General features: G+C 39.9%; 50 protein-coding genes and 2 tRNA genes (1 of these 52 running past the window's edge). 15 read left to right on the top strand and 37 right to left on the bottom strand.

The annotated features are described in order from the left end of the window. Positions 1-412, bottom strand: partial view of a deoxyuridine 5'-triphosphate nucleotidohydrolase gene (locus BP549_RS00435; protein WP_292377336.1) — the 5' portion only. The gene continues 104 nt to the left of window position 1, outside the view; the window shows 412 of its 516 coding nt (coding positions 1-412); its start codon is at positions 410-412; the stop codon falls past the left edge of the window. 226 nt (positions 413-638) lie between these two features. Here BP549_RS00435 and BP549_RS00430 point away from each other — a divergent pair, with 226 nt between their 5' ends. Both BP549_RS00430 and BP549_RS00425 read left to right on the top strand, forming a co-directional pair. Continuing rightward, complete coding sequence (locus BP549_RS00430) at positions 639-2,801, top strand: DUF2341 domain-containing protein (protein ID WP_292377335.1); 2,163 nt, start codon at positions 639-641, stop codon at positions 2,799-2,801. 238 nt (positions 2,802-3,039) lie between these two features. Further along, positions 3,040-3,723: a flavodoxin family protein gene (locus BP549_RS00425; RefSeq protein ID WP_292377332.1), complete on the top strand. Its 684-nt coding sequence runs from the start codon at positions 3,040-3,042 to the stop codon at positions 3,721-3,723. 166 nt (positions 3,724-3,889) lie between these two features. Here BP549_RS00425 and BP549_RS00420 read toward each other — a convergent pair whose 3' ends face one another. Next, positions 3,890-4,099, bottom strand: a complete 210-nt coding sequence (locus BP549_RS00420; RefSeq protein WP_292377331.1) for a hypothetical protein — start codon at positions 4,097-4,099, stop codon at positions 3,890-3,892. Between the two features lie 53 nt (positions 4,100-4,152). Beyond that, entirely contained in the window at positions 4,153-4,623 is a 471-nt protein-coding gene (locus tag BP549_RS00415; protein WP_292377329.1) for a hypothetical protein, read from the bottom strand. 289 nt (positions 4,624-4,912) lie between these two features. Here BP549_RS00415 and msrB point away from each other — a divergent pair, with 289 nt between their 5' ends. Beyond that, positions 4,913-5,344 (top strand): peptide-methionine (R)-S-oxide reductase MsrB, encoded by a 432-nt coding sequence (gene msrB, locus BP549_RS00410; protein WP_292377360.1) that lies wholly within the window; start codon positions 4,913-4,915, stop codon positions 5,342-5,344. Between the two features lie 65 nt (positions 5,345-5,409). Here the strand turns inward: msrB and BP549_RS00405 are convergent, their stop codons facing one another. Next, complete coding sequence (locus BP549_RS00405) at positions 5,410-5,562, bottom strand: hypothetical protein (protein ID WP_292377327.1); 153 nt, start codon at positions 5,560-5,562, stop codon at positions 5,410-5,412. 360 nt (positions 5,563-5,922) lie between these two features. Here BP549_RS00405 and BP549_RS00400 point away from each other — a divergent pair, with 360 nt between their 5' ends. After that, entirely contained in the window at positions 5,923-6,564 is a 642-nt protein-coding gene (locus BP549_RS00400; RefSeq protein WP_292377325.1) for an HAD family hydrolase, read from the top strand. 1,087 nt (positions 6,565-7,651) lie between these two features. On the opposite strand, the gene mtaB is transcribed toward BP549_RS00400, so the two are convergent. Together mtaB and mtaC are read right to left on the bottom strand one after the other, a co-directional pair. Further along, the gene (mtaB, locus tag BP549_RS00395) at positions 7,652-9,037 is read right to left on the bottom strand and encodes a methanol--corrinoid protein co-methyltransferase MtaB (protein ID WP_292377324.1); all 1,386 of its coding nucleotides are present in this window, start codon (positions 9,035-9,037) and stop codon (positions 7,652-7,654) included. A 10-nt stretch (positions 9,038-9,047) separates the two neighbouring features. Continuing rightward, a complete protein-coding gene (gene mtaC, locus BP549_RS00390) occupies positions 9,048-9,824 on the bottom strand; it encodes a methanol--corrinoid protein MtaC (RefSeq protein WP_292377322.1) in 777 nt (258 codons plus the stop codon). A gap of 898 nt (positions 9,825-10,722) precedes the next feature. Here mtaC and BP549_RS00385 point away from each other — a divergent pair. After that, positions 10,723-11,577: a helix-turn-helix transcriptional regulator gene (locus BP549_RS00385; protein ID WP_292377320.1), complete on the top strand. Its 855-nt coding sequence runs from the start codon at positions 10,723-10,725 to the stop codon at positions 11,575-11,577. A gap of 141 nt (positions 11,578-11,718) precedes the next feature. Continuing rightward, positions 11,719-12,510 carry a helix-turn-helix transcriptional regulator gene (locus BP549_RS00380; protein WP_292377318.1) on the top strand — a complete coding sequence of 264 codons (792 nt, stop codon included), beginning with the start codon at positions 11,719-11,721 and terminating at the stop codon, positions 12,508-12,510. Between the two features lie 353 nt (positions 12,511-12,863). Here the strand turns inward: BP549_RS00380 and BP549_RS00375 are convergent, their stop codons facing one another. Next, positions 12,864-14,717, bottom strand: a complete 1,854-nt coding sequence (locus tag BP549_RS00375; RefSeq protein WP_292377316.1) for a PGF-pre-PGF domain-containing protein — start codon at positions 14,715-14,717, stop codon at positions 12,864-12,866. A 650-nt stretch (positions 14,718-15,367) separates the two neighbouring features. Here BP549_RS00375 and BP549_RS00370 point away from each other — a divergent pair. Further along, the gene (locus tag BP549_RS00370; RefSeq protein ID WP_292377314.1) at positions 15,368-15,844 is read left to right on the top strand and encodes a DNA-deoxyinosine glycosylase; all 477 of its coding nucleotides are present in this window, start codon (positions 15,368-15,370) and stop codon (positions 15,842-15,844) included. Between the two features lie 97 nt (positions 15,845-15,941). Here the strand turns inward: BP549_RS00370 and BP549_RS00365 are convergent, their stop codons facing one another. The 6 genes from BP549_RS00365 to BP549_RS00340 all read right to left on the bottom strand — a co-directional run bounded on the left by BP549_RS00365 (position 15,942) and on the right by BP549_RS00340 (position 24,393). Beyond that, a complete protein-coding gene (locus BP549_RS00365; protein ID WP_292373744.1) occupies positions 15,942-16,121 on the bottom strand; it encodes an indolepyruvate ferredoxin oxidoreductase subunit alpha in 180 nt (59 codons plus the stop codon). 383 nt (positions 16,122-16,504) lie between these two features. Continuing rightward, positions 16,505-18,430 carry an SWIM zinc finger family protein gene (locus BP549_RS00360; protein WP_292377312.1) on the bottom strand — a complete coding sequence of 642 codons (1,926 nt, stop codon included), beginning with the start codon at positions 18,428-18,430 and terminating at the stop codon, positions 16,505-16,507. Positions 18,431-18,831: 401 nt separating this feature from the next. Further along, entirely contained in the window at positions 18,832-19,860 is a 1,029-nt protein-coding gene (locus BP549_RS00355; protein ID WP_292377358.1) for a PGF-pre-PGF domain-containing protein, read from the bottom strand. Positions 19,861-20,681: 821 nt separating this feature from the next. Next, positions 20,682-22,334 carry a hypothetical protein gene (locus BP549_RS00350; RefSeq protein ID WP_292377311.1) on the bottom strand — a complete coding sequence of 551 codons (1,653 nt, stop codon included), beginning with the start codon at positions 22,332-22,334 and terminating at the stop codon, positions 20,682-20,684. A gap of 847 nt (positions 22,335-23,181) precedes the next feature. Beyond that, positions 23,182-23,253 (bottom strand) — tRNA-Thr (locus BP549_RS00345). Between the two features lie 129 nt (positions 23,254-23,382). Beyond that, on the bottom strand, positions 23,383-24,393 hold the full coding sequence (locus BP549_RS00340) for a class I SAM-dependent methyltransferase (protein ID WP_292377309.1): 1,011 nt from the start codon (positions 24,391-24,393) through the stop codon (positions 23,383-23,385). Between the two features lie 255 nt (positions 24,394-24,648). On the opposite strand from BP549_RS00340, the gene BP549_RS00335 reads away from it, so the two are divergent. From BP549_RS00335 to BP549_RS00325, 3 genes are all read left to right on the top strand, one after another. Next, a complete protein-coding gene (locus tag BP549_RS00335; RefSeq protein WP_292377308.1) occupies positions 24,649-25,095 on the top strand; it encodes a hypothetical protein in 447 nt (148 codons plus the stop codon). 350 nt (positions 25,096-25,445) lie between these two features. Continuing rightward, positions 25,446-26,150 (top strand): class I SAM-dependent methyltransferase, encoded by a 705-nt coding sequence (locus BP549_RS00330; RefSeq protein WP_292377306.1) that lies wholly within the window; start codon positions 25,446-25,448, stop codon positions 26,148-26,150. A gap of 77 nt (positions 26,151-26,227) precedes the next feature. Beyond that, complete coding sequence (locus BP549_RS00325) at positions 26,228-28,012, top strand: hypothetical protein (RefSeq protein ID WP_292377304.1); 1,785 nt, start codon at positions 26,228-26,230, stop codon at positions 28,010-28,012. 238 nt (positions 28,013-28,250) lie between these two features. On the opposite strand, the gene BP549_RS00320 is transcribed toward BP549_RS00325, so the two are convergent. The 3 genes from BP549_RS00320 to BP549_RS00310 all read right to left on the bottom strand — a co-directional run bounded on the left by BP549_RS00320 (position 28,251) and on the right by BP549_RS00310 (position 30,523). After that, a complete protein-coding gene (locus BP549_RS00320) occupies positions 28,251-28,907 on the bottom strand; it encodes a LysE family transporter (protein ID WP_292377303.1) in 657 nt (218 codons plus the stop codon). 151 nt (positions 28,908-29,058) lie between these two features. Continuing rightward, a complete protein-coding gene (locus tag BP549_RS00315) occupies positions 29,059-30,072 on the bottom strand; it encodes a transcription initiation factor IIB (RefSeq protein ID WP_128503615.1) in 1,014 nt (337 codons plus the stop codon). 190 nt (positions 30,073-30,262) lie between these two features. Beyond that, positions 30,263-30,523, bottom strand: coding sequence for an H/ACA ribonucleoprotein complex subunit GAR1 (locus BP549_RS00310; protein ID WP_292373717.1), 261 nt, complete (start codon positions 30,521-30,523; stop codon positions 30,263-30,265). Positions 30,524-30,851: 328 nt separating this feature from the next. Here BP549_RS00310 and ppdK point away from each other — a divergent pair, with 328 nt between their 5' ends. Continuing rightward, positions 30,852-33,497, top strand: a complete 2,646-nt coding sequence (gene ppdK, locus BP549_RS00305) for a pyruvate, phosphate dikinase (RefSeq protein ID WP_292377302.1) — start codon at positions 30,852-30,854, stop codon at positions 33,495-33,497. Between the two features lie 239 nt (positions 33,498-33,736). On the opposite strand, the gene BP549_RS00300 is transcribed toward ppdK, so the two are convergent. The 14 genes from BP549_RS00300 to BP549_RS00235 all read right to left on the bottom strand — a co-directional run bounded on the left by BP549_RS00300 (position 33,737) and on the right by BP549_RS00235 (position 44,897). Then, on the bottom strand, positions 33,737-33,877 hold the full coding sequence (locus tag BP549_RS00300; RefSeq protein WP_292377300.1) for a hypothetical protein: 141 nt from the start codon (positions 33,875-33,877) through the stop codon (positions 33,737-33,739). Between the two features lie 626 nt (positions 33,878-34,503). Next, on the bottom strand, positions 34,504-35,469 hold the full coding sequence (locus BP549_RS00295) for a polyprenyl synthetase family protein (RefSeq protein ID WP_292377299.1): 966 nt from the start codon (positions 35,467-35,469) through the stop codon (positions 34,504-34,506). A gap of 35 nt (positions 35,470-35,504) precedes the next feature. Continuing rightward, positions 35,505-36,848 (bottom strand): RNase J family beta-CASP ribonuclease, encoded by a 1,344-nt coding sequence (locus BP549_RS00290; RefSeq protein WP_292373712.1) that lies wholly within the window; start codon positions 36,846-36,848, stop codon positions 35,505-35,507. A 1,286-nt stretch (positions 36,849-38,134) separates the two neighbouring features. Continuing rightward, a complete protein-coding gene (gene fni / locus BP549_RS00285) occupies positions 38,135-39,232 on the bottom strand; it encodes a type 2 isopentenyl-diphosphate Delta-isomerase (RefSeq protein WP_292377297.1) in 1,098 nt (365 codons plus the stop codon). Beyond that, positions 39,229-40,017, bottom strand: coding sequence for an isopentenyl phosphate kinase (locus tag BP549_RS00280; RefSeq protein ID WP_292377296.1), 789 nt, complete (start codon positions 40,015-40,017; stop codon positions 39,229-39,231). The genes fni and BP549_RS00280 overlap by 4 nt, the downstream gene beginning before the upstream one ends. A gap of 171 nt (positions 40,018-40,188) precedes the next feature. After that, positions 40,189-41,118 carry a mevalonate kinase gene (locus BP549_RS00275; protein ID WP_292377295.1) on the bottom strand — a complete coding sequence of 310 codons (930 nt, stop codon included), beginning with the start codon at positions 41,116-41,118 and terminating at the stop codon, positions 40,189-40,191. 304 nt (positions 41,119-41,422) lie between these two features. Further along, positions 41,423-42,220 carry an MEMO1 family protein gene (locus BP549_RS00270; protein ID WP_292377293.1) on the bottom strand — a complete coding sequence of 266 codons (798 nt, stop codon included), beginning with the start codon at positions 42,218-42,220 and terminating at the stop codon, positions 41,423-41,425. Between the two features lie 71 nt (positions 42,221-42,291). Next, positions 42,292-43,032: a 30S ribosomal protein S2 gene (gene rpsB / locus BP549_RS00265; RefSeq protein WP_292373703.1), complete on the bottom strand. Its 741-nt coding sequence runs from the start codon at positions 43,030-43,032 to the stop codon at positions 42,292-42,294. Positions 43,033-43,102: 70 nt separating this feature from the next. Then, positions 43,103-43,285 carry a DNA-directed RNA polymerase subunit K gene (locus tag BP549_RS00260; protein ID WP_292375528.1) on the bottom strand — a complete coding sequence of 61 codons (183 nt, stop codon included), beginning with the start codon at positions 43,283-43,285 and terminating at the stop codon, positions 43,103-43,105. A 113-nt stretch (positions 43,286-43,398) separates the two neighbouring features. Further along, positions 43,399-43,473: transfer RNA gene (locus BP549_RS00255), tRNA-Pro, on the bottom strand. After that, complete coding sequence (locus BP549_RS00250; protein WP_292375527.1) at positions 43,474-43,662, bottom strand: DNA-directed RNA polymerase subunit N; 189 nt, start codon at positions 43,660-43,662, stop codon at positions 43,474-43,476. A 4-nt stretch (positions 43,663-43,666) separates the two neighbouring features. After that, on the bottom strand, positions 43,667-44,071 hold the full coding sequence (locus BP549_RS00245) for a 30S ribosomal protein S9 (protein ID WP_292375525.1): 405 nt from the start codon (positions 44,069-44,071) through the stop codon (positions 43,667-43,669). Between the two features lie 12 nt (positions 44,072-44,083). Next, positions 44,084-44,506, bottom strand: coding sequence for a 50S ribosomal protein L13 (locus tag BP549_RS00240; protein ID WP_292375523.1), 423 nt, complete (start codon positions 44,504-44,506; stop codon positions 44,084-44,086). 10 nt (positions 44,507-44,516) lie between these two features. Continuing rightward, entirely contained in the window at positions 44,517-44,897 is a 381-nt protein-coding gene (locus BP549_RS00235) for a 50S ribosomal protein L18e (protein WP_292375521.1), read from the bottom strand. A gap of 540 nt (positions 44,898-45,437) precedes the next feature. On the opposite strand from BP549_RS00235, the gene BP549_RS00230 reads away from it, so the two are divergent. The 3 genes from BP549_RS00230 to BP549_RS00220 all read left to right on the top strand — a co-directional run bounded on the left by BP549_RS00230 (position 45,438) and on the right by BP549_RS00220 (position 48,339). Further along, on the top strand, positions 45,438-47,066 hold the full coding sequence (locus BP549_RS00230; protein ID WP_292377291.1) for an alpha-keto acid decarboxylase family protein: 1,629 nt from the start codon (positions 45,438-45,440) through the stop codon (positions 47,064-47,066). Positions 47,067-47,324: 258 nt separating this feature from the next. Further along, positions 47,325-47,477, top strand: coding sequence for a thioesterase, FlK family (locus tag BP549_RS00225; protein WP_292377289.1), 153 nt, complete (start codon positions 47,325-47,327; stop codon positions 47,475-47,477). A gap of 10 nt (positions 47,478-47,487) precedes the next feature. Continuing rightward, on the top strand, positions 47,488-48,339 hold the full coding sequence (locus tag BP549_RS00220) for a methanogenesis marker 8 protein (protein ID WP_292377288.1): 852 nt from the start codon (positions 47,488-47,490) through the stop codon (positions 48,337-48,339). Between the two features lie 284 nt (positions 48,340-48,623). Here the strand turns inward: BP549_RS00220 and BP549_RS00215 are convergent, their stop codons facing one another. From BP549_RS00215 to BP549_RS00200, 4 genes are all read right to left on the bottom strand, one after another. After that, on the bottom strand, positions 48,624-49,127 hold the full coding sequence (locus tag BP549_RS00215; RefSeq protein WP_292377287.1) for a DUF2240 family protein: 504 nt from the start codon (positions 49,125-49,127) through the stop codon (positions 48,624-48,626). A 259-nt stretch (positions 49,128-49,386) separates the two neighbouring features. After that, on the bottom strand, positions 49,387-50,958 hold the full coding sequence (gene serA / locus BP549_RS00210) for a phosphoglycerate dehydrogenase (RefSeq protein ID WP_292377286.1): 1,572 nt from the start codon (positions 50,956-50,958) through the stop codon (positions 49,387-49,389). 149 nt (positions 50,959-51,107) lie between these two features. Continuing rightward, on the bottom strand, positions 51,108-51,977 hold the full coding sequence (locus BP549_RS00205; protein WP_292377285.1) for an RPA family protein: 870 nt from the start codon (positions 51,975-51,977) through the stop codon (positions 51,108-51,110). Beyond that, positions 51,970-53,340: a Single-stranded DNA binding protein gene (locus BP549_RS00200; protein ID WP_292377283.1), complete on the bottom strand. Its 1,371-nt coding sequence runs from the start codon at positions 53,338-53,340 to the stop codon at positions 51,970-51,972. Before BP549_RS00200 ends, BP549_RS00205 begins: the two co-directional genes overlap by 8 nt. 335 nt (positions 53,341-53,675) lie before the next feature. On the opposite strand from BP549_RS00200, the gene BP549_RS00195 reads away from it, so the two are divergent. Continuing rightward, positions 53,676-54,788 carry a right-handed parallel beta-helix repeat-containing protein gene (locus BP549_RS00195; RefSeq protein ID WP_292377281.1) on the top strand — a complete coding sequence of 371 codons (1,113 nt, stop codon included), beginning with the start codon at positions 53,676-53,678 and terminating at the stop codon, positions 54,786-54,788. 197 nt (positions 54,789-54,985) lie between these two features. On the opposite strand, the gene BP549_RS00190 is transcribed toward BP549_RS00195, so the two are convergent. The 3 genes from BP549_RS00190 to BP549_RS15840 all read right to left on the bottom strand — a co-directional run. Further along, positions 54,986-55,126 carry a PKD domain-containing protein gene (locus BP549_RS00190; protein ID WP_292377357.1) on the bottom strand — a complete coding sequence of 47 codons (141 nt, stop codon included), beginning with the start codon at positions 55,124-55,126 and terminating at the stop codon, positions 54,986-54,988. Between the two features lie 36 nt (positions 55,127-55,162). After that, complete coding sequence (locus BP549_RS00185) at positions 55,163-57,130, bottom strand: hypothetical protein (RefSeq protein ID WP_292377280.1); 1,968 nt, start codon at positions 57,128-57,130, stop codon at positions 55,163-55,165. Between the two features lie 434 nt (positions 57,131-57,564). After that, a partial coding sequence (locus BP549_RS15840) for a PKD domain-containing protein (protein WP_394339054.1) occupies positions 57,565-57,671 on the bottom strand: 107 nt, incomplete at its 5' end.

Raw genomic sequence — 57,671 nt, 5'->3', positions numbered from 1 at the left:
TGAAGCCTGCAGTGTTGTAAACTACCAGCATCGACTCGCTACGGCCCCTGTATCCTGCATCCCATACCGCGGTTTCAAGGGTAGCTCCGCAGCGAATAAGGGTTGACCGCGGCTTTGCAATTGCAGCCAGGTTCATGGGAATATTTACAATCTCATTGAAAAGCACCTTGTAAATCCCAGCAGGCAAGTGAATCCAACCGTCGCTCTCAAATTCGAGTTTTTCCCCATCTGGAAGCTTTCTCTCTGAATTATCAAAATCCACAGCTCCAGAACCTTCTATTGTTTTCACTTCTTTCAGGGTAAGCTCAAGTCCGTTAGGCTGGATCTGAGTTTCTATATCAATGGCATTTTCAAGCAAAGGAGGTTTTGCCTGTATAAGTTTTTTCAGTTCGGTACTGGATAGAAGTGTCATTGGAACCGTAATTGCAAAGGTTCTTTATTACTGTTTCGGATTTATCTCTGTGGATTTTATTGTTTTTTGATTTTCTTTTATTACAATTACTAATATCATTGTCTTTATTATTTTAGACAGGAATTTATGAAAAGGTTTATTCTTTTTAGGAAAATAATCACTATCTATCAAGATTTTCATATTAATGCTCAATCGGGTTTAATAAAGAGTTTACGAGAGGCTTTGAATGATAGCAAAAAGATCTATTGTATACGTAATTTTCTCTGTATTTTTCATCTTTTCATTAACAGGCTGTGCCTTGGCTGCTACGGGCACGTCGGATCTTTCCACAAAAGAAAATTCATGGGATTGCTCCAAGGAAATCCTAATTACTGAAAACGCCGGTAAACCCCTACAAGGATACCCTGTCGCTGTTAGTTTGAACTCTTCTAATTTTAACTTCTCCGAGGCAAAAAGTGACGGTTCAGACATTCGATTCTCATCAGGAAATAGAACGCTCAATTACTGGATCGAAACCTGGGACCCTGAAAATGAAGAAGCCCTTATCTGGGTCAGGCTTCCGTCTCTCTCTGCAAATCAAACCGGTAAGATCCTCATGAGGTATGGAGACCCAGAGGCTGAAGCTATGAGCAATGGAGAAAAAACTTTTGACTTTTTTGATAATTTCGAGGGCAATAACCTCAACGAGCTTGACTGGAACGCTGAAAGTGCGGGAGGAGGCCTGGTTGAGGTTAAAAATGGGATCTGCAATGTCTCAGCTCCAAAGGTTCATGCATATGATTCCTCTATGATCTACAGCAAAGAAAATTTTGAAATTAATTCTATTTTTGTGGTCAAAAGAATGAAAGTCACCACAGGTGATGACAATAGAGGGCCTGTGCTGCAACAGGGTTTCATAGACCAGGTCGACAGTAGAAAAAATCAGATCAAGCATGAGACCGAGCTTGCCAATGAAAGCCGCGTAGACCTGGAAACAGTTTACAGGAAGGAAAAAAATAATCTATATGATCTCACTGACGTCAACGTTCCTGAAGGAGAATGGTATGTCTCAGGAATTGCCTGGTATGAGGAGAACGATACCCGCAAAGTATCCTGGTTTAAAAACGGTGTCCGTGACCCAAGAATGGACGTCGCCTCAAACGATTCGATAACCAATTTCCCAATGCATATTTACCTGTATGCTGCTTCCTACAAAGACGCCTCGAAGAACACAGGCTATATGGCAGTCGATTACGTCTTAGTTCGGAAATTTGTCGAAACCGAGCCCACGGTAAAAATTATTTCGGCTCAGGGAGAAGGTAACGTTTCTTCAGAAAGCGTTTCTGAGACTAACTCTAAAAACTCTTTGAGAGATAATTCTGAGAATATCTCTAAAAACAACTCTGAAAACTCTTTGAGAGATTATTCTAAAAACAGCTCTGAAAATATTTCCGAGCCTCAAGCCGAGCTTGAATCCGAGATAAATTCCGAAACTTTTGTTTCTGAGGAAGCTGCTCAAACACAGAAAAACCTGAGCCAAAACGAGACAGGCACTCCAGAACTCTCATTTCCTGAATACACGATCGGGATCTCTGGAATCAGACTTTCTTCCCCGTACGGGTTTGATTTCTATTCCCTGGTAAATGAACTTAACTCCTCGGGAATAGATACGATTTTCCTTAGTGTAGACAGCGAAGATGTATGGCAATACGAGCGCTTTGTGAAAATGGCCCATGAAAAAGGAATTTCCGTACATGCCGTGATTCTGGAAAATGTAAATTGCACAAAAAAGGGAGCTGGTAACCTCTGCCAAAATTCTCTTAATACAGTACTTGGTTATAATCAAAAGTCCCTTGCTCCTTTTGATGGAATAGAGATCTACATAAACTCGTCTGCCTGGAAAGATTCTGACGAAAGCGAAATCGATTACAAGACACTGTTTGAAACAGCAAATAAAGAGGCCGAAGAGAACTTATCTATCTCAGCAAGCCTTCCACTTAATTATACTGCATCTCAAATGAAGGAAATTGCTCCTTTTGTCGATTCATTTGTTATAAGGGCTTATCCCGGTGAAGCTGGAGAGCTTAATTCCGTTTCAGGTATTGTTGATGCCATTGCCCTTGAAATGGGAGAGATAAGAGGGGCGGGTTCAAGAGGAATTATAGAGATCTCTGTTGAAGAAGGCTTTAAGGATAAATATTCAATACAGAAACTTTTTGCCGGCCTCGTAGATTATTATTCCAATGATTCAGCTTTCATGGGCGTCTCTATCTTTAATTACAATACCTATAAAGAACTGCCTCGAACAGAGCCAGAAGAGAAGGAGTTTCCAATTCCCGGATTTAACGCCCTCCCTGTAATTCTTGCAGGGCTTGGAGCTTTCGCCCTTTTAAAAGTAAAGAGGAGTTAAATTCAAAAATTGAGAGAAACTGAATTAAAAAAGAAATTAGAGCAAGGAAGAACAGGAGAAAAGCTAAAAGAAGCATAATTCTTTCTTTTCTGTCTCCTTTTAATTTTTTATCCCTTCATCCTCTTTTTCTTATCTTTTTTCATCCTTTTTACTTATCTTTTTTCATCCTTTTTCTTCTCCTTTCTTTTCCTGATGGCTTAACGGGACAGCTTACTTTTTAGATAAGAGAAATCTTTTTATGTTAATCAATCATTTATACTTTATCCAATTTTGTGTAAAGTCTAGATTTTTTATACATTTAAACGGGGGTTCTAGCATTAAAATTCTTGGATTGGTGGGTAGTCCTAATATCAATGGAAACACTACAAAGCTTGTAAATGCAATTCTCAACGGAGCTGCTGAAAACGGTGCAGAAAAAGTAATTTACAATCTAGCTTCTCTAAATATTAAGGGTTGTGATGCCTGCTGCAGATGCCAGGAATCTGGTTGCTGTGCGATAGATGATGACATGCAGGAACTTTACCAGGAAATCCAGGCTGCAGACACTGTTGTACTTGGCTCTCCTGTTTACATGTGGCAGATGACTGCTCAGACTAAACTCTTTATCGATCGCCTGACAGCCTTCTTAAAACCTGATTTTTCGAGCCGGCTTGATAATAAAAAACTTATTCTTGTTTTTTCCCAGGGAAGTTCGGACAGAGATGCCTTCAAACCGTATTTTGAATATACAGCCGGAATTCTCTACTACCTAGGTTTTGATGTTTTAGAAACCATTATTGCTGCTGGCACGGATAATCTTGAAGTCTCCTTCAGGCCCAGACTGCTTGAAAAATCAAGAGAGCTCGGAAAATTGGTCTCGACTACTCATCTGTCTGGCCCTGAATTTAGAAGAGGCGAGTCAAGCTTGATCCCACTTATATGATTTCTCCCCTGTTATTTTTCTTTTTACTTCCAATTTTTACCCTTTTAAGCCTGCTTTTACCATTTAAATCGCTTTTCCTTTTTTGAATCTTATTTCTCTCTTTCACGCCTCAAGAAACTTTTCTGGATCTTATACTACCCGATGTGTCCTTTAAGCAAGTTTCCTTTTAATTCCAGCACCATAAATGCTTCAACAGGTGCGCCGAAAGGATCTGTGATTCCCCATGTAGTTGCCAGTTTAAACTCGAATCTCGGATAATATTCAGGATTCCTATAATTTTTCTATCAACTTCAGCTACGAATGAATGTTTAGGAATAAACTTCGAGTTTTTCCTTAGATTTTCAACCATTTTTCCTTCATTATGTTTTGGTATCACTTATCTTTACCCATGCTTGTTTTTCATTACTTTTCCTTGCAATCTTCTACGTATTATTTATCCATTCGTGCTATTACTGGAAAAAATAGCTTGAAAACTACGAAGATAAAGATAAATAGCCCAAATCCTATCTGGATAAGGACTTTTCCACGCTCAATAGGCTCTTTTTTGGCTTTAACAGCTCCGTAACAGACCTGACCCAGTCCAATTCCGGTGGGAAAGATTAGAGCCCACATATAGATCCAGCTTTTCAAATTTCCTGTTGTGTATTGATAAAAGAGAACCAAACCAAGCATATTAAATGTCCAGCTCAAAGAAGCAAGCCATTCTCCTAGTTTATTTTCGGATTCCATAGCTGTAGCAAAGAAAAACATTCCAATTACTATGAGATAGAACGGCAGGATAAACTTTCCAAGGTTAATTTGTTTAAAAATGATAACTACAAAGACTACTGCAAGAAGTATAAAGATAAATGCAGCGGTTATTATACTGTAGTCTTTCTCCCTTGTCAGATTGTTTCCCATGCTAACTCAAACCAACAAGTTCTATTCCAGAGATATTATTTTATACCAAATATTATATAATTCTTTTTTTATTTATTATCTCTATCTGACTACCGCACTTTATAATAAGCTACTTTTGTCATTTTATTTCTATGCGTATAATTTTTATTGGATCTCTATAAATGTAATTTATCATTTTATTCCATACACATACATTGACTCTACTTCTGAATTCGCAATTGGTTTTTCCTGTATCGAAGAAACAGTAATATTTCTAAAACAACTACTTACATTGATAGGGGGTTTACAACTGGCACAGAAAGCAATCGAAAGATCCGAAGAAGAATGGAAAAAGGTACTCACATCTGAGCAATATCACGTCCTGAGGCAAAAAGGTACGGAAAGGCCTTTTTCCGGCAACCTGTACTATAACAAGGAAAAAGGAGTTTACACCTGTGCTGCCTGTGGGCAAGAACTCTTTTCCTCGGACACAAAATTCGAGTCCGGAACCGGCTGGCCAAGTTTCTATGATGTGATTTCGAGTGACAGGGTAAAGCTCAAAGAGGATACCAGTTATTTCATGAACAGGATTGAGGTAGTCTGTTCCCGCTGCGGAAGTCATCTGGGTCATGTATTTGAAGACGGCCCTGTACCAACCGGAAAACGCTACTGCATTAATTCAGTTTCTCTTAATTTCAAGAAAGAAGGTGAAGAAGGCAAGAAAGGCGAAGAAAGAAAGTAAGAAATTTTTTGATCAATTATAACCGTTGAGCTACAACCGTCGGCCGCAACCGTTGCGCTGTTTGATTACGCCTCCACGTTGTTTTCGCTCAAGCCTTTTTTGAAAAGGCTTGTGATAATCTGCCGACCACCTCGTTGCTTGAATTTTCGCTCAAGCCTTTTTTGAAAAGGCTTGCGGGCAATCAATTTTTTAAAAGCCGTAAATAAGTCTAATTCCATAAGTTACAGATTTTAAGGTTGGGGAGAGGAGGTTCAGATAAAACTTGAGACTGGAAAAGAAACATGTCAAGATAATTGTATCTTTAATCTTTTTAATTTCTTATCTTTTATTTTTCAATCTTTTATTTCTCATTGAGGGATTAGGCCCTTCTATCTACGCCCCAGGCACACTAATTTTTGCTCTCCTTGGGTACTGGCTAGGTGGTTACCTGTATGATAGGTATTATAGGTATTTCAAGTGAAAAAGTCCAATCAAGGAAAAAATATTCTGATTACTACTTGATATCTATCTATATAGAGATTTTTCTGAACTTGGATTTTCATAATATTTATTATAGATTATAACAATCTATTGAATAGATGTTAAAAGCAATAATTTTTGATGTGGATGGGGTTCTTGTAGATTCCATGCGTTTCCAGGCCGACGCCTGGGTTAAAACCTTCAAAGAAATTGGTATTACCATAACTAGGGAGGATATTTACGAGCTCGAAGGCTCAAACAACAGGAGGTTAATTAAATCAATTTTTGAAAAGGTCGGAAGAGAGCCTGAGCCTTGGCATTTAGATCAACTGCCTGAGAGGAAACGTGAGGTTCTTGAGTTTGATCAGATAAAGCCTTTTGAGGGTATTCTGGATTGCCTTAAGGAGTTGAAACGACACTTCAAGCTCGCTATGGTTTCCGGATCTCATGTCGATACAATAAATAAAATTATTGATAAGTATTTTTCGAACTGTTTTGAGGTCATAATTACCGGGAGCGACCTTGAATATGGGAAACCTGATCCTGACCCTTACCTTAAAGCCCTTGAAATGCTTGACCTGACAAAAAACGAGTGTGTAGTAATTGAAAATGCGCCTTTGGGGATAACTGCCGCCAAGAGAGCAGGGCTTTACTGTGTTGCAGTTGCAAGTATGCTTGAGCCTAAAAAAATAGAGCATGCAGATCTTGTGCTAGAAGACCATGCTTCTCTTCTCGATTATCTGAAGAGCCTCATTACATGATCATAGGTTTTTTCCAGATTGTTTTCTTCACTCAGCCATGTTGATAGAAGTATTGCGGAAACTGAAAAGGGTTTTCATAAAGTTTTTTCTCTAAACTCTTTTTCAAGCATTTTTCTTACAGCACGAGGCCCATCTAGTTCTCTGGCAAGTCTTCAAATTAACTATTTACGGAACAAATCACAGCTAAAGATCTTAACAATCGAAAATAGGTAATACCTCAGGATCAGTATGTAAATTGAATATTCCCAAAGCTGAAAATTACAATGCTTGTTTCATAAATAACATATAATTGAAATTTTCCTAGTAAAACTAGTCTAAAAACTTGAGCTTTATCATTTATTGGGAAAGTACTGGAGCAGAGTCCATCTGTAAAATTTAACTTATTAGTTCTTAAAACGGGATCATTTTGAAAATTCAATAATTATAGAAAGAAAGTAACATGGGAGAGTTGTCTGAACTCCTTACTGATGGCACGGTTTTTTAGTCTGTTCGTATATTTTTTGTCCCACGCTACTAATTATCGATACTCCTCTCTTATATATATGTTTTTCCTTTTTCTATGTAATTATTAAATTAAATATGCTCTTCTTCTCTGGGAATATATTTTAGTCCTAATATTTAATTTCACTATATTTAGTCAAAATTATCTTATTTTTGTAGCATTATTCTTTATATTAATTTAATTTTTGATTAATCTGCTAACTGGGTGAATCCCACTCTGAACCTACTGCCTGAATCCCACAAATCTTCTTAAAAGATTTTGCCCGCAAGCTCAAAAAGGCTTGAGCGAAAAACCCCCGCAAAGAAATGGCCGGCGTGATCAACCGGCTCAACGGTTGCGGCTCAACGCTTGCGTTTAAGAGTACTGGTGTATAATAAAAAGGAACTTTGTGTGAGTTTTCATGTCCTTGTGATTATAAGTTCTGGTTGAACTAAAACGCAAGTATATCAAAATTATAAGGGGTGCAGAGAATACAGAGGAGACACAAGTCATGCAAAAACAAAGGCCAAGACGGCGAGAAATATAAACGAATCTGTGTATTCTAAGCTAGTTCTCAAAAAGAAAAAGAGAACCGGAGGATTCGGCTTAGAAGCCGTAGTTCTCCGGCAGGAAGACTTTAACTTCACTCTTGTATTTTGTAAGACAGTCGTCCATGAACTTGTCCATGTCGTCTGGAAGAGATTCGAGAGCTGCCTTTGCGTCTGCGAGGGCTTTGGCTTCGAATCTGGAGAGCTCGAGCTTGTCAGCTGCACCTTCTTCGACAATCTTGCAACATTCGACTGCAGCGTTCTTTGCTCTGAGGTAGATATTGTCTCCGTCCTTTACAATTGCCTGACCGACTCTGTAGGCGTTGTCGTATGCAAGGACGTATGCCTGTGGGTCTCTGTATCTGTCGGAGAGCATAAGGAGGTCCCTGAGAACCTTGTCGTTCTTGGTTTCAAGAGCGGTGTTCATGAGAGCGCAGTCGTATGCAAGGGACTCGGACCAGCACTGAACAGTTGTACCGCCGAATTCACCGTGGTACTCAACAGACTCATTGGACCAGCAGTCACAGCACTGCATGACCAGGTTACCCATTACGTCAGAGTGGGCACAGGTTGAGGTTTTGCCTTCCATGGTCATTGGCATACCTGTAATGGCTTTAACAATGATGTTTTCATATCCGCAGTCCTTACCAGGGCCTACTGCACCGCATTCGTATGCGACGAGGGACCTTGGAGCAGAGATTGCTCTTGCAAGGATTGCAAGGGTGTGGGCGAGGTTCTTGTCCAGCAGTCCACCGCCGATGAACATTGCGGTGTTTGCCTGGGCACAGTCTGTGTCACCTGCAGAGACAGTTCCGGTCTTCTTTGCAATTGCGGAGATGTCTGACCAGATGAGTTCCATGTCAATGGAACCGAGACAGCCGATTGAGTAGAGCATACCAGCAATGTCGTTCCTGAGAACTGCGTAGTCGAATACTTCCTTACCACCCATTGATTCAACGGACAGAAGGTCAGCACCTGCCTTGGCGCATTCTTCGAAGGCTTCGAGGAAGACGGAGTACTTGTCGCCTCTGAGCTGAAGGAAATCTCTGTTCTCACGAATGTCACCAATGGTGTGGCGGAGTGCGCACTTTATTCCATATTCATCGTGGAACTCTTCCATGATAGTTTTCTGGGCGTGTGCAACTTCTGCTCCCCAGGAGGGGTTGTTGGACATCTGCTGAACGTGTTCGGTTTCGAGAATAACTGCTGGGAAACCAACCTGAACCATCCTTGACATAATGTCAGTGGTGATCCTCTCGTATTCCTTTACGAGTTTTTCCTTGGATGCACCGGCTTCAGGTCTTGGAGCATAATTAATTTCAGGAATTGTGTAGCCTGCACCGATTTCGAGGTCGAGGCCTGCCTTTACCGGGTATTTGGATACGCCGAAGGTCATTTCGTCTGCGCTTGCGTATGCCATTGAAGTATATCTTTTTGCTGCCATTTAACTCACCTCAGTGCTTGTGGAATTTGTCTCTTAATGCTGCGATATCTGTAGTACCTGCAACTATTGCGTCAGCAACCTTGGGTGCATCAGCTGCTTCTTCACCATATATGCCGAGTGCATACTGAGATACGAAGTCCTGGTTAACTGCACCGCCACCGCACACGAATGGAATCTTATATCCTTTCTCGAGGAGTTTGTCGTTAACTTCCTTGAATGCATACATGGTGGTGGTCATTAGAGCAGTACCTGTGACCATAATTGGGTTGTTTGCGGCAACTGCTGTAAGGACTTCGTCCACAGGGACGTCCCTTCCGAGGTCAACTACACTGTATCCGTTTGCTCTGAGGAGAGCGGTAACGATGTTCTTACCAATGTCGTGAACGTCACCTTCTGCGACGTGACAGACAACAGTTCCCTTGGTTACAGGGGCAGCTTCAGAGTTTTCCTTACAGAATTCGATACCTTCGAGCATGGCGTCAGCGGACATCATGACATTTGGAAGGAAAATTATACCTTCATCATAGAGTCTTGTGACAACGCCCATACCGACCATGAGAGCGTCATCGATAAGAGCAATTGGGTCCTTGCCTGCATCGATTGCAGCTTGGAGACCCTCGATAACGTCATCTTCTTCTCCCTCGAAGATGGCCTTTGCGATCGGGTAGATCAGTTCGTCTTTAGGATAGATCTCTTCTGCGGCTTCTTCAGGCGTCATTGCCTTTTCCAGAGCCACATTGTATCTGGTTAAAACCTTTTTCAGACTTGCCTCTGTAAAGTCCAACATATTTTTAAACCTCCGTTTTGGTTTTTGGCAAAAAGATCTCTACCGTTACCGGGTCTACAGTCCCGGATATATTCGGTATCGTGAGGTTCCGGCTTTCCCTCCATGAAGTCATTTCTTTTGGGTATTAAGATCTGAAAAATCTGCAACGAGTCCGTTCTATTGGATTCTATCTCCAGATTTCCTCAGTATCTACTAGCGAAAGAATTTTCTTCTTCTTACCGGAACTTTTCCTTTTTGATTGATTTGCGTGTCCGTTAATTCTGACACATTTATACAACATAATTAGGGGAAATTATCACATATACCATAACCGACGAAAATTTTTTTCTGGTTTTTACAGAGCAATAAGGGGTCTGAAATTTTAAAGTAATTACACAGCTTTTTTCCCTGGAATTATTTGCAATCTCTTTTCCTGATAAACAAGTCTTAAATTTTTGAAGTCACTCTTCTAAACATCTAGACTTCTTCTAAATGCGTGGATAAATTACATAATGATTTTTTTTGAACAATGCGATTATTCAGATAAATCCGGTCAAAAATTTCAATGTTCATGTTGTACTCTTTCAATTTTACATCCTCTAATTCTTTTAGTTAGTAAAAAAACTAACGATTTCAAAATACATCTTAAGCTATCGTTTTTATGGATGCCTGTAATTTTTCAGGAACTCACATAATTATGTTGCCTAGACTTTCTTGCGTTTAAAATTATTCATCCAAATACTTTTATATAAATGGGTGTATCGATTATCCCTGTAATATGGCACAAACGCTTCTTCCTGTTCAGGTTGTACAGAATCAGACTGGAACTCGAATTTTCATCCGTCTTCGTGCGGAGATTTTAGTGTCAAATGATACAGAAATCCTATATCTACATAAAAATGCGATAGAAGTGGTTTGAATGCAGCATGAGTTAATAGATGTCGTATTTCGTTCCCAGAAACGAAGAGATCTCCTTTTACTTTTGGGAGAGGAACCAAGAACAATGGAAGAAATTAAAACCCTCCTTGATGTTTCTCCCACGGCTATCTTACCCCAAATCAAAAGGCTTACGGACAGTGACCTTGTTATTCAAAAAAATGGCAGCTATGAATTGACAGATATGGGAGATCAGGTCTTTAAAAGAGTTAAATCTCTTGTCAATGTCCTTATTTTACTCGAGAGAGACAATTACTGGATCGAACACGACCTAAGTGGAATTCCCCCGTATCTCCTCAACAAAATAGGAGACTTGAAGGACTGCAAGCTGGTTGAACCCGATCCGAGCCAGATTTTTGAACCGAGTACAGAACTTTTGGAATTCTTCTCCTCATCACGTTATTTGATGGTGTTCTCATCCTTTTACAGGCCTGAATTCCTTCCCCTTTACACAAGGCTTGCAAGGCTCGAGTCAAATGTCACTCTTATTTTCACAGAGTCGGTACTCGAAAAAATTATGCAGAATTATGAAAAGAAAATAAGAAAATTTACTACGCTGCAAAACACTGAACTTTTTGTCTGTAATGATGGGGTCAAGCTGGCTGAACTTATGGTTTCAGACCGTGGGATGATGGTCTCTCTCTTTGACAGCAATGGGAGATTCTATTATGATTACATGTCCTGTTCTGAACCTGAGGCTATAAACTGGGCAAAAGAGCTTTTTGAGTTTTATAAATCAACAGCCTGGCAGATCGAGAGCGAACAATATATTGATAACTTTATGTGTACAGCAGAAAGCGAAACTTTTCTGGAATCCATGTTGCTCAGCCTGCACTGATAAATAAGGCAATTCGTAAGGCAGTTTGTAAGGTAATTTGTGAGCCAATCGGCAAGTAATTAGTAAATATGTAAATTCAAAGTTAAATTTCCAACCAAATCCAGATTCTATTCCAGAATCCTTTTCAGGGAGTTAAATTGAATGAGTACAGAACTTCAGTTAATAGACACAATTTTTTTTTCGGATAAAAGAAAAAATTTGCTTTTACTTCTGAAGGACGGGCCAAAGACAATCGAAGAAATCAAGAAAGGACTTAATGTCAGTTCCAGTCCTATAATGGCTCAAATTCGCATCATGCTTAAGGAAGGGCTTCTGGTGCAAGAAGAAGATTGTTACAGTCTCTCTGTAAAAGGAAAGCTCATTGTCCCAAAAATGGAGCCTCTTCTCTCCACTTTCCAGGTTTTCGACGAGAACCATGATTATTGGGCAAGACAGAATTTACGGACTCTTCCTCCTCACCTACTGGATAGGATTGGAGAACTCGGGAGTTGTAAAGAGCTTTTACCTCAGAAAACCCATATTTTTGATTATCCTCCTGAAATTATGGATCCTCTTTACAGCTCCAGGACAGTTATGGAGATTTCTTCAATTTTCCGCCCTGGGTATCCAAGTCTCTATCTGGATCTCGCAATCAGAGGTATTGAAGTCTCGCTTGTTTTGGAAAGGCCAATTTATGAAAAATTAGTTTCCGATTACAGGGCAGATGTGGAAAAATTCTTAAATCTTAAAAACACAGGCCTTTTTGTTTGCGACCAGAAAATTGAGCTTGCTTCCAGCATTGTTACCGATCGCTTCCTCTCCCTTTCCATGGTCTCTAAAGAAGGAAGGTACTATAACCACGAAATGGTAAGTTTTGAGAAAAGCGCCCTTGTCTGGGGGCAAGAACTTTTTAATTATTACAAAGATTTGTCTGAAAAGATAGCCCGAATTTAATTTTTTTTGTTAAATTAATTTTTAGCTAACTTGATTTTTTAAACAATTTGATTTTTTTCGTTCCTTATTTAACTTGGGTTAACTTTAGTGAGCCTGAACTGAATTCTATTATAACAAGCTTTTTTACTCACTTCGGTTGATGTTGATTTAAACTATTTAAAATAAGTAAAAATTAAAGGGAGTTTCTCCCTTTAATTCAGAATATATTTTTCATATACGTTTTAACCAAAGCTGCATATTTTGTTAAATAATTAGCTCTGGATTCAATTCAGTTTGAGAGAACTCCATTGAATCCATGAGCTTTTCAACATTATTTTCCTGTAACTTTTTATTAAATTTTATACCTGCACCTTTTATGTTCTTTTATATCTGATTGCACAAATTAGACCGACAACTACGCCGATTATGCCAAATCCAGGTGACTTCGGATTTTCTGCACCTGTTTCACTTGAAGTATTGCTCTCATTATTACTTCCCTTACTATCTGCTTCTGTTTGAGTAAGTTCTGTTGTTAATGTGCTTTGCTCTCCTGTTATCACGAAAGAAGAATAGCCAGGCACATTTGCTGTGAAATGCAGGGACTGATCGTCCTCATTTGTAAGGTTTACTGGCAACTTCATCCATTCTTTATTTTTGTTATCGTACTTATAAAGCACAATAGAAGACGAATTGATGTTATTTTCCTGAATCCAGGCCTTTTCAACCTTGAAGCTTATGGCTGCATTTCGAATATCGTCAGAATCTCCATAACCACCGTTTCCTACCCACACATTAAAGGACTTATATACATTTCCTTCTGGAAGTTCTGTAACAAGATCAGATTTGTTTTTGAGGTTTTCAACAATTGCTGTCGTTTTACCCATTGTCTTTTCTGACTCAAAGCTAATATAATCAACAACGGTTACATTATTTGTAAAGTTGAAATATACAAGCTTCTCACCAGGAATGAAAACTCTAGCTGTATCTTTAGCTTCAACATTCTTCTGAGGCTCAGGAGATCCACCTGCAGATCCACCGGATGATCCAGAGCTGTGATGACTGCCGCCAGAGCTACTGCTTCCAGTGTCTTCAATCCCCTCTACAGGCAACTCTGTTAAATTCTGAGCGGGCATTTCTGTTTGATTTCCAATTTGACTCTCATTAGGTGCTTCAGTTTGATTCTCATTAGGTGCTTCAGTTTGATTTCCAGTTTGATTCTCATTAGGTGTTTCTACAGGCTGCTCCGGTGTTACTATATTTGATGATACGATGGCTGCATGGTCAATTTCTTTCTCGTTTAACACGACTTCATCTTCTGCTATACCGTCTCCATCTGCATCGTAGTGTGTTTGAGAAAAGCCTGTTCCGTCAGGTTTAGCCCAATAGTTTCCTGCAATATGAGGGCCACTTATTATATTTGCAGCGGCTGTTTTTGTAGTATTCCAGGTGTTAGGGTAATTGTGATTACTGCCAAAAATCACATTTACTGTGTTATTGAAGTAATTGTTATAAATTGTGCTACCGCCATATGAATTATCGTAAAGGCCACACTTTTTGTTAAAGTTTACATTATTACCAACAATAGTAGCACGAGCTTCGTACATTAAGGCTATTCCATTATCATTTTCTTTGATCATATTGTTTTCAATATTTGCATTCCCTAAATCTCCCACAACGACTCCTGTTCTACAATTTGAAATTGTATTGTCTTTGACAGTAGCGCTATAGGATTCACCGATATCAATTCCAGAATCACAACTTGAAATTTCATTATTATTTATCGTAAAGGTAGAGTATATACTGGTGCTAACGGCAGTATTATAATTCTCTATTTTATTTTTTTCAATTGTACAGTCAGCATAATCATTGAGATTTATTCCGTAAGAATTATCTGTGCCTTTTAAAGTAAAGCCTTTGATAACTGTCCCCTGTGCATCACTTTTAAGATCAAAACCATCTCCTTGAATTATTGTGTCTTCAGGATTACCTGATTGAGACATAATTACTAGATTTTCTGTATTGAGGACAATGTTTCCATTGTAGGTTCCAGGCTCTACAATTATTGTATCACCTGGCGTTGCGTTATCCACTGCAACCTGTATGGATTCACCGTTGCGTACTATTATCTCGGTTGCAGCACCTAGTCCAGAACCCATTATTAATATTAGAAAGACAGATAACAGCGCCATTATGCGATTATATTTTGTTATTTTCCACACAATTAACACCTGACTAAAATACATTTTTTATTTTTGATCTCAATCAACATCAAAAAACTCTCACATTTTACTGATGCAGATTTGTGATTAGGCTGTGAATATTATCCAGTATGAAAACATAATACTCCTTTTCAAAATACGAAATCAGTATTTAGTTCCCAAGCTTATCACTAATATATAAAATTGCCTATATTTCCAATATTATTTCTTTTATTACTAAAAATAATCTCCTGTTAGAAAGCTATTTTCTTAAGGCACCAGTTTTAATCCTATTGTTAATGTCTTAAGCTTATTTATCCAATGTTTTATGTAGCCTCATTTTTCTATAATAATTAAAACCAATAAAAAGAAACATTGTTGTTTCCTGCAATGACTTAGCAGATTCAAATCTATATAATATTTCAATACAGATACAATAGCAGACAATCAAAAACAAAAAATATTGAGAAAATTAAACTCCATGTAATAAAGTATAATCCTATAAAACGAGACAGACTAGAAATTGAAATAAAAATAGCTAATTACCTACATACGCGCTATAATTACAATATAAGAAAATAATTGCATATAAAATATTGAAAAAAGAAAATTATTTTCTGAATAAAATGTTTCTTGTTCCCAAAGCTTGAAATAACCTTAAGTTCCACCTTACTTAATCAATGAAAAAGCAAGGTTTTCCTGCAGTAGCTGACGAAAATACTGAAATCCTTATTCTCGGGTCTCTTCCGGGTGACGTTTCTATCAGGAAGCATCAATACTACGGGCATCCAGGCAATGATTTCTGGAGGCTCCTTGGCAATATTATCGGAGAAGACCTTCAGGATATGGGTTACCAAAAACGGCTTGATACTCTGAAACGTAATAAAATAGGGCTCTGGGATGTCTTTAAAGCCGGAAAAAGGGAAGGAAGCGAGGATTCCAAGATAAAGAACCAAGAGATAAATCAATTTTCAATCCTGAAAGAAATAGCCCCGAACCTAAAGCTAATTCTTTTTAACGGCAAGAAATCCGGAGAATACGAACCGATTCTAAGGGCAATGGGGTATGAAACAAAAGTCCTTCCTTCTTCAAGCGGAGCAAACCGGCGATTTCTGAAAAATAGGAAGTCAGAATGGGAAGCAGCTTTCAAGCGTTGATTAAATTTTCTTTACCTGACCAGCTTTGTGCCCTCCTTCCGAATACCCGGTTTTGTTTGCAGACTTTATTTAAAGCGTTGAGCTCCGGTTTTCAAGGTTATTCTACCGTTATGGCTTCATTGGGGCAGGCTTCTTCACAGGCTCCACAATCTACACATTCGTCTTCATCGACGACTGCACAACCTTCGTCCTCATCAATAGTGATTGCTTCTACAGGGCATTCCTCCACGCAAGTTCCACAGCCTGTACATTCTTCTTTCTTGACTTTTGCTGGCATTTTATGGCTCCTTTATTTTTTCTAAATTTTTTCTTTACTTTTTTATGCTATTCTTTCAGATCAGTATCTTAAATCTGTATTTTCAAAGCACATCTGGGATTTAGAGGCCAAATTAGTCTGAAATCCAGATGAATCTTAAGTTTAGGTTAGTCTCTTAAGTTCAGGTTAGTCTTAAGTTCAGGTTAGTCTTAAGTTCAGGTTAGTCTTAAATTCAGATTAGTCTGAAGTTCACGTAAGTCTAAAATTCAGGTTAGCCTGAAATCTATATGAGTCTGAAGTCAAGGTTAGCCTGAACCTATTTTTAATTATGTCATTCTAAATATATAAAATTGAGCGTATATATTTCCCAATCCATTTTACCGGCAAAATTTCCTTTATATTCTTTATTCACTCGCGATAATTTGGGCTTTTTCCAGCCTATTCAGGATTTCAAGCAGCTTCTTTTTGAGCCTGTTTGCTTCCCGAATCTGCTTGAGATAGGCTTCCCACTCTTCTTTCTTTCCAATAGATTCCAGAGTCTTCTTTACTTTTCGAAGGTATATTGATGCTGCCTCATATGAGCTTACTTTTGTTTTGGAGATCAAATCTTCTGCAATGTTTTTCCAGATCTCAATTGCAATCGCAGGATATTTTTCCTTTACTGTATTTGCAATTTCATCTTCTAAGATGGACTCGCGGGATTTTTCGGCTTCGCCTTTGCTACTTTTAAGCTCTTCATACCAATGGACTACTTCGTCAGCATCATTTTCTTGAATAGCTATACGTATCAACAGGTCAAGGACAGGAGGTTTAATTTTTTCTAATGAGCTCTCCAGTAACCCTGTTTTCGGGAGAACGTCAGGAAGGATTGAAAGTTCTTCAGCAATTTTGGGCTGGTTAACTGGCAACTCTCCGCATCTCAAGTACTTGAGGGCAGCCTCTCGAATCTCCAGCCATTTACCAATTTTTTTAGCGGCTTTCTGCATCTTAATATAACTGGGCAGTTGGGGAAATCTAAAAAACTCTTCCGTTTCAAGGGCAGCTATGAAAAGCCAGTTTTCCTTTTTCTCCTTAAGCTCAATAAGGATTTGCAAGAGCTCGTAGGCAGTGCCAGGTTCATATTTTCTTAGTTTTTTGATTCCTCTATAAATCCATTCTTCGGCTTTCTTTTTTTGCCCGGAATCAAGCAGCTCTCTGACAAGCCTTGTATAATTGCCTGTTCTTTCAGCTTCGAGCTCGGAGATCGGGATAATCTCTTCAGAAATCCCGGCTTTTCTCAGGGCTTCTATAAGCCTGTCAACAACATAGTCTCGTTCCCAGTATGAGCCATACAGGATATCTTTTTCTTTTTCAGCTTCTTGTAATCGGACTTTTAGGACTTCTGCAAATAGCCTCCATTCTTCCTGAGTATGGGCTTCTTTCCAGAGAGCAGGTTCATTAAGAATGCTGTAGTCGTCTTTTAGCTCAAGCTCAAGGGCATAAAGCATTTTCTCATGTGCAGGAAGAGAGGATTGAGATAAAGCTCTGAACACCACGTCTATGCAGTCGGAGATTTGTGTTCCTATATCCCCTTCTTCGTCATATTCTTCAATTTCTTTATACCGGTCCATGAGTTCTTTTCCAATATCAAGCAGCTCGTCAGGATGGCCTGAATCAAGGAGGCTTTCCATCCGAACCTGCACCTCTGAAAAATCAGGTAGATCTTCGCCTTCGTAACTCCAGAAATCAGAGCTCTTCACTTTTCTCCAGAGCTCGTCCAATTCGGAATAGATACCCCCAATAACTCCTTCCAGATTTTCGGATGAAAAGCTCTGGCGCTCTCTCAGATACTTGCCAAGTGTGCTGTCTTTTTTTGCAAACGTTGTTAGTATCTCGATTAATTCCGGTTTTTCCAGCTGTTCCAGATATTTGCGGAGAACCAGTGAAGATTCTTCATTTTTGGAGGCTTCGGAAGTTCCTGCTCCTGCAAATCCTCTCTTGGATCTTTTAATAAGGAGGTCTTCATCAGTAACAACCGGCACATCTTCTCCCTGCTCTATAAGGTCGAGATATTCAAGTACGGCTGCGACTCCGTGTTTGCAGTCATGTCCAACAGGACAAGTACAGACCGAACTCAGTTTTCCATTTTCTAGAGATACTTCTGTGAAATACTCTATTGTCCCCTCTACCCGTGCGACCAGGTTGCCTGAGAAGGCGAATTTGATTTCCTTTACCCGCCCTTCTTCCTGATACTTGATCCCCTTTGCAGTGGCTTTCTCTCCAGCCCAATCCTGGAGATCACTCCATTTAAGTTCCTTGAAGTTTCGGGCAGTTTTGTTTTCTTCTAGCATATGTGTTTATTTTTATCTATATGTAATATAAAAATGAACTTGTGGCTCTGTAGAAAACCTATCTAAATCAGCTACAATAGGCTGAAAATAAGAAAGTAAAACAGGTCAGGCTATTTAGCTCAATTTAATGAAAATTCTTTATTTCAGAAGATTTCTACAAAGCCGAAAATTATGAAATTAAATCTATAAATAAATATGTACATAAATAAATAAATAAATAAATAAATAAATAAATAAATTAAAATGGGTATCATGCATACAACGTCAAAATAATATCAGCTACAGTAGTTTACCATCCCAAAATAGATTTATAAGACATATAAAAAAGAAATATAAGCTAAAACCTTATGTTTCTTTTTGCTATAAAAATCATAAAAATAAGTGGGAAGATAATCTTCCCTTTATTTAAGCAATTCAATAATGTATTCCAGAAGATGTATTATTTCACTTTTTGTTGCACCATCTATTTCTTCTTCAGAATTATTTTCAGCTTTTGAATCTGACTGTTCAAGAAGTGTATTTACAACCACAGTTTTACTTGTAATTGCAAATGAAGAATATTCTGACACTTCTGCTGTAAAATACACATACTTTGAATCCTGTCCTGTTATGGTAATTGGTACTTCCACCCATTTTCCTTTATCATACATGTTCAGGACAATGGATGATTCGTCCAGACTATTTGCTTTAAGCCAGGACTTTTCAACTTTAAAGTTGACAGCTGCATTTTCAATATTGTTTGCAGCACCACCGTTGTCAATCCATATATTAAAAGATTTGTATACAGTGCCTGCAGGTGGCTTCTCAGTTAAACAAGTCTTATCTTTCAGGTCCTCAACAACAACTGTTGCTTTACCAGAATCTTTTGTTGATTCAAAATATATATTGTTGACAACTGAATTGTCATTTTTAACATCAACAGATACAGTTTGACTATTATCTATATATATCTGATTTGTCTCTTCATACTGGATATTAGTCTGTGATTCGGGGGAATATTCGTAATAGGATGAGTCATTTATATTTGTGTCGTCATCTGATGATATATACGTAACGTCATCGTATACAGAAGAATTGTTTGCTATAATAGTATCATCATCTGTATTTACATACGCGGTATCATCATCTGAAGATATGTAAGTAGTATCATCGTCTGTTGATATTACTGTATTATCGACTACAGTAGAACCGTCTGCTACTATTGTGTCTTCTTCTACAATGGAGTCTTCGATATTATCATTAGAAGTATCAACAACAGTAGTTTCCTCTTCAATATTATATTCATCTGAATTTACAATGGTTGAATTATCTCCAGTTGAATCAGCTGCTACAACACCTATTCCAGAGCTTGCCATTAATATAAAAACGGCAAGCAATAAAGCTATGAAACGGCTTCTTAATTTTAACACAGAAACACCCACAGAAATCATTTCCAATGCTTCATCTCAGCAATAATCCCAAGAAGGAGGCTTTAAGTTCCATACGGTCATTGATCTGAGATTAGCGTTGATAGATCAGTTAAGAATTAACTTTGAAATCCTCGATTAAATATATAAATCCAATTTATTAAGCTAGTCAATGTTACTTAATATTATCGAATAGTTATTATTATATTTTAAATCCTAATTTTTTAGTCAAGGGATTGAAGATAACTGTTAGATCTTAAAAGTCATATGGATTGCAATATTCTACTAGAATTGTAAGCAAAAAGTGTCATAAGAAAAAAGTGTTATGTTTCATCAGTTTTCTCAGGATATATGAATACTATTTATAAACTAAGGGCAATGAGTATAAAAACAGCAAAAAATAGTAATTCGTGTCAATAATGCACAAATAATAAGCTTATAAAAAGTTATTTTCTGTTAATTCGAATTCTCTTGAGTGACAAAAACAAAAATCAATAGATATTCTGTAAAGATATTATCATATTCAAGGAATATTGAGTAAATTTATGTTATAAACGTTAATTATATATTTTGTTGATCAAATAAAAACTTTAGTTGCCAAAACTCCTGGTGCATCAATTTCTAATTAATCCCAAGTCTCTGGAAACTGCAAATAAATGATCCGTATAAAAGAACTTTTTTACCTTTTAAATGACCAAGAGAATATATTCCTAGAGACAATATAATATATTCAATGTGAAAGATGAATGTAAAGGTAATTGATATGAACATGTCTGTATCATGCCTATTTTGGATTACCAGACAGCCTTTTTAGGGTAGGGTGACCATACTCAATTTTTTTGCTTTCAATGCAGAAGTATCGTGTTATTCAGATACACATTATAAGTATGATTATTTTCAACCCAGAAAGTAATTGATTTATCTTTTTCCAGGATGTAATTCAAGGACTCATTTGATGTACGGTCGTAGACCTGTGTGTCGCTTCCAGCAGTTACATTCACATTTACTAAAGATCTGATACCGTTTGTATATGCATTGAATGTGATGATATTTCCATTGGAACTTATATTATCAAAATATGCATCATATGTATTACGATTTATTTGACTATATTCGTAAAAAGACTCTATGGATACATTATTTGACTCATAATTATCTATCCAGTTTAGAAACTTTGATCGGCTAATTGAATATTTGATGGCAGGATTCTTATCCAGTTCATGGGTAAATACTGGGTGTGACATTCCGGCATAGGATGCTGGTTCCCACCATTCCCATGTGTTATCGTACAGGTTCCCAACAATCTTTTCAGTATGAACTCCTGAGTCTCCGTTTCTCCAGTACATTCCCCATTTTTTATATGCGTAAATTGCATGAGTAATGTTATCGTTATTTCTTAAGGAACACCAACTTGTTGGCTTTTTTCCAATTTTCTCATAAACATATGTATATTCTTCGTCAATTGTTTTATACGCCTGTTCAAGGGGTAAATTATTCAGTTCTTTAGAGAAATGTATACCTGTTTCCCAAGAGTCATTATTAACCAGATTCTTTAGGTATTCAAGATCCGTCTCATTACATTCGTCAATAGATCTTACGTCAAACCATAATGTCCCTCTGCTATCCTTACTGTTCAGATAATTAATTCCCTGTTCAACTGTATTTATCGGATGAGGCCCATCAATTCCGAATGCTATCATTTTGCTATTTCCAATTGAAGTTATGAATTTTCTGTCAGCTTTCTGGTTTATACTGTGTATATCAACATCCAGATATGTTCCTCCTCCCATAAAAAAAGATGTGAACTTGATATACCCATTTGAAAAGTCTACATACGGCAATTTTTGTCTTTCAAGGTTATAATATGGAGTAACTATACAGTTACCATCTTCTGTGCAGATCGTATTTGTTTTATTTTCTCCATCAAATATAATTTTGCAACTAAAATTCTCTTTAGCGTTGCCAATAAATATGCTTTTAGAGTCTATATTGCCAGAATCGGTCCGGAAATAACTATTCAAGGCAGTTTTATTATCTATTTCTTTAATTCTCATTTTTGAGCCCGGAGTGTCAAGTTCAACAAAACTTTGTGGATCATCTGTTTTTATGCCCATTGAGATTTCGTAGCTACATTTAACCATAGGCGTAAGATCACAAACATATAGAGGATATAGAGGTGATTTTCTTGTGGTTGTATACTTCAACTCTTTCGAATTATTATCAAAAAGAATTTCAGATTTATATTTTTCATGAACCTTTGAATTTTCATTTTCAGATTTAGTTGTATTATTCCAAACTTTGGCAATGAAAATATTGTTCGGGACATTATTTATTTCACTATAATTTTGTGAGAATAGTGTGATATTACCTTGGTTAATATTTTCAGTGATTTTTAAGTTAGTTGTATCTGAAAATGATTCCAACTCTCCAGTAAAACTTAATACAACTGCAATGAAAAATAATATCTTCATGTAATCAATGACCTTTATTTTAAACACCTCTAATTAGCCACTGGAATTGACACAAAATGAGCTAAAATACTAGTTTAGGGAGATTGATGTAGAAGGTAGGCATCTAGTCTATAATTTGATAGAGATGATTGGAGGCAGGCCAGAATATCCCGCCTGATACTATTATCTCTGTATTAGTTAATTCTTGTCGAAAGAAAGGTCAGAAGCTATAAAACAGGTCAGAAATGTTCAGTAATTTTCCCACAGAACAATTAACTTGGAGACTTCAAATATATAACCCGTATAAAGGACTTATTTTATCCTAAAAACCCAAGATAATATATTCTTTAGAGGCAATATAATATATTCAACGTGAAATAATAACAGTATTATTCCTATAGACTCCTCAAAAAATGATTAGTTTTTAAGGACTATTAAGCCTTATTTTTCTCAATTAAATATAGTACCAGTCCTTACCCAATTAATCTACATTCATTAAATGATCTATTTGCTATTTAGAGGGATTAGATGTTTTAATTGATTAAACAGCATTATTTCCTCACTTTTATCATTGAATTTTATATGGATGAAAATGATATCAGACGCCTTAGTTATAAATAAACATAAATTGTGAAAAAATAAAGGTTTTATATTAATTAGTTATTGATTTTAAAGATTATTATTGATTATTTTCCTAACTAATTGACTTTTAAAATGCATATTTATTGGAGGAGTCTAAATGCACATTTATTACCCAAAATAAGTATTCTATATTCTTAGTTCTAACACTGATTTGGAAGGACTCTTATCTTGTATTAATACTCAAATTGTAAAAATCATTGCTCATTCTCTGCCAATCCACAAAAAGAGGGCACTAAACGGAAAAATTTTATTAAGCCGCCGGAGGGACTTGAACCCTCGGCCTGCTGATTACGAATCAGCCGCTATACCGCTAAGCCACGACGGCAAATGAACAGAAAAAGATAAGCAGACTTAAAATAGCGATCAAGAATTTAATTATTTCGCTCGGGAAGGACTATTTGCTTTTGCAACACTTGTGTAAATCCTGTTATCCCTTAAATAATTCTGACTTCCTTTAAATAACCCTGGCCTCTATGCAGATATTATACTGGTGAGGGGCATACGAACGGACTACCCTTTTCTCCAGAATCTCGATTTTTCTTCCTGTTTTTTCCGCAGCCGTCCTTATGAGTTCAATGGAGCTTTCAAAGAGGTTATCTTCAGGAGTTATTCCATAATAATGAATTATTCCGCCAGGTTTTGTCAGGAGAACCGCAGAGTCTAGAAACTCAAAGGCATTATGAGGCAGATTCATAATTACATGGTCGGCAGTCCCTGCAAACTTTTTTGCTTCTTCCCTGGCATCGCCTTCGATTGCTTTGATATTTTTCGCAGAATTAAGAATTATATTTTCCCTAAGATAACGAACAGCTTCCGGGTTTTTATCAATTGCCAGGACTTTTAAAGGCTTCTTGCTCTTTGCTATCAGGATACTGTAAGGGCCGACTCCTGCAAACATGTCAACAACGGTATCTCCCTCCTTAACCCATGAAAGAATTCTTGAGCGCTCGGTTGAGAGACGTGGAGTAAAATAAGCCCGTGCAAGGTCGACTTTGTAGCGGCAGCTGTATTCTCTGTGAACTGTTTCTGTTCTGGTCTCACCTGCAACAACCTCAAATTCCTTAACCCTGAATTCCCCTATAACAGGCGTGAGAGGCTTGAGTACGGTTTTTATATTCGGCAAGGTTCGAAGGAGAGCATCGGCAATTCTTGAGGCTTTCTTATTATCAAGCTCAGAATCTTCCAGCAGGGCGATATCTCCTATAACTTCATAAGCAGGGTTGAAACCGAGCAGGTCCTCTGGAACAGGTTTCTTTTTCTGGGGCTCGAAATCGAACTCAATAAGCTCAATTCCTTCAGGAATACTCTGTAGCTCATCAGGGGCAGGCTCTCTTGTCAGGGGAAGATAAAGAAATGCTTGGTCTGCACCTATTTTTACGGAGTTATCCAGAATTTCAAGCTCAAGGAGTATTCTCCTTACAGGTTCTCCTTTCTTTTTAGGAACTTTTATGCACTGCCTTCTCATGGAAAATCGACCTTTCGGAAGCCTAATGTTATCCTTCTATTAATAAGCTATCTCAAAATTTGTCTGGCTATTTACTATGCTACTTATCTAGCCACTTATCCGATTGTTATTTTTTGGCGAAGCCTGAAAAAGCCTAAGTAAGTTTCCGGTAATGGAATATTTCTCAGAAACTTTGTTTCCAAAGGAATCTTTAAGCGTGGATCTTATTTTGAAAATAAGGTGAAAAATGCAACTTTATTTTGAGGGGTGCTATAATTGGTAATGGGAATTGGCATTAACCAGCTCAGGAAAATCTCGCTTAAATTGCAGGTTTCGACACTGTTGACTTATATACTTGGATTTACTGCATTAAAGCTAAGCTGTTCAAAAAAAGAAGGAATCCCAAGACACGGGAAGATAAACACTTTCGGATACATCCTGGGAGCCTTATCTTTACTGTATATGATGTACTCTGGAGTAAGGCTTATAATTGCCAGAGCAGCTCCTGCAATTCTGTATATTCACGGTTTCTTCGGGCTTATAACTCTGGCTCTCAGCTCCTTATTCGTAGCTAACAGGTGGAGCTGGAAAACTGTGAGAAATATGAGGACTCTTGTGGTTCTGTTCCTATCTACTTTCAGCGGAGGAGTCTACCTGTTTTCGCGGCTTTATAAATCAGAAGTGCCTTTAAGAAGACAACAAATTAAAGAAAAAGCGGATTAAAATATTGTATTATTGGGTTATTTTCAAACAAGTGTGAAATAAAATTATATATTATATTAAGTGTATTTGAACTAATATTAAAAGATATGCGATTCACGAGCAGATGTGACTACATTCAAATTTGTTAGGGTAGACGTAATACTTTAGTTGTCTTGTTAATTTTATGTTACTGATATCATAATTAATCAAAACTTATATATATTTATACTCATATGTGTGAAATAGAGACTTCTTTGTCTTTTTTGCAGCTACTAACCAGCTTAACAAATAGCTAAAAAACTGTTAATCTGGAAGTTACAAATTATCTGGGGAGAGGTATAGAAAAGAGCAAAATTAGGAGTAAGAAAAGCATGTCGAAACCAAAAAATGTCTGGAAAATTTTTTTTAAGGATAAGAAACACGGAGGACACAGATGTTCGTCTGAGGAGTTTCTTTCTCTGGAAGCCAGGGAAAAATTGTTCCATCTTGATGGAGGCAAAACGCTTCTTGATTTCGGGTGTGGCTCAGCAGAACTCCTGACTTACTATGCTCTGGAATATGAACAGCTTGTAGGAGTGGATTTTTCCCCATCTATGCTAGAAGAAGCAAGTAGAAGGATCGAGAAAAAAAAGTGTCAAAACATAAATCTAATCCTTGCTGACCATGAAACACTCTGGAAGAATCTGGATTCTTCCTTTGATCGAATAACTGCAGCCGGTGTAATTCAATACTTGACATTTCAAGAAATTGATACATTTATCTTTGAAGCATCAAAGTATCTGAATAAAGATGGAAAAATAGTATTTTTTGACATACTGGATTCTCGCTTATACCCATTATGGAAGATAGGGGTATTCTCACGAGACACAAACGTCTTCAAAATTTTGTGCAAAATAGGTTTCGAGTTTCGGACTATGATATCGGCAAGCTTTAAAAATCGTCCAAAAGATATTCTCGGTTTTTCTCACAATCCCTACACAATCGAAAAAATTGCAAATAAACATGGGTTTAAAATGACTTATGTGCAATCGATGTATTACGAGTACAAATATCATGCAATAATGCGTAAGACTTAAATGCGTTCAGATGGGCATCGACTTAAATAAAGTCAAGTCAAATTGAGAGTTGGACATAAAATTGATGTGGTGGTTTAGTGAACAGACGTCATCGTCTTAATATATTTTTCCCAACACTATCTACATTATGTTCATGTATTGGGAGAACTAAAGCTTTTCCTAGTAACGGTACTCCAAAAGTCTATAATAATATTGATCAGGGTATTCTCACCTTATTTTCTCAAAATTACTCTAAAGCTAACGGTATTCCAAATAATATTTTTATTGCAAAACATCAGGGTAATAAGATTTATGACAAACTGTATTCTGCAATTTACGGGATTCTTAGATCAGAGATTTCTTTCAATGCCTCAAAATCACTAAAGTATAAAGTCACAAGAAGCTCCTGTTTATCTCCTTATAGTTTATTTCCAGTTGCAGATACTATTTTTGAATTTGTAGCAAATGGGCATACAGTAGATTTAATGAAATCTTCAAAAACTCATAGATTCTGTGAAGCTGCTTCCATACCACTAATTCACTATAGAGAGCAGCCAAGGCAAACTGGATCACTTTACATCTGTAGTCTTATACCAATGGTTAAATGTACTTATCAAATCTCAATGGATATAAATACGGACGATCCTCAAAGTTTTGTTGAAATTGATAGCCCGGGTTCAAAGTTGATTGTCCAAAAAATAAATAACAATATTATATTGAAAAGCTATTTTAAAGATTCTTCTGAAGATGTCAGATCTGAAACCTTATGCATCGGGAATACAGCTGAAAAATCTTATTTTGAGATCTTATTTGATGGATGCAGTAAAACAAATACGATCTCCACAAAAAATGGGAACTGTATCGTGACACCGTTTTATAACACCGACAGGCAGAGATTGCCATATGTCGATTTTTCAAATGGGTATATTAAGTTCACTTCATTTATTTTGGGAAAAGGAACGTATCTGGATGTTGATATATACAGTATAAACCAAATAGCAGATAGAAAATTCATAACTGCAATTGGAAACAATAAAATGCTGGCTTTTGGACTTGATGGACCGCATTTAAGGAATACAACGGAGCAGGGCATACGCTATCTTAACAGCAAAAATAATAACGGGACGATCTGGTTTGATATAGAGATCCTTGAGCAGTGCAATGAAAAAGATCTTGAATATTTGCGCAGTCTGGTCATCAATGATTCCTGGGATGTAGGAGTACATTACTCTAAGGAACTGAATAGTTTTCCACTTGAACAAGCATATAAAATAATGGATGAAGGATATTCATACGTTTATGAGATATTCGGGAGAAAACCAACAAGCTGGTGCTCCATGAGAAATAGAGACACTGTTAAACATGCAATTTATGCATATGAAAACTTAGGGATGTTCTGGAGAAATGGAGAATCTGGAATCCACGCAGAAAAAGTTGTTGGGAATCTGGACGATAACACATGGGAATGGTGGGAACCGGCATCCAGAGCAGGTATGGTACATCCTGTTTTTACCCATGAACTGGATAATGATCCAGCTATAAAATATTCAATTAGCCGATCAAAGTTTCTAAACTGGATAGATAATTATGAGTCAAATAATGTCTCCATAGTGTCTTTTTATGAGTATAGTCAAATAAGTAGAAATACATATGATGCCAGTTTTGAGAACCTTCAATATACTGAAGATTCTATCATATTCGATGCACGCACAAATGGTGCTATTTCCCTTGTAAATGTAAATATAACTGCTGGAAAAAACACACGGGTTTACGATAATACATCCGAAAAATTCCTTAGTTATAAAATAGAGCAGGATAATTCAATTACTTTCTGGGTTGAAAATAACCACACTTACAAAATATGCTTTAATAGCTTTGCCTGAAAAATGGTTTTTTTGGGCTTTGTATAAATACTCTTAGATAATAAGTCTTCATTAATCTAAAATGAACAAGATGATATAATTTTGCTTGTTTTCCTTCAAACCTTTTGGAGTCTTTTTAGATAGGTTTTCTACAGAACCGCTTTTTGGCATAAGTTTATTTTTAGTTTTTGACCAGGATTTATAAGAACAAATGGATTCGCAGATAGCAACCCAAAAAGAAATTCATGAAATCTGAAGTTCAGGACATTTGAGTTGCATAATTGTAATTCAGCATGAAGTATAACCCAAAGATTATCAGGAATATCCCGCAGGTGTAGAGGATATACCTATGCATCTTTTGGGAGAGCAGGTTTTTACCACGCCCGAATGAGCCAGATACGGCAGTAAACCATCCCAGATCTGCGGCCCAGTGCCCGATCATGTAAGCCATTGCGATTATAATTCCCAGTTCATATTCCTTAAGTATCAGGGCACCGCCTGCTGTCAGCCACCAGATCCAGAAATATGGGTTCGAAACTGAAGTAACTAAGCCTACCAGAGAAGGGTTGGAAATCAGTTTCAAGCTTGAGAAATTCTGAGAAATCTGTGCAGAAGAAGTCGTGGCTCTGGCATCTTTTAAGGTAAGGAGCCCAAATATCAGAAGTGAAAGCCCTCCTAGAAGGAAAATTACGGAAATCATGCTACTAGCCACAAGTGAAGCAGCCCCTAAAATAATCAGCAAGTAGAGCACAGCCTCTACGAGCATATGCCCGAATACCACCTGTGGGCCTGCAAGCCAGCCTTTCTTTAGCGAAATTTCTATAGTTGCAAAAAGCATTGGGCCCGGAACGAGTGCACCTGTAAGCCCTACGGAGAATCCTAACAGAAGAGCCTCTAAAATTTCAACTGTTATCATTATAGATCAGATTTTTATATTTCTATGATTCCTTTTCAAAAATAAACCTTTGCACGTCAGGGAAACCTAAATAAATAAAATAAATGCAAAAATAGGGAATCTATCTATGTAATAACATAAAAAATACTGGAAAAAGAAAATAAAGGAAATTTTAGAGGATAATTTCAATATCCAGTTCTTCTGCAAGCTCTTTATATCTGTTTCGGATGGTGACTTCCGTAACACCTGCCACATCCGCAACTTCTCGTTGAGTTCTTCGTTCTCCACAGAGTATGGACGCAATATAAATTGCAGCGGCAGCAACTCCTGTTGGGCCTCTCCCGCTTGTGAGTTCCTTTTCGGAAGCCTGCCTCAGGATCTCAACGCTCTTGGATTGGACTTCTCCTTTAAGGTTAAGGCCTGAACAGAACCTCGGGACGTAGTCGATAGGAGATGTGGGCATGAGCTTTAATGCGAGTTCTCTGGAAATAAAGCGGTAGGTCCTTCCGATTTCTTTCCGGCTGACCCTGGATACCTCTTCAATTTCATCAAGAGTTCTTGGAACGCTGCACTGGCGGCAGGCTGCATAAAGAGCGGCTGCGGCAACACCTTCAATGCTTCTTCCACGGATAAGGTTCTTGTCCACAGCTTTTCTGTAGACTACAGCTGCGGTTTCTCTCACAGTTCTTGGAAGACCAAGAGCAGAAGCCATTCTGTCTAATTCAGATAGTGCAAATGCGAGGTTTCTTTCAGTTGCATTACTTACACGGATTCTACGCTGCCATTTTCTTAAACGATAGAGCTGAGCACGATTCTTGGAAGAAATTGACTTTCCATAGGAGTCGCGGTTCCTCCAGTCAATCATTGTTGAAAGCCCTTTGTCATGTATTGTATATGTCATGGGCGCACCCACACGGGAACGCTTCATACGTTGATCATGATCGAAAGCTCGCCATTCTGGGCCTTCATCCACAAAATCGGCATCAATGACAAGTCCGCAGTCCCCGCACACGAGCTCGGCTCGCTCATAGTCGTGAACGAGGTTTCTGCTGCCGCATTCTGGACACACGGCCTTTTCGGTCTCAAAATTTTGCTCTTTTTGTTTCTCTTTGCGAGCTTTGATCATGGCACGTATTTTTTCTCTTTCAAGAGTGTCCGAATAGCGAACTCTTTCGACTTCTACCATATCATATCACCTTACAAATTAAAATGACTATATGTTTATGTTTTCCAGTATTTTGGCTGCACCACTGAAGTCACAGTAGATATCTAAAAGGAAGGATAAGAAATATCACGGGTAACCAACAAAAAATATATAAACCAGTTAATGTTAAACCATAATATAGAATTCAAATGCGCATTCAATGTCAGAGATCTCACCGAATATAGACTCTCTCATTAACAAGAGCTCGAAATTCTGAATCAGAAGCTCGCTTAAAGCCCTTCACTAAAAAATATGGATGATTTACAGGTCCGAAAACATTAACGATCGTCCCAATCCGATTCAGGGCTTTATCTACAACGACCGAATTCAATTTAGGAAGATTACCTGAGGCATTCTCGGGTTTTAACTCATCCCCTCTGATTATCAGGTTTTTAACGCCTGTTCTGTGCAGCACTTTACCGAGTCGTTTCATATCAGCCACGAATGATTAATAGTTATTTCTCTCCAGCTCAGGGCAAAAATTTCCTGGCTTTGAGCATGTTATTCTGTCAGCCATAAATAAGAATATATATTATAGACTGAAAAGCATATGTAGTCTATGTTCATTATATATAAAGATATCGCAAGACGTATATTATATGTTAGTCTTAACTAATTTAATATAGTAGAGTATAAGATCTAGAAGAGGGAAACCACAACCTTATATATTAAATGGACATTCTTGGCAGCAATCAGACCATAACTATGGTCATTACAGTCATTAACTCCGATAAATGATCTCGTTCTAGGGAGGAGACTCATTGTCAAAGTTCGTATATTTTTTTGGAAAGGATGTAACTGATGGCAAAGCTAGTATGAAAGACTTACTTGGAGGTAAGGGCTCAGGCCTTGCCGAAATGGCAAATTTAGGAATCCCTGTACCACCAGGTTTTACGATCACAACCGAAGTTTGTGTACTCTATCTGAAAAATCAGAAGTATTCTGAAGAAGTACTCAAACAGATCGACGAAGCGATCGATAAGCTCGAAACCTTGAATGGCAAAAAGTTGGGGGACCCAGAAGATCCGCTGCTTGTTTCTGTAAGGTCCGGAGCTAGGGTGTCCATGCCGGGGATGATGGATACCGTCCTTAACCTTGGGCTCACGGACAAATCTGTTCTCGGACTCGCGAATAAGGTCAATGACGAAAGGTTCGCTTACGATTGTTACCGCAGATTTATCTCCATGTTTGGAGATGTGGTTCTAGGAATTGACTTCGACAAGTTCGAATCCCTTATTGAGGATAAGAAAAAAGAACTTAATGTCGAATCCGATGCTGATCTAGATGCAAAAGCTCTGAAAGAGCTGGCTGAAAGGTTCAAAGGCGTAGTCAAACTCGAAAAAGGATTTGATTTCCCCCAGGATCCTAAAGTCCAGCTTCAAATGGCAATTGATGCTGTTTTTGAGTCTTGGAATAATCCAAGGGCCATCACTTACAGAAAGCTTAACGAGATTGATGACAGTTGGGGCACAGCTGTCAATGTACAGACTATGGTTTACGGGAACAGAGGTAATACCTCAGGCACAGGAGTTGCTTTTACAAGAAACCCGTCGACAGGAGAAAAGAAATTTTTCGGAGAGTACCTTATCAACGCACAGGGTGAAGATGTTGTAGCAGGCATCCGGACTCCGGACTTCATTGACACTCTTGGGAACAAGATCCCGGAAGCCTATAACCAGCTTGTTGATATCTGTCAGAGGCTTGAGGCTCATTTCAAGGATATGCAGGATATAGAGTTTACTATCCAGGAAGGAAAACTCTACATGCTGCAGACTAGAACAGGAAAGCGCACAGCTGCTGCAGCCGTGAAAATAGCCACTGACATGGTAGCAGAAGGGCTGATTGATAAGGAAACCGCAGTCACAAGGGTTAAAGCCGAACATATCGACCTTCTCCTGCACCCGAGAATTGATCCCGACGCAAAACTGGAAGTAATTGCAAAGGGACTTCCTGCATCGCCCGGAGCTGCTGTAGGAAAAGTTGTATTTACTGCCGAAGCAGCCGAGGAAATGGCTGAGAAGGGAGAAAAGACAATTCTCGTCCGGACCGAAACTTCCCCTGAAGATATCGGAGGAATGGCAGCTGCCCAGGGTGTCCTTACCGTGCGCGGAGGAATGACCTCTCATGCTGCAGTCGTTGGTAGAGGTATGGGTAAGCCTTGCGTTGTAGGTTGCGGCGATATCTCAATTGATATAAAAAGCGGCCTCTTCATGGTAAATGGTAGCACAATCAAAGAGCACGATTATATTACCATTGATGGAAGTACAGGCAGCGTAATCATCGGGAAAGTAGAGCTGATTGATGCCGAAATCAGTGACGATCTGAAGAAGATTCTTACGTGGGCGGATGATATCCGGACTCTCGGAGTGAGAACAAACGCAGACAATCCGGCAGATGCAGGCCTTGCCCGTGAACTCGGCGCTGAAGGTATAGGACTTTGCAGAACTGAACATATGTTCTTCGGGGAAGACAGGATTCCCGCAGTAAGGGAAATGATCATGGCCGAGGATGAAAAGTCCAGGAAGAAAGCCCTCAAAAAATTACTTCCTATGCAGAAGGAAGACTTCCTTGGGATCTTCCGCAGCATGGAAGGCCTGCCTGTTACTATTAGGCTGCTTGACCCACCCCTCCACGAGTTCCTTCCTGATAAAGAAGAGCTGGACGCAAAGCTCAGGGAGCTCGAAGCTTCAGGAGACTGCGGAAAGATCGACGAGGTAAAGAAGGTCATAAAGCGGGTAGTTTCCCTCAAAGAGCTCAACCCAATGCTTGGTCACAGGGGATGCAGGCTTGGAATTACCTATCCGGAAATCTATGATATGCAGGTGCGTGCAATCATGGAAGCAGCCTGTGAACTTGCAAATGAGGGAATGCAGATCGTTCCTGAAATCATGATTCCGCTCGTGGGCCTTGTAAAAGAGCTTTCCATTACCAGGGAAGAAGTCTGCAAGATGGCAGAGGCAGTCATGGCCGAGAAAGGCGTAAAGATCGATTACAAAGTAGGAACAATGATCGAGCTGCCCAGAGCCGCAATTGTCGCAGACCAGATTGCACAGGAAGCCGACTTCTTCTCCTTTGGAACAAACGACCTGACTCAGACAACCTTCGGGTTCAGTCGTGATGACGTGTCCAAATTTGTGCCAATTTACCAGAAGGCAGGAATTCTTGAGCACGATCCATTTGCAGTTCTGGATCAGGAAGGCGTTGGCGAAATAATGAAAATCGGCATAGGTAAAGGTCGCTCTGTCAAACCCGACCTCAAAATGGGTATCTGCGGAGAACACGGCGGAGAGCCAAAATCCATTCATTTCGCTCATGAAATAGGCCTTAACTATGTAAGCTGCTCTCCTTACAGAGTTCCGATTGCAAGACTCGTAGCTGCCCAGAGCACAATTGAGTCAAGAAAATAATAAAGTTCCTTAAAGTTTAAGACTCTTACAGAGTTCCGATTGCAAGACTCGTAGCTGCCCAGAGCACAATTGAGTCAAGAAAATAATAAAGTTCCTTAAAGTTTAAGACTAATTCAAAAAGAGGCAGGATTTTATCCTGCTTATATTACTCTTTTTTATAGAACTTTTTTGGAAAAATCCTTTTGTGAAGGTTAATATTATCATTTTGCGTAGAATTCACGCAGAATCTTCATTTACAATCATCCATAAATCATTATTGAATCGAGTCTTGCAGTACCTGCTTTTGTCCAATACTTGCAAATATTACAATACTGGATCTCGCCGTCTGAGCGCAATTTAAGGTTAGCGTGGCATTTTGGACAAATTTTTAGATGTTTCATGAATAAAAACCCCTTGTGTCTCCATTTTTAGTTTAATAAAGAAATTTAATGCAAGAAGAATCCCAGAGGCGCTGTATCTACTGTATCCCCCAATACAGTCTCTCCGAATTTATGCTCCCCCAAGCACATTGATTCGAAGAAGGATCAGCAACCTCCAGGAATTTCTTTTAGTTTTGATGATACCCCAGCTCTATTCCCCAACTCCAGCACATAGTAATATCATAAATTATATTAAATAAATTATATCAAAAATTATACTGAAGCAAATAATTGTTTGACGTAAAAAATTTCAAGATAATCATAGTTATTTTATAAGTAGGACATACGTACTTGAACTGAAAAACAGTAATATTAAGTCGTTATATCTAAAACATAACTGTTAATTTTTCATGTCTATAACAAACTGATTATAAAACTCAATATTTGCTTCTCTGAATCCTTTGTTTTGGATAATTAATCGAGTTTTAGATTATAGAAAAATAGCTCTGAAACTTACTGATTTTGAGAGTAAAATTGGTTTTGGATGAACTCGTCAATAAAAGTCTAGGAAAAAATACAGGTTATTGCGGCCTCAATTAGCCGCAACTTTCCCTGAAGCCGACTGTTATTTAAGCAATTTCCTTGGTTCAGTAGTTTCTTGAGATCATATAATCGGCAATCTGAAGGAGAAGTTCTTTTTCTGGGCAGTCCCGCAGGGCATCCAGTTTTGCTTTGCCTTCATTGATATATGAAATTGCAAGGTTCTTTACGTAATCAATTGACCCGCATTCGGTTAAAATCCGGACGGCTTCGTCGGTTTCTTCCTGAGTAGCTTCCCCTCTTCCGAAAATGTCCAGTTTTACACCCTTTTCGAAAGCATCAATTACAATCAGGGTATGTTTCCCTTCCATAAGGTCGCTACCTCTTACTTTACCGAGCACTTCCTGCGGAGTGATCATATCCAGAACATCATCATACATCTGGAAGCCAATTCCTATAAGGCGCCCATATTGGGACAGGGCTTCTGCCAGCTCATCAGAAGCTCCTCCAAGAATGGCCCCAATCTTGGCTGCCGCAGCGTAAAGGACTGAGGTCTTTTTCTCCACCATCTCGATATATTCCGATTTACTAACCTTATCCCTTTTTTCGAAATCCATATCAAGCCACTGGCCTTCACAGATTTCTGTACAGGTTTTTGAGAGCACATCCATACATTTTAAAATCCTTACCGGTTCGTTTTCGACTTTTGACAGGATCTCAAAAGCTTTGGAATAAAGAGTGTCACCTGCAAGAATCGCTCCGGCGTCACCCCATATCATATGGACTGCAGGCATTCCTCTACGGACATCATCCTTATCCATTATATCATCATGGATCAGAGTGAAATTATGTACAAGTTCCACGGCCACCGCAGCAGGTAAAACCGATTTGAGATTCGAGCCGGTAGCTTCAGCTGCCAGAATAAGAACTGCGGGGCGGAGGCGCTTTCCTCCTGCATCTACCAGGTAGCGAGAAGCTTTGTACAGTTCCTCAGGATAGGCTACCGGAAGCAGTTCATCAATTGCGGCGTCAACGTGGACACTTCTTTTTTTGATCTCATCAATTAATATCATAAACATCACGAGGCACGGAATAGGTTTCCTATCAGTTATTCTTCTATATATAACACTTCACCGTTTCTGAGAAGGTGTACTGTGTCTCCGAGTACATACCCGGCGTCTTCTGCCATCTCGATGTAGTGTCCATGCATCTGCATATCCCCATGGGCAGGGATCACATGTTCAGGATTTACCATACGCAGGAGTTCCCAGTGATCTTCCCTGTATGCGTGTCCTGACACGTGAACATTGTCATAAATCCTTGCGCCCCTCATCTTGAGCTTAGTCTCAAGGGCATAGCGGTTAGCCTGAGTCATGGGACTTGGGATCACATTTGCAGAGAAAATAACCCTGTCTCCTGGATCAATTGTATACGGAGTTTCCCCGTTTGCAACGCGCACAAGTATGGAGCCTGGCTCGCCCTGGTGCCCGGTGACAATTGGAAGATACTTGTTCTTTCCTTCCTGGATGATGCGTTTGAAAGCTCTATCTACATCCTTCCTTTGGCCGTGCATCTCGACATTGGAAGGTAGTTCCAGATAGCCAAGATCTCTTGCAGCCCCTACGTAGCGTTCCATCGAGCGTCCCAAAAGCACAGGAATCCTGCCCATTTCCCCAGCCGCTTCAATAATGGCTTTTAGCCTGGGAATATGGGAGGCAAAGGTAGTAATAATCATCCCGACTTCGGACTCTTCTGTCCCAAGTAGCACGTCCCTAACCATATCCTTTGCGATTTGTTCCGAAGGAGTCTTGCCTGAACGTCCAGCATTCGTGCTCTCTACAATCATTGCAATAACTCCTTCTTTCCCGAGGGCTTTAAGGCGTTCGAAGTCAGGAGCTTCACCCATTGTAGGAGTTCGGTCCAGCTTAAAGTCGCAGGCATAAAGAACTGCTCCTACTGGAGTGTGAACTGCTGCAAGCACACAGTCAATGATGCTATGCTGGACGTTGATGAATTCAATGGAAATGTCTTCTGTAACCTGGTAAGTTCCACCTGCATTCAACGGAATAACCCTGTTACAAACCTCAAACTTGCGCTCGGCCTCGATCTGCTGTTTGATAAGGGCAGATGTATATGGTGTAGCGATAATTGGGGCGTTATACCTGTGGGCAAGTTTCGGAATTGCACCTATGTGATCAAGATGCCCGTGAGTGCAGACAATTGCCCGGACAGTTCCATTTATTTCTTTCATAATAGTATCATCAGGAATTGCTCCCATCTCAATAAGTTCGAGAGAATGCATTTTGTCAATTTCAACATCCTCATGGATCTGAACCCTATCGAGCCGAAGCCCCATGTCCAGAATGATAATATCTTCACCTACAATAACCGCAGTCATGTTACGACCCATTTCATTGTAACCTCCGACTGCAACAATTCCTATTTCAGTCATATTATTACCTCTTACTTATTTTTTAATCCTTGTGAACCCTAATCCTCGGAAATCGGATCAGGCGATGACCTTAAAATTATAACCATTATGCGAATGGTATAGCTACAATAGAATCTAACACAGAATCAGCCTTAGAACAGCCAAGCACTCAGACTCTTCTCGCAGGAAGAACTCTACCCCCGATGAGACGAATCAACTACGTCTCTTGCAGAAGAATTCTCTTTTTATCTATCTGTCTCAGTATACAGATATTCAAATGTAGTATGTTAAGCGCACTCCAGAACTACCAGGATGTCTTCAAACCCTCTTTCCTTTATCTACACATTCTTTTTCAGGGCTTTATCCTTCCAGATTAAATGAATTCTGGATATCACTTCAATTAACAGGAGCCTTTACATACTCTTCTTTTGCGTACTCTTCTCTGGCCAGTATTTCTTAAGAACCTGATTTTTCAACCAATCCTGTAAGTAGGATTTTCGCCTTTAAATTGCCTTGAAAACACTCAGTTTTCTATTTCAGCCGATTCTTCAAGAGCCTATCCAGCAACCTGCTTTGTTATAATTGGGGATTCTTATTTCTGGTCTTCCTGGTTTATTCTGGTTTATTTATGGCTATATTCTGGTTCATTCAAATTTTTCAGATTTATTTTTAATTTATTCCTGGTTTTATTCTAATTTACTCTGATTTATTATAATCTATTAGACTTTATCCTTCCTTCTCAATAATCCATTCTTCCCTGGATTATTCTTATCATGATAATCTCATCAAGTGATTCTAACCTTACCAGTTGATCCTGAGTCGACGATTATCATAATTATTTCTATTCCTGTATGAAATTCCCTCATACTAAGTAATTTCAACCTGAGTAACTGTAAAAGAACTCTTTAGCTTAATCGATTTAACAGTAATTCTTGAAATTAATCCCTGTTTTATCGATTTTATAGTAGTTCTAGGAACTATCTCCTGAATTCATCTTGATTTTTCAGTAAAGAATCTCTGGCAGTTTATGAGCCTGAAGCAAATTCTATTGTAATTGTTAATAACTCTAGATAATTCAGGTCGAACCCAATACTTGTCCTTATGGTTCTGATTAAGTTTTCCAGGATTCTGGAATAAGGATCCACTTGTTCATGTTAACAATTTATTCTCGAACATTACTTTCATATTATGTATAAATATCGTTGTGAAATGACCCTTCTAATTAACGTATCTGCTATTATATTTTACCATATTATCCGAATTTTAATACAGATTACAGGTAAAAAGCCGAATTTCTGTGCTATGAATTAGAACACATCTCCTGCTACGGCATAGTCTTTTACGTTAAAGCCACGCTGCCCTAGATACTCAAGGGTCCAGCCAGTAACAACCACAGGTGCGTTACGCAGATCCTGTATATCTGCACAGCCGCAGAGAAACATTGCAATCCTAAATTCATCCAGCATGTGGGAAAGAGCCCTGACAACCGAGTCTTTTCCTTCAAGTGCAGGGCTCACAAAAGGCAAGGCTGCACTTGCCGCACTAGCTCCAAGGGCAATGGATTTTGCGATATCTACCCCTGTTCTAATTCCGCCAGTTGCGATAATTGGAAGAGAAACCCTGGATTCTATAATGCTGGAAACTGTAGGAATTCCAAAATCCCAAAAAAGTTCCCCAAGGTGTTCGGAGACAGAATCTCCACTTTTCCTGGCCCGGTAAACCTCAACGCCTGCCCAGCTTGTACCTCCCACCCCTCCGACATCAATTGCAGACACACCTGCCTTCTTGAGAAGAAGGGCATCTTCCCTTGAGATCCCAGCTCCAGTTTCTTTAATGATTATTGGCGTGTCCAGTACGGAGCAGATCTCTGTTATCATATCAAGACAGCCAGTGGCATCCCTATCTCCTTCTGGCTGGATGGCTTCCTGTAAGAAGTTAAGGTGAATGGCAAGGGCATCGGCATCGATCATTTCTATGAGTTTTTCAACTACTTCAACCCCATACTCGCGAATCTGAGCAGCGCCGACATTCCCATATATAAAGGTACTCGGAGCTTTTTCCCTGACAATCCTGAATGATTCTTCCTGGGCTGGGTCATCAATTGCAGCTCTCTGGCTACCAACTCCTATTCCTACTCCCAGTTCTTCAGCTGCGGTGGCAAGGGCAGCGTTTACAGAAATAGTGTCAGGATGACCTCCAGTGATCGAAGCGATCAGAAAAGGAGCTTGCAGGCGTTTTCCAAGAAGATCTATAGACGTATTCAGTTTATCCATATCGAGTTCCGGAAGTGCCCTGTGGATCAGGGTCACATCCTCAAAGCCCGCACTGACTTTTCGAGATTCAACCGGGCTTTCAGCACATAACTTCAGGTGTTCGATCTTTCGCTTTGAGGTCGTGCCAATCATACTTTATACCCTTTGTCCGGACTGATTGTGGTTCCCATGGATTCCCCATTTAGGAACCTATATATGTTATTCTCTTTCCTGGCATTGAATATATGTGATGTTATACAAGACGTTTTGCTGAGTTCCAGAAGTTCCTGCACTTTTCCGAGCATGCCGCCCGTAACATCAGTACTTTCCGACCCTTTTATGTAACGCTTGAAGCTCTCAAAAGTTTTTGGAGTGATCTCAGGTACGGTTTTTCCTTCATTATCAAGTACTCCATCCTCTGCCGAGCCTAACCCGAGTCGGGTAATCTTAAGTTCTTTTGCAAGATAGGGAACTATCTGGTCTCCTGAAAGCACGCACGCTTTGAGTTCAAGATCCATGACGACATCTCCGTGCAGTACCGGGACAAGCCCGTTTTCGAGCATGAGCTTTATGTTGTCAAGGTACATACTTTCGATTCGTCCGTTTCTGCAAACCGTACAGCCCATAGGATGTACGGCTATAGCCCGGACTCCGTACTCGTTTAATACATCTACAACTCTGGATGCAAGTTTCTTGACAGACTTATGTGTTACAATTGCTCCTTCAGGATCAAAACCCCTGTCAAGCCCATATTTTTTGGCGTAGGTATGCCCAAAGGAACCTGCACCGTGTACAATTATCATTTTTCCCCGGTATTCGGAAACTTCCTTTGCAATCCTCAGGAGGTCATCCTCTTTTACAACCCCTTGATCTGCGGCTTTGTCAGTAATGACACTGCCCCCAAGTTTCAGGATAACAGGTTCGATTGAGACCTTCATGCCATATCACTTAATACCTTTTTAAACTTCTTCTACTGGTAAGTACGAAATCGTGAAATAAAGCTTAGAAATCTTGAGATATGTTTCAATGAGGTCTAGATTATTTAACTGGTACAGATCCTTCAATTTGATCTCGATTTCTTAGCTCAATAAGGATTTAGGTATATACATCTACTTGATTTGGATTCGAGATTCTAGCTCGGGCGCCAGGCCCTTTTCTGAAGGTTTTGTGATGGTCACCTTGCCTCCTGCGCTTGCAATGGCTTCTGCGACTTGTATACATTTATTAGGTGACGTAAGGGCAATCATGCATCCTCCCCCTCCAGCTCCTGTAATCTTTGCCCCGAAAGCCCCTGCTCCGCGGGCTGAGTAAATTAGTCTGGAAAGCTCGAGAATATTTACTCCAAGGGCATCTAGGAGCCCCTGATTTACATTCATAAGCCTGCCAATGGCAGGATAGTCACCTGCAAGGACAAGAGATTCACCAATTTTCGAGATTTTGCCAATAGAAGCCATAAGAGGCTCAATAAGATCTGGATAACTTTCACGGAGCTCTCTGACATTTGATACAAGCTCTTTTGTGGAGGAAAAAACTCCTGTATCTCCTATTATAATACCACATTCTGGGGTCCTTAACTTCCTGCGGTCCGGGATGGTAACAACCCCTCCGAAAGTAGAAACGTAGGTATCGGTAGGGCTTGCTGCCCCCTGAACCTTAATCTCGATTTCATGACCCAGTTTTGCAATCTCGTTAAGAGAAAGCCCGCAGCCAAATAACTCATTGAGGGCCCCTATACTGGCAATCGTCACAGCTGCAGACGACCCAAGCCCGGAACCTACAGGAATATCAGAATCAATTTCCAGAAAAACGCCTTTTACCGGCACAATTTCTCTTATTCTTTCTACAACTGAGGAGATATAGGGATGCTTTTCAAAATCAATTCCTGTTCTACCTATCTGCGATTGAATTATTACTGAATCGCTAATTTCTGCCCTGACGCGGGTCCTCAACTCAACAGCACACGCTATTGCAATCTCTCCGTAAACAACTGCATGTTCTCCGAAGAGATAAATTTTCCCGGGAGCAGAATATAAAACCATGTTATTCCTCTGAAAGTCCCAAACTTGACTAAGGCATTGTAAAGCAACGAATTTATACTTAAATCTTAAAGCAAATTTATTTAAAAAGCATTTTGCTTTTGAATGCACGATGATTTTATCTTCGAATGCGTGTCAATCTGTTTTCGAATGCTAAAATACTTCGTTTTGATGTTTAACCTGTTTTACAAACCTATGATATGTAGGTAACGGTAAAATTCATAAAAAAATTATTCGGGTGTAAGTGAGTTCCCCCGGTAGCTTTTAATTAAAAACGAGTGTGCTCTATTTTTCCGCAGAATTTTTATTACTCCACAACAATCGCGGCATATCCTACAACTGCGTTCATATCCCCTGAAACTTCCCCACTGTTCGAATATTTTAACAGTTCAGCCCGGGTTGCACCAAGCTTCTTTGAGGCGGTTATCATCGCAGAAATAGGGCCATATCCACATACAGATGCGTTTCTTCTATAAAGCCTTTCATAGATTCCTGAAACATCCAGATCGACGATAGCTTCTATCATTTCATTGTCCGTTTCCCTTGCAAGGTTAGCAGGCTGATAATGAGTAAAATCGCTGGATGCAATGAAGACTACTTTTTTTCCGCTTTTTGAAACAAGGTTCGCAATAAGGGTTCCTACCTCAATTGCGGTCTCTTCATCTTGCATACCCAGACAAATAGGAAGAATCCTGAAATCCTGATCGAAGCGGTATTGAAGGAAAGGAAGCTGAACCTCAATCGAATGCTCGTATTGGTGCCCAAGCTCATCCACATCAACAATACTTCCTGATAGCCCTTCGGCAAGTTCCCGATCAACCTCGAGAGTTCCCAGGGGGGTTTTCCAGGTATCTATGGATACCGATACCGGTGAACCATATCCTGTATGGTTGGGCCCGAAAAGGACATATGTGTCGGCTTTGGGGAGAGCTGCATAGACATGTGCAGCAACTCTCCCTGAATAAACATATCCTGCATGCGGACAAACCGCCCCGAGGATATCTCTTTCCCGGATATCCAGACCTTCAAAACATTGCTTGAGTTCTTTCTCCAGATTTTCAGGACGCAGGGGATAGAACTGCCCTGCAACTGCTGGCTGTCTCATTTATTAATCACCCATATAAGATATGGGCCATTTTTATATATCCTTGCAGTATGCAGGGCTACTTTTCGGAATCAAAGAGGTGTTTCGAAGTCGGTCAACTCGTAATTGAAGGGAGTACCATTAAGCCTGGATACTTCCCGTGCAAGCAGCCAGTAGACAAGGGAAAGAGCTTTTCTACCTTTGTTGTTTGTGGGAATTACAAGATCCACATTCGAAGTCAGATTGTTGGTATCACAGAGTGCTATAACCGGTACTCCGATGCTTGAAGCTTCTTTCAGAACCTGGGCATCACCTGCAGGATCGGTTACGATTACAATGTCAGGCTCAAAGAAACCGTGGATCTGAGGGTTTGTTAGTAAGCCTGGAATAAATCTTCCGAGCATTGATCTTGTGGCTAATGCCCTGGAAAACATTCTTGCAGGGTGTTGCCCGTACTGCCTTGAAGAAACCACAAGGATTCTTGAAGGATCATAGTGAGACAGCAGTTTTGCTGCGGCTCTTATTCTTTCGTCTGTTGACTGGATGTCAAGCACATATAATCCGTCAGTTCTGACCCTGTATACGAAACGCATCATATCCTGGGTCTTTTGCTGGGTACCTATGTGAACACCTGCTGCCAGGTATTCGTCAATGGAAACAAGAGAAGTGGAATCTTCTTTAGCAGGTACTTCTTCCTCTGTTTCTACAGGCACAGATCCGGTTTTTGCTGCGGCTTCCTTTTCAGGTACAGGTTCTGCTTCAGCCACGACATCTTCTTCAGGCAAAGGCTGTGCGTTGTTTTCTTCCTGCCCTGTCTGCTCAATTTCCTCCATAAAGTCACCTCATAATATAGAATCAACAATAAAACACATTCAATATCTGAAAATGTATCCCACTGCGTTTTTAACTGATTTTACGTTTGACCGTGATAGGAATAACTCCGGCCTTCAACTCTTCAATAGCAAGATTAAGAGGATCCAACCGCCCGTCATCTTCAACAAGGACAGGAGCTCCCATTGCAATTTGCAATGCTCTTGCACCTATGATCCGTGCACGCTCGAACCGGGTATACTTTTCCTTGACCAACTGATCACCCTGAAATTTAAAAACGCTCCGATGAATTCCAATTATTTAGAATCATGATAAGTTTGATATTTTACAGTACATGCCTTAAAACCAGCACCCTGGAAATAGGGAAATGGGACCGCTGAGATTCGAACTCAGGTTCCGGCGTCCCGAACGCCGAAGGATGGACCAAGCTACCCTACGGTCCCTTACTGGTACGGCGAAAGCACATCGACGAGCTCAACATGGCTCAGCATCATTCTGCGACAGCAGTAGCGGGTGATCCCAAGATCATCCAGCACTACGGCAGCGTTTTCGCCATCACTAACACGTCTTTTGTACTCATCCCAATAGTTTGAGATTACTTTTCCACATGAGAAACATCGGACTGGGATCATAGTCTTACCTGTAAGATTTCTGGTATTTAGCCCTTGCTCCAGGTCCACCAAAGTTCTTTGATTCTTTCTGCCTGGAATCGCTTACAAGTAAATTGCGGTCATAGCTTGCGAAGTTATCTCTAATGATTGTGTCGTTTGTCCACTCCACAATACCTCTGGCAACTGCGGTCCTTACCGCATTAGCCTGCCCGATAATCCCGCCGCCCCGAACATCTACATTTATGTCAAGTCCGGAGACCACTTCATCTCCTGCGATCAGCAGGGGCTCTGAGATCTTCATCATTACAAGCTCTGGTTTATATAGTTCGAGCGGAATTTTGTTGATCCTGACCTTACCGGTTCCTTTCGTGACTGTTGCACGTGCAGTTGCAGTCTTGTGCTTTCCAGATGAATTAACTACTTTGACCATGAGGACTCACCCTTAGAATTTTGAACCCAATTTCTGGCTTACTTCACCAAGCTCAATATATTTACTGGAGCTTAAAAGCCTCATATCGGCATCTGCAATTGTGATTGTTTCAGTGCCCTTGAGTTCAGAGGGAACACCTACATAGACTTTGAGCCTGGACATTGCGTCCCTGCCTCTTGCTCTCTTATAGGGCAGCATGCCACGGATAGTCCTCTTAAGGATGCGTTCCGGACGCTTCGGGAAGTAAGGCCCGAATTCCGTAGCTCCTCTTTCCCGGGTTCCCCGGTATTCTTTGAGGGTGGTCGCCCTTGAGCCAGAAATTACGGCTTTTTCAGCATTCACAATATAAATCTCTTCGTCTCCTGAAAGCAACTGTTTTGCAACTGTACTTGCAAGACGTCCTAAAATAAGCCCATTTGCATCGATAACCGTCATCTTCGACACCTCAGCGGAAAATCCGGATACCGGACCCTTTTGGATTTGCTTCCATTATCTCTTCGAGACTCAGGCACTTGCCACCGGCTTCAGTGATCTTTTCAACTGCGGAGTCACTGAAGGTTAGAGCCGCAACAGTTACGGAGTGGTCAAGTAGACCTGCGCCCAGAACTTTTCCCGGAATAAGCAGAACATCGTCCTCTGCCGTGTGCCTGTTAATCTTACTTATATTCACAGCCGCATAGTTTCTGGACGGCATCTCAAGACGTCTCGCGATATCCTTCCAGATGGGGGCAGTGTTTGCATTTGCCCTATCTTTCAGGGTAAGAATCAGGGAAACGATTCTTGGATTTGTTTTTTTTGTCAGTTTTACCAGTGATTTTTTACCCAATGTATGTTCCTCCGCAAGATTTGTAGAAATCTCACTCACGCGGAAAAAAATTCCCTATCGCGTTCGAACATCGCTATAACTGCTTCTTCGGAATCTCAATCCAGAAGTAGCAAATTTAAAGAACAAGCGATTAGTCGGAATTGGTATGATGTGAATAACATTTCTAGTACATAAAGATTATGTGCACCTTAGTTCAGATTTATGAGAATTCCAAATAATAATCTTTTTTGTCTCTGATATTTTTTTCTCTCTGTTTGCTCATAAGCTCAATCTTCCTTTTACTTATTAATTAGAAAACTCGCTTTCGGAGTTAATCAATATAATGAAGATGTATCAGAAAGAAATCCTATTTTTATAATATTAAACGAATTACTACTTGGGGAATAATCAACGTTGAGGAAGCGAGAAACCTCGCATAACATTATTATCCATTTATGAGCAGGCGGCAAACGAGTTTAGACTTCCTTATGTGTGTCGTTAATAATTACTGCGCCTAGTACGAAACATGAAATAAGCGAATGGGGAACGGGTGATATTATTATGCCGACAGTTATTCAATATCTTCTGGATAGATTAAAGCAATTGGGAATAAGGGATATTTTCGGCGTGCCAGGAGACTTTGCATTTCCTATCAACAACGCCGTCTGTGATGATAAGGAGCTTCGCTGGATAGGCTGCTGCAATGAACTGAATGCTGCTTATGCTGCTGATAGCTATGCTCGTATTAAAGGTATGTCAGTGCTGTCTACTACTTTTGGCGTAGGTGAACTGTCGGCGTTATGCGGTATAGCAGGCTCTTACGCGGAGTACAATCTGGTATTCCATATTGTCGGCATGCCAAAAATGCAGGCACAGAAGAGACACGATATAGTGCATCACTCACTTGGTGACGGAGAATCTAGTATATTTATGGAGATGGCTGCACCAGTAGTATGTGCGAGTACAATGCTTACTCCGGAAAACTGCGTTGAAGAAGTCGAGCGAGTCATCGCGGCAGCTCTGGAAAATCATCGTCCTGTCTACATTGCAATACCTCATGACTATGTGAATGCAGAAATTTCATCTTTTACGGCACCAAAAGAAACACCTGTAAAAAGTGATCCTGCGACTCTTGAAGAAGTAGTCTCGACTATTGCAGGTAAACTATCGAATGCAAAACAAGCCTGTATTATGCCGGGTTTTCTTGTTGACCGTTTTGATCTCAAGGATCTGACTATGGCTGTTATCAACGCTTCGGGCTTGCCTTATGTTACTATGGCGCTGGATAAGTCGGTGCTTGATGAGACTAATCCCTCCTACCTGGGATTATACATGGGACAGCTTATCAATCCTGAAATCAGGGAATTTGTGGAATCCTGCGACTGTATACTGGCAATAGGCACTATTCCTTCTGATATTAACATGGGAATGTTCACGGCAAAGCTGGATAAAGCTCGAGTTATCAATATCATGCCTTCCAGTGTCCATATAGGGTATACTGATCACATTAATGTGAAAATGCTTGATGTATTGGAGGAACTTTCTAAAAGGCTCAACAAGCGTACCGATATCAAAGGACCTGTGGCCAGACGGCTCTCAACTCCAAAAGTAAATCATGAAGATCTGATAACAGCTGACTATTTATACACAAAGTATGCAGAATTCTTTAAGCCCGATGATATAATTATAGCTGATTCAAGTTCATCCTTTTACGGATTACTGCCTCTGGTTTTACCTAAAGGAGCTAAGTTCGAGAGCGAGATGCTTTGGGGAGCGATTGGCTGGGCTACTCCTGCTTCCTTTGGCGCTGCACTGGCTGCACCTGACCAGCGAGTGATCCTTATTACTGGAGAAGGATCACACCAGATGACAGCTCAGGAGATTAGCCAATTTTATCGCTATGGTCTAAAGCCTATTATCTTCGTGCTGAATAATCAAGGCTACCTGATAGAAAAAATGCTATCTGAAAAATTAGATTATTGCTATAATGACCTTGCAGAGTGGCAATACCATAAATTGCCAGAGGTACTTGGTTGCAATAACTGGATAATGAGAAAGGTTACTACCTGCGGTGAGTTAGATAAAACTATGGAAGAGTTAGGTAGCACTAAAACAGGTGCATATATTGAGGTAGTTACGCCAAAGTTGTCGGCTTCCCCGCTTATGGAAGAAATTCACAAGAACTTGTAAGCGTTATAAACTAAACCTATTAAGGATTTGTCCTCAAGGATATATTTTCAGGTTCTGTATTTGATATTTGATCAGAACCTATCCGAAAAGTTTTATGATTTACTGTATCGTTATAGGCACTATGCACACCGAAATGAATATTTATGCATAGACCGAAGTAACTTATGTAATATGCTAAAATGACTAATCTGACGGACTCTTAAACATTTTTAACTAGAAATCAGATAACTAAAAATCTTCTTTATTTTTGGATCATAATTGGAAAAAATAGAGGGAAGAAAGCTCACTTTTTCAATTATAGCTGATGATGGCGTTGAAAAGATTTCTAAGGGCACTCGTGAGAGATTTATAATCGACACTGCCAAATTTAACTCCAAAGCAGAAGCCAAAGCTAAAAGTGTCAATAATTGAAGGTATAATCATGCCTCATATAATGGAAATAATGGGAAAAACAAGGGTAGTGGTAAAGGATGGTGAAGTAATCGAAGTTGGAGAGCCTGGACTTGAATGGTGTCCTCTCATTGAAAAGCTAAGCGGTGTCCAGAAAATCACCTCTGAAGAAGTCAAAAAGAATGTAGAGTTCAAGATAAAAGAATACGGTATGTTCACAGCCAGGCGCCATCTCCTTGGGAGTGATACTTTTGTAGCTTTTGGAGCCTCAGAAATAATGATGTCTAGTTTGCGCAGCGGTTTTCTTGATGCAACTGTAACCGCCTGCGACGGAGCAGGAACTGTTATATCCAACAATCCAGAACTTGTCCAGGGTATCGGAGGCAGGATGTCAGGTTTGGTCGAAACTGAACCCATTGAGGATGTTATAAATGGAATTCAAAAACTTGGCGGAATTGTGCTTGATACTAAAACTGCATCAATAAACCCTATTGGAGGAGTAAGGAAAGCTGCAGAACTTGGTTACAAAAAGGTTGCAGTAACCACTGCTGATTCAAAAACTGCAAAAAAGCTGAGAGAACTGGAAGCTGAATTTGGTCTTGAACTTATCGTAATTGCTGTGCATGTTACAGGCGTCAGCAAGGAAGAAGCTCAAGGTCTTCTGGAAAATTCAGATTTGGTGGTCGGGTGCGCTTCTAAATATATAAGGGAGCTTGCAAAACCCATAGTTCAAGTAGCTGCTGCAATTCCACTCTTTGCCCTCACTAAGAAAGGAAAAGAATTAGTTATTGAGAGGGAAAAAGATATTGAAGGCCCAATTTTGATAACAACTACAGAATTACCAGTTTTGCCTAAGCATAAGCAGCCGCGAGATTTGAAATAAAGGGTTACGTGTGGTCTTGTGGGAGCCTTGAGTATTTTTCAGTTTGCTTAGAGCTTATTTATTGTTCAGCTCCAAAAGACACACAACACGCTAACACTTATTTTTTTGGATAGGTACTAAGAGCCCTATTCGAAAAGTATTGTAATCAACTGATACCTTTTAAAATGGCGACGCCTACAATCGAAGCAGGTACTAGGATATTACGGATCTACTGTACTTTAAAAGGAATTGAAAATCATAAATCGATAAAATTCTCTTCCCAGTTAGACAGTTAGCATAAATTATTAAGAAGAAGAGCGGAGTACAGAGTCGGCAACCTTCCAGAAAATTGCTTCGATATCGCATCCGAACTTTTTTGCTACAATAAGAGCCACGACTCGGATATCTACAAGGTAGGAAAGCCGGTCCTGCATGAAATTAATCTCGGAAACTAATTTTTGCCGGTTTACTCCGATATCTGCGGAGATAAATTCCAGAACTTGTTCAAAGGAAATTTCTTCTTTTACCGCTGTTTTTTCTCCGGAGCTTTTCGAATTCTCGAGAAAATTCTCCGAAGGCTTGAAAGCATGCGGAATTCGGATATTTTCCACATCAAAACCGGGCATAAGAACTCCTCCTTTAAGTATAAGAAAGCCTTCTTCAAGGGCTTTTTCTTTTACTTTTGAGGCAGTTTTTGGGGAAAACCATTTCAGGTCAAAAGCCAGGGAATATTCAAAATCTTTTTCCGAAAGAGAAGCTGCAAGAGTTTTTTTAAAAGGAACAGAGACTACGCGTTTAAGTTCTTCCATTAACTACCCTCTTAAAAATTGGTAATGGCAAGGAGAGTACAATATAATATTGAAAGTATAATATTATTGAGAGTATAATTTGTATTAAGAGTATAATTTGTATTAAGAGTATCCATTATTAGGTGTATACTATACTAATTTAAGATGAAAAAGTCTAAAATCACGAAATTTAAGATAAAAACTTAAAAATTAAAAGGTTCCAGCTCAGGATTTTCCATCCTGGACTATGCTGGAGTAAAGTCTTCCTAAAAAGGAAAGTTTAAAGTGTTACAAGTTTGGCATCAAGGATTCCATCGACTTTCCGGACTTCCTCAAGGATCGGGTCAGAAACTTCAGAGTCTACGTTAAGTACCATCATGGTTACGCCTCCGATTTCTGATCTGCCAACCTGCATGCCTGAGATATTAATATTGTTTTTACCGAGCACCAAGCAGCATGGTCCGATAACATTGGGCCTGTTGATGTGTTTGGCAAAAATCATACGGCCTGCAGGGAAGATATCCACTCTGTCGTCATCGATTGCAACGATCTTTGGTTCATCTCCGACAACAGTACCTGCAACCAGTTTTGTCTGGCCGTTGCTGCTAAGTCTGATACTGATAGTTGAAGCGTATTCCTCAGAAGATTCGGATTTGCTCTCAACGACTGCAATCTTTCTAGACTTTGCAAGAGTTGGGGCGTTGACATAGTTTACTCCGGAACCGAGAGCCATCTCAAGCAGCCCTTTAAGTGCAGAGACTGTAAGAGGTCTTGTATCCTTTCCAGAAATCTCTCCATTGTACCTGATTTCTACCTTTTCGTAATTTCCATCTACGAGTTGCCCTGCAATCTTGCCCATAATCTCCGAGAGCCTGATGTAAGGAGCAAGAACTGCCATAGCTTCTGGTTTTACCGAGGGGATATTGATTGCATTCTTTGCAGTCCCGCCTGTAAGGACGGAAACTATTTCCTTTGCAATCTCAACTGCCACATTGATCTGAGCTTCTTGAGTGGAGGCTCCAAGATGAGGAGTGACTACAACATTGTCAAAATTCAGGAGAGGGCTGTTAAAAGGAGGCTCTTCAACGAAAACGTCTATTGCTGCGCCGGCTATTTTTCCACTTTCAATAGCTTTTGCCAGGGCTTCTTCGTTGATAATGCCACCACGAGCACAGTTGATAATTCTGGTTGTGGGCTTCATCAGGGCAAACTGCTCTTCATCAAGAGTGTTTCTGGTTTCTTTAATAAGAGGCGTGTGCACAGTGATATAGTCGGCTTCTTTTGCGATTTCGTTAACTGTTGCAAGCTTGACTCCAAGCTCGGTAGCTCGCTTTTCAGAAACGAATGGATCATATCCCATAAGGTTCATTTCAAGCCCTGAAGCCCTTTTTGCGACTTCGGAACCGATCCTCCCGAGACCTATGACGCCCAGAGTCTTGCCTTTGACCTCAACGCCCGTGAATTTATTGCGTTTCCATTCCCTGGCTTTCAGGGAAGCATTTGCCTGGGGGATGTTCCTGGACATTGCCATCATCATGGCAATTGTGTGCTCTGCTGCCGAAATCATGTTGCCTTCGGGAGAGTTAGTCACAATAATGCCTTTCTTTGTAGCTGCATCCACATCAATATTGTCAACTCCAACCCCGGCTCTCCCGATAACTTTCAGGTTGTCGGCAGCTTCGATAATCTTCTGAGTGACCTGGGTGCCGCTGCGTATTACAAGTGCATCGTAATCCTTAATTTTTTTCACCAGCTCTTCTTCGGAAAGCCCGGTGGAAACGTCAACCGTAAAGTGTTCTTTTAGAATCTCCAAACCTTCATTGGAGAGTGAATCACTGACCAATACTTTCATGTCAATTTCTCCAGATCAATAAGATAAGCATGAATATTTAATCTTAATAGAGAATACCAATCAACCTAATCACACTTAAGCGTTATCACACGTATTCAGAGGTAAACTCTTCTATTTTTATCTCTTTTGTAGTTTTCTTCCCTATACGATTATCCTACAAGCCTTATTATCCCTATCTTTGGTTCGTAACACTGCCCGCCTGCAAGCAGAGCATGGATAACCTCTTCTACAACCTGCTCAGGAATGCCCCTGGAAGCCGCAGAATCTATAAAAGCTGCATAATCAACTCCTTTGCTTCCGCCCATCTCCTTGAGCAATTCGAGAACGAATTCCTTCTGGTCAGCCTTGGCACTGGTACTGTTTTCTGAATCCAAATCCAGTGTTTTGAGGCCCTCTCTGATGGAAGTCCGAAGTATTTTTGCAAACTCACCACGAGAGTATTCCCGTTGAAGCGCAATGGCAATTCCTTCCGTAAGCTCGGAAGAAATGCCTCTTCCCAGGAGGTATTCCCGAAGTTCCTCTCCATGATATCCACTGGCCAGAGCATCCGAGAAGGCTTCAAGCCTCTCAACGGTCTGTTCTGCAGTGTCAACAATCCATCTGTTGCGGATTTCTTCGTCTACCACATTTACTTCTTCAGCTCGAATAGAGACAAAAACCGAGCCGGGCTCTGGCTCGTAGGTTCTTGCTTTTCCTGTAAGGGCAATGAAAGAAGGAACCTGTACTGTTGAAAAGAATATCAAAGCCTCAGGTTGGTACTGGCCTGCGTATACGGTGAAGGCCCCTGTGGGATCAACTATTCTTGCCTTCCACATCTCACTCTGTGTTCCGATATTATCAAGTTCCGTGACTACTCCAACTACAAAAACTCGATTAAGAATAAGTCCCAGAGGGCTGATAAGCAGGTTTGGAGTTTTTGAATCTGTAGCTTCCGAGTCAGGCCTTTCGGATTTTTCGAGTTCTCTGCAGGCTTCGAATTCTCTTGCAAAAACTCTTTTTGCAACTTCTCGTTTAAGCAAGCTCAATTCCTCCCCTGGAAACCTGTGAACTTTTATCTGATCCATCCTCTTCATCCGACCCGAGCCTGCGAAGGAGTTCAACTATCCTCACTGCAATATCCTCTTCAGGTAACCAGGCGCTTTCAGCTACGAAAGAAATCCCAAATTCACTTTTTGAAGAGTTTCCGCGTATTGCAAGGTAGCGACCTGTAAGAAAACGCTTTATATCTTCATAGACTGCGTCTTTTGAGACATCAGAAAACATCAGCTGTTCAGCCTCTTCAAGAGTCTTTCCATAGATAGTTTCCGCAAGCTCTCTTGGAAACGTAACTGACATGGAGCCTGTTCCGTCATCAAGTACGGCTTTGATCCGCATGTCCCATATGCCTTCTACTTTGCCGTGTACTCTACAGTTTCCTTTCTGTATTACACGGCTGCATTCAGGGCAGCGGGAGATTATGCCTGAACCAGGCCTGACTGAAACCAGGTTGCCTGCGACGGACACATCAAACATGCTATCTCTTGAATCTATTTCTTCTATTTTTATTGGTACTGGATCTTTTGCGACGGATTCGAAGGTAAATGCAAGTTTTTCGGCTTCCTCTGGCCCGACCGAGGAGACTTTTGTGCTGCTGAGGATATTTACTGATGGCATTCCCCTGAATATCCTGACTTGAGCTCCATCGATTCGGATAATGCTCCCTATATCAATGCCATCCAGTTCAATCCAGGATGTAAAAGGCAGCCTGCCAGTCTCGTCAGCGAGTACGCCTGAAATCACTCTGGATTGGCGCCCTTTTACAAGGACTTCCCTATAGGAAAGCTGAAGAATGCAGGCAACGGTATCTACGGAAAAATCGGCAGCTCTTATGTCAATTAACTTTTTTTTCTGGCTTGCTGAAAGTTCGGATAAGGAAGGAAGCAATGAGTCCGAAATCTTCGACACAAGAGACTGTTCTCCTATGGAAAGCCTGATCCTGTTCTGCCAGATGCGTACATAGGCATTTTTGACGTTAATCACATCCCCTATAGAACCTGGAAGCTCTTTCCAGGAAGAAAACTGAACTGAGCCGGTTTCGTCTGCAAGCACGCCGGTATAAAGCCTGGAAGGCTTTTCCTGAGCCTCTGCCTGCGAGCGTATTGATTTCTCCCCAAGATCCAGGATCCTTCCTGTAAACTCAAAGTTCTTAAGATTAGCAGACAGATCCTTTACTTTCAAAATTCTTTTCTTTTCTCCAAACTTGCGGAGAATACTCTCTTTTGCAATGTCAGGTGGGACACGGAAGGCAATGAGTTTCTCAAACTCTGCCCGGATGCCAGTCTTTTCAAGGTCTCCAAGCGCCCTGGTTAACTCTTCAAGGTGGGGCGCAATCTTCTCATCCATTTTTAGGCCTCCATTCGAGACAATAATAAAAATAAAATTTTCGAAAAATAAAATTTTCGTGTAATATCGGATTTTACAGTATTTAAGGCTTTAATTAAAGATTAATTTCCTCTATCGTAGAGGATAGTGAACTATTATTTAAGGATAGCTGTTTAGAATTTTTGATTTACAAAGGTATATTTACTTCGGGATAAAATTCTTTCCTAATAAAGTATTGAGAGAGACTGTTCCTAAAAACCGACAAAAAACCTGAAAAAGGAAGGCTTTCTTTCTTCTAATAATTTAAAGCCTGACAAAAGGAGATGGAAGCTTCAAAATGTAAATGGAGAACTAATATGAGAAGAATAAAAGGAATTAATTTCAAAGCTTTTAAGCTGACAGCGCTTGCAATTATTCTGGCAGTTCTCTGCACCTGCTCGGCTGCCTCAGCCTCTAGTTTAAGGGTAAGTTCGGCCACAGAGGGGGATTATATCTCTATACAGGCCGCAATCGATGAAGCAGAGGCCGGAGACACTATTTTTGTAAGCCCTGGAACCTATGTTGAAAATCTTAAAATAAATAAAGAGGTTCGAATCTGGGCGGAGTCTAGAAATCCAGAGGAGACAGTGATAAAAGCAGCTGATCCCACGAAAAATACTGTTGAAGTCAGCGTGGATCGGGCATCTTTCAGCGGATTTGCCATTGAAGGCTCGGAAAAAGTGGGAATCTTGCTCACAGGGGTTAAAAGCTGCTATATTAACAACAACAGAGTCCAGGGAGCCGAGTATGGTATTCTTCTCAAAGATTCCGAAAGCAATACCATAAGCAACAATCTCATTGCCCTTGATGATATAGGAATAAGGCTCGAAAGCTCAAACTCAAATGATATCTCTGACAATAAAATCGCCTATAATTACGGTCCAGGAATCTCACTTGAGGCAAGCAGCAAGAACCTAATCTATAATAATTATTTCAAAAACGCTGAAAATGTGGAAGAAGAAGCCGTAAACGCAGAAAATATCTGGCAAAGCCCCCTTAAAACAAAACCGAATATCGTCCGGGGTCCTTACATCGGAGGAAATTTCTGGGCAGATCTTGAAGGCAAGGGTTATAGTGAGACAGGTGTGGACGAAAACAGCAACGGAATTTGCGACGCCTCGTACAACATCACAGGTGGAGGAACCGATAATTACCCGCTTTTCCCAAAAGTCCCGAACGCCGTTAAAGCCCTTGAAAGCAGCCTGAATGCCAGTGCTTATAAGCAGGGCCTGGCCGACAGGGAGAAAGCAACCAGTCCGGAGCCGGTAAACGAAACCAATGAAACTAATAAAACCAACGAAAATGCAGCACCAGCAACCGAAAATGCTACCAAGGCAAATGCTTCAGGAGAAGCCGAATCCCCCGGCCCGGGTGCTGGAATTCTGACGATAGCTATAGGCGCGGCTTATTTCCTGAGACGGAACAGGTAAAGAAAAAAGAAAAATAAAGGCATAAAGCCGGAAAGATGAGAGAAATAAGAGTAACGAGTTTAATGAGAAAATGTTGAAATAAAGTTGAAAAAACTAAAAGGAAGTTGAAAGAAAACTTGAGATGCCCAAAAAGGATAGTGGGAAGTCTCACTATCCTTAACCTGATTTTCTTATTACTTTTTTCATCTTAAATTTCATTATTTTGCCACTACGTATCCTGACATTGTTTTATTGTTGCTGCCGTTTGCGTTTTTCACTGTCAAGCTGACGGTATATTTTCCTGCTTTACTGTATTTATGTGCAGGGTTCTTCCGGGTTGTTTTCCTAACCTTGAAGATTCTGAATGCAGCAACAGGTGTTTTTGATGCTTCGTTTTAAATATCGCGCATGTAAATGTCGGACTCCCCATCGCGATACTGCCATACTATTGTATTACCGTAAATAGCAGGCTGGTATGCTAATTCATTGGCACTAATTCTCATTTTCTTCTTAGTGGAAATATCGTACATGAAGATACCATGATTTGTTCCACCATCATCCTTCCCACCATCGTCCTCCCATACTATCCTGTTCTCATAGATAGCTGGAGATGCCTGCTTATCTGGACTGCTGGTTATCTGAGTTTCCGTTTTAGTTGAGAGGTCATACATGTAGACATCAATGTTTCCATTGCGATCACTGGAGTACACTATCCTGTTACCGTAAATAGCAGGCTGGTATGCTAATTCAGTAGGACTAATTCTCATTTTTTTATTGGTGGAAATATCGTACATGAAGATGCCATGATTTACCCAACCGTCATCCTCACCGCCATCATCCTGCCACACTATCCTGTTACCATAAATCGCAGGATGTGTCTGAGCATCTGGACTGCTGGTTATCTGAGTTTCCTTTGAGGTTGAAAGATCATACATGTAAACATCAGTGTTTCCACTGCGAGTCCTGGAGTATACTATCCTGTTGCCGTAAATAGCAGGCTGGTATGCTAATTCAGTAGGACTAATTCTCATTTTCTTCTTAGTGGAAACATCGTACATGAAAATGCCATGATTTGTTCCACCATCATCCTCACCACCATCGTCCTGCCACACTACCCTGTTTCCATAGATTGCAGGATGTGTCTGATTATCTGGACTGCTGGTTATTTGAGTTTCCTTGGAAGTGGAACGATCGTACATGTATATATCTGCGTTTCCACTGCGATAATCTTCCCATACTATCTTATCACTGTAGATGGAAGGACCACCTGCTGATCCACTGGTTGTGATCCGAGTTTCATTGCTGGAGTTATTGTCATCCTGAGGTGGCTCTTCAGACCAGGTAAGAGTGGCCATGTAAATGTCGGAGTTCCTATTGCGATAGTCCTGCCACACGATCCTGTCACCATATATTACAGGGTTATATGTTCCAGCTACAGGATCATCTACTGATTCATTGGTTGTGATCCGGGTCTCTGTGGAAGTAGAGATATCATACATGTAAATATCCGGATGGTCACTTCTATAGTCCTCCCACACTATCCTGTTCCCGTAGATAGAAAGGCTTTTTTTGTATGATTCATTGGTGGAAATTTTAGTTTCTGTGGATGTGGATATATTGTACAAGTATAAGTTGACACTATCTTTCTCATAAACTATTTTATCACCATAAATAGCAGGTTTTGATCCATCGGCGGTAATCAGAGTTTTCTTATTAGTGGAGAGCTCATAAACGTAGATGCCGAACCTGCTTTCATTGAGACAGTCATACCACACTACTTTATCACCACAGATCTTTGGATGAGGATTGTCCCAGCATCCCAATGCAGTGGTAGCAATCGAGGTCTCGTTATGGGCGGAAAGATCATACACATAAATATCCGTTTCTCCATCTCCATCACGATTCTCACGAAAATCCTGCCATATTATTTTGTCACCATAGATAGCAGGATTAAACTGAAGTGATTCATTAGTAGTTATTTGGGTCTCCTCGGATGTAGAAAGGTTGTACATATAGATATCAGGACTGGAAATGCCGTTGCGCTCATCCTCCCACACAATCCTGTCCTCGTAAATATCAGGCCAACTTTGCCATGATTCATTAGTAGTAATCTGTATTTCTTTGGAAGTAGACAGGTCGTACATGTAAATATCCAGATTACCATTACGCGTGTCATGCCATACTATCTTATCGCCATATATATCAGGCTGCATTTGATCTGATACATTGGAAGTTATTCGAGTCTCAGTAACCGTGGGCGAAACGTTTTCCGCAGTAACTGTCGATGCTGTTGATAAAACTAAAAACAAAGCAAGGGCTATTGAAATTAAACTTGTCTTATATACAGTCATTAGTTTATTCATTATTCTCATCTCTGATTTTTGATCCAGAACTTTTAATTTCAATTAATGAAGTTTTATGTACCAAACTTAAATTTTTTCTTTTAACTCTTTTATTTATAAAAGTCAGTTTTTGGTAATTTGTAAAAAAGTTTAATTTTATAAAATCAAAGATATGTAGAGGCTATGGAATCTTTGTTGCGAAAATATATGGGAAATTTTCAGGATCTTAAATGAGCTCAAAAAAGGGTGTTAGTTCAAAAAAGAGTGTTAAGTAATTAGATTTAAGAGTTATTGAATAATAGTTAGCACGAAATCTTAGGATGTTCTAAATCAAGTCGAATATGCCCTTTTTCGCGAGATTCGATTAACGATCTCCCACTCCTCATTACCTTTGGACATTTTTATCTAAGACTGATGAGTCCCAAAAATTTACAATTAAGTTTTTGAAGTTGCTGTCATTTTGTTACCTTTATGTATTTGTACTTAGTCTTGAGTGTACTTCCGTCCGCATTTGTTGCTGTATGTTTGACCGTATAATATCCTGCTTTTGAATATGTATGCG

It is taken from the genome of Methanosarcina sp. UBA289 (assembly GCA_002496565.1).
GTDB lineage: Archaea > Halobacteriota > Methanosarcinia > Methanosarcinales > Methanosarcinaceae > Methanosarcina.
This window is presented reverse-complemented; position numbering and strand designations above follow the sequence as displayed.

Coding starts and splice junctions, on each gene's coding strand:
- BP549_RS00430 (WP_292377335.1), top strand. CDS start 639: ATGATAGCAAAAAGATCTATTGTATACGTAATTTTCTCTGTATTTTTC.
- BP549_RS00425 (WP_292377332.1), top strand. CDS start 3,040: ATGTTAATCAATCATTTATACTTTATCCAATTTTGTGTAAAGTCTAGA.
- BP549_RS00415 (WP_292377329.1), bottom strand. CDS start 4,623: ATGGGAAACAATCTGACAAGGGAGAAAGACTACAGTATAATAACCGCT.
- BP549_RS00405 (WP_292377327.1), bottom strand. CDS start 5,562: ATGGAATTAGACTTATTTACGGCTTTTAAAAAATTGATTGCCCGCAAG.
- BP549_RS00400 (WP_292377325.1), top strand. CDS start 5,923: ATGTTAAAAGCAATAATTTTTGATGTGGATGGGGTTCTTGTAGATTCC.
- mtaB (WP_292377324.1), bottom strand. CDS start 9,037: ATGGCAGCAAAAAGATATACTTCAATGGCATACGCAAGCGCAGACGAA.
- mtaC (WP_292377322.1), bottom strand. CDS start 9,824: ATGTTGGACTTTACAGAGGCAAGTCTGAAAAAGGTTTTAACCAGATAC.
- BP549_RS00385 (WP_292377320.1), top strand. CDS start 10,723: ATGCAGCATGAGTTAATAGATGTCGTATTTCGTTCCCAGAAACGAAGA.
- BP549_RS00380 (WP_292377318.1), top strand. CDS start 11,719: ATGAGTACAGAACTTCAGTTAATAGACACAATTTTTTTTTCGGATAAA.
- BP549_RS00370 (WP_292377314.1), top strand. CDS start 15,368: ATGAAAAAGCAAGGTTTTCCTGCAGTAGCTGACGAAAATACTGAAATC.
- BP549_RS00365 (WP_292373744.1), bottom strand. CDS start 16,121: ATGCCAGCAAAAGTCAAGAAAGAAGAATGTACAGGCTGTGGAACTTGC.
- BP549_RS00360 (WP_292377312.1), bottom strand. CDS start 18,430: ATGCTAGAAGAAAACAAAACTGCCCGAAACTTCAAGGAACTTAAATGG.
- BP549_RS00355 (WP_292377358.1), bottom strand. CDS start 19,860: ATGATTTCTGTGGGTGTTTCTGTGTTAAAATTAAGAAGCCGTTTCATA.
- BP549_RS00340 (WP_292377309.1), bottom strand. CDS start 24,393: ATGAGAAGGCAGTGCATAAAAGTTCCTAAAAAGAAAGGAGAACCTGTA.
- BP549_RS00330 (WP_292377306.1), top strand. CDS start 25,446: ATGTCGAAACCAAAAAATGTCTGGAAAATTTTTTTTAAGGATAAGAAA.
- BP549_RS00320 (WP_292377303.1), bottom strand. CDS start 28,907: ATGATAACAGTTGAAATTTTAGAGGCTCTTCTGTTAGGATTCTCCGTA.
- BP549_RS00315 (WP_128503615.1), bottom strand. CDS start 30,072: ATGGTAGAAGTCGAAAGAGTTCGCTATTCGGACACTCTTGAAAGAGAA.
- BP549_RS00310 (WP_292373717.1), bottom strand. CDS start 30,523: ATGAAACGACTCGGTAAAGTGCTGCACAGAACAGGCGTTAAAAACCTG.
- BP549_RS00300 (WP_292377300.1), bottom strand. CDS start 33,877: ATGAAACATCTAAAAATTTGTCCAAAATGCCACGCTAACCTTAAATTG.
- BP549_RS00295 (WP_292377299.1), bottom strand. CDS start 35,469: ATGATATTAATTGATGAGATCAAAAAAAGAAGTGTCCACGTTGACGCC.
- BP549_RS00290 (WP_292373712.1), bottom strand. CDS start 36,848: ATGACTGAAATAGGAATTGTTGCAGTCGGAGGTTACAATGAAATGGGT.
- fni (WP_292377297.1), bottom strand. CDS start 39,232: ATGATTGGCACGACCTCAAAGCGAAAGATCGAACACCTGAAGTTATGT.
- BP549_RS00280 (WP_292377296.1), bottom strand. CDS start 40,017: ATGAAGGTCTCAATCGAACCTGTTATCCTGAAACTTGGGGGCAGTGTC.
- BP549_RS00275 (WP_292377295.1), bottom strand. CDS start 41,118: ATGGTTTTATATTCTGCTCCCGGGAAAATTTATCTCTTCGGAGAACAT.
- BP549_RS00270 (WP_292377293.1), bottom strand. CDS start 42,220: ATGAGACAGCCAGCAGTTGCAGGGCAGTTCTATCCCCTGCGTCCTGAA.
- rpsB (WP_292373703.1), bottom strand. CDS start 43,032: ATGGAGGAAATTGAGCAGACAGGGCAGGAAGAAAACAACGCACAGCCT.
- BP549_RS00250 (WP_292375527.1), bottom strand. CDS start 43,662: ATGATCCCAGTCCGATGTTTCTCATGTGGAAAAGTAATCTCAAACTAT.
- BP549_RS00245 (WP_292375525.1), bottom strand. CDS start 44,071: ATGGTCAAAGTAGTTAATTCATCTGGAAAGCACAAGACTGCAACTGCA.
- BP549_RS00240 (WP_292375523.1), bottom strand. CDS start 44,506: ATGACGGTTATCGATGCAAATGGGCTTATTTTAGGACGTCTTGCAAGT.
- BP549_RS00230 (WP_292377291.1), top strand. CDS start 45,438: ATGCCGACAGTTATTCAATATCTTCTGGATAGATTAAAGCAATTGGGA.
- BP549_RS00220 (WP_292377288.1), top strand. CDS start 47,488: ATGCCTCATATAATGGAAATAATGGGAAAAACAAGGGTAGTGGTAAAG.
- BP549_RS00215 (WP_292377287.1), bottom strand. CDS start 49,127: ATGGAAGAACTTAAACGCGTAGTCTCTGTTCCTTTTAAAAAAACTCTT.
- serA (WP_292377286.1), bottom strand. CDS start 50,958: ATGAAAGTATTGGTCAGTGATTCACTCTCCAATGAAGGTTTGGAGATT.
- BP549_RS00200 (WP_292377283.1), bottom strand. CDS start 53,340: ATGGATGAGAAGATTGCGCCCCACCTTGAAGAGTTAACCAGGGCGCTT.
- BP549_RS00195 (WP_292377281.1), top strand. CDS start 53,676: ATGAGAAGAATAAAAGGAATTAATTTCAAAGCTTTTAAGCTGACAGCG.
- BP549_RS00185 (WP_292377280.1), bottom strand. CDS start 57,130: ATGAATAAACTAATGACTGTATATAAGACAAGTTTAATTTCAATAGCC.